We start from the raw sequence: 46,012 nt of genomic DNA on the forward strand, positions 1-46,012 counted from the left end.
TGTCCCGCACGGTCATCCGCGAGGCGATACGGGTCCTGGAATCCATGCACCTGGTGGCCTCGCGCCGCCGGGTCGGCGTGACCGTGCGCCCCGCCGAGGAGTGGAACGTCTACGACCCGCGCGTCATCGGCTGGCGGCTGGCCGGCCCGGACCGCCCCCGGCAGCTCCGTTCCCTGACCGTGCTGCGCTCCGCCGTCGAACCGGCCGCCGCGGGCCTGGCCGCCCGGCACGCCACCCCCGCGCAGTGCGCCGAGCTGACCGAGCACGCCATGGGCATGGTCGCCACGTCCCGGGGCCAGCAGCTCGACGCGTACCTGGTGCACGACACGGCCTTCCACCGCATCGTGCTGACCGCCTCCGGCAACGAGATGTTCGCCCGGCTCGGCGACGTGGTGGCCGCCGTCCTCACCGGCCGCACCCACCACCACGTCATGTTCACCGACCCCGACCCGGCCGCGGTGACCCTGCACGTCCAGGTCGCCGAGGCGGTACGGGTCGGCGACGCGGAGCGCGCCGAGGCGCTGACCCGGGAGATCACCGTGGGCGCCATGGCCGAACTGGACGTCCTGGCACCGTAGGCGCGGCCCGCCACCGCCCCGAGGGCGGGCCGGCCCACCGGCGCGCCCGGACGGCACGGCCCTCAGGCCCCGTAGGCGTTCTGCTCGGCGAACCGCTGCGCCAGGGCCGTGAGCAGCTCCGGCGCGTCCTCGCGCGGCAGGACCGCCTCGATCAGCACCAGTTCGTCCGGTGTACGGGCGGCCAGCGCCAGCGCGTCCGCCAGCTCGGCGGGGGTCCCGACGCGCACCGCGACCGTGCCGGGGCCCGCGCCGAAGGCGGCGGGCAGGGCGGTGTAGTCCCAGGCGGCGATGTCGTTGTACGAGGCGGTGGCGCCGTGGATGGCGCGCTCGACCGTGTAGCCGTCGTTGTTGACGACGATCACCACCGGGGCCGCGCCGTACCGGGTCATGGTGCCCAGCTCCTGCGCGGTGAGCTGGAGGGAACCGTCCCCGATCACCAGCACCGAACGCCGGTCCGGCGCGGCCAGTTCGGTACCGAGGGTGGCCGGGAGGGTGTAGCCGATCGACCCCCACAGCGGCTGCCCGACGAACCGACCGTCCGCGGGCAGCGGCACCTCCTGGGCACCGTAGAACGCGGTCCCCTGCTCCGCGACAAGCACACTCCCCGCAGGCAGGAACGCCCCGACAGCAGCCCAGAGTTGACGCTGCGTCAGCCACGTGCCCGTTCCCTTCTCATCCCCCACCTCCGGGTACGAGAAAGACTCCCCGTACCCCTCGGGTTCGGGCAGCTCCGCGTCCCGCAGCAGCCCGGCCAGTCCACCGACGGCGTCCGCCATGGCCATCCCCTCGAACACCGCGCGACCCGCCGAGGCGCGCCCAGGGCGCAGCTCGATGGTCCGCTCCGGGGCGAAGTGATGGCTGAAGCCGCCGGTGACGCTGTCCGAGACCGGTGCGCCGACCAGGATCAGGCAGTCCGCGTCCTCGACGGCCGCCCGGGCCCGCTTGTCGCTGATCTCCCCGGTGTAGGCGCCGACGAACCCGGGAGCGGTCTCGTCCAGTACGCCCTTGCCGCTGGAGAACACGGCGGACCGGACCGGCGCGGCGGCGAGCAGGTCACCGAGCGGCCCGCGCAGTCCGAACCGCTCGGCCTCGTGCCCGGCCAGCACGGTGACGCTGCGCGCCCCGTCCAGCATCCGCGCGCAGCCCGCGAGGAAGTCCGGCAGCAGTCCCGGGTCGGCGGGCCCGTCCGGCACGATCAGCGGCCCGTCGGGGGCGGGAACCGGGGCCAGCACGACATCCGTGGGCAGATTCAAGTGCACCGGCTTGCGCTCCCGCCGCATGGCGCGCAGTACGCGGTCGATCTCGGCCGGGGCGTTCTCGGCGGTCAAGTCGGCGCGGGCCACCGTCACCTCGGCGAACATCCGGCCGAAGTGCCGGTAATCACCGTCCATCAGGGTGTGGTGCACGGGACGGCCGGCCGCGGCGACCTCGGTGGCGGGCATCCCGGTGACGGCGACGACCGGTACACATTCGGCGTATGCGCCGGCCACGCCGTTGACGGCCGACAGTTCGCCGACGCCGAAGGTCGTGACGAGGGCGGCGGCGCCGCGCAGCCGGGCGTAGCCGTCGGCGGCGTAGGCGGCGTCGAGCTCGTTGCAGGTGCCGACCCAGGCGAGGCCGGGGAAGGCGGTCACCTGGTCGAGGAAGCCGAGGTTGTAGTCTCCGGGGACGCCGAAGAGGTGTTCGACGTCCAGCTCGCGCAGTCGGCGGAGCAGATAGTCGGCGACGGTGATCCGGGCGGTCGCGGCCTGGGGGGTGACGGCCTGCGGGCCGATGTCCGAGGGGGTGTCCGACATGGCGGTAACCGGCTTTCTTCACGCTTGAACGGTTTAGGTCAAGGTTGTTGACCCAAGTAGCGAGCGTACGGAAGCCCGGGATAAAATGTCAACATGCTTGACCCTTGTCGCCCGGACGCCTACGACCGCGATTTCACCCTGTTCTACTTCGCCTACCGCGCCTTCACCGGAGCGGCCGACGCGGCCCTGGCCGAGCAGGGCATGGGCCGCGCCCACCACCGCATCCTGACGTTCCTCGCGTACTCCCCCGGCATGAGCGTCGGCGAACTGTGCCAGGCACTCCAGCTCACCAAGCAGGCCATCAACGGACCGCTGCGCAAACTCGGCGACGAACAACTGGTACGGGTGACGCCGGGCGAACGGGACCGCCGCCGCAAGGAACTCCACCTCACCAGCCGCGGCGCGGACCTCGAACGCAAGCTCCACGAACGTCAGCGCGCCCTGTTCACCGCCGCACTGGAGGAAGCCGGACCGGAGGCGGCGCAAGGGTGGCGCCGCGTACTGGCCCCCCTGGCAGGCCACGCGTGGGAATCCTTCACCACATCGGTGGAAGCCCGCCGGACGGAGGGCAAGCCCCTCCAGTCCTGACCCCTCAGAACAACGGCTGCTGCCCGGGAAACGGCGGCTCCTCCGGATCGAACAGCCGCTCCGCCGGGGCCATCATCGGCGCGATACGACGGGAGCCGGGGCACGACACGAGCTCCAGCACGGTACGGCGGCCCGGCGGGTCGTGCCGGGCGAAGCGGCCGCCGACGACGGCGATCTCTCGGGTGCATACGGGGCACGGGCGACGCGGTGACATTTCCTCATTGTCCCCCGGAGCCCCGCGTACCCCTGCGCGCGGCCCTGCCGAAGCGGCACCGGCCCCACCGAAGCGCCCAGGGGGCGCACACCGAGGCACACCTCCGCGCCCCCGCACCCCTTCACCCCTGCGCGCGTCCAGGTTCGGTTCTCCACAGGCCTGGGAATCTAGGAGAGGCCGGTGTCACCACGGGGGTGACGCCGAGACACCGACGCGGAAGGGACACGGCGTGCGCAAGGGACGTGCGGTGGCCGCGGGGCTGCTGGTGCTGGCCGTGACGACCGGCTGCAAGACCATCACGATCAGCCCGAACGGCGGACTCTCACCGACGACGGCCCCCTCGCCGTCCATGCCGGGACGGGCGGACGTGATGCCCGCGCGGACGGCGGACCAGGAGCCCCCCGCACACATCCGCGCCACCAAGGCCCCCCGCCGCACCGCGAAACCGGTGCTCGCCAAGGGCTCCCGCGGCCCCCGGGTGCGCGAACTACAGGCCCGTCTGGCCCAGTTGTCACTCTTCCGACGTAAACCCACGGGCTTCTACGGCCGGCAGACCGCGGCCTCGGTCTCGGCGTTCCAACGCAAGCGGGGCCTGCCGCGCACCGGCACTCTGGACCGCGCCACCTGGCACGCCCTGCACTCCTGCACACGCCCGCCGACCCGCGCCGAGACGCACCCGCACACCAAGAAGACCGCGAAGAAGCCCACCCGGAAGCCGGCCGGGAAACGAGCCCCCCGCCGCGACCCCCGCTGCATGACGGGCCGCGTCCTGTGCATCAGCAAGCGGAGCAACACGCTCGCCTGGATGGTGAACGGCAAGGTCCGCTCGACGATGGACGTCCGTTTCGGCGCCCAGTACACGCCGACCCGGGAAGGCACGTTCCGCATCTCGTTCAAGAGCCGCGGCCACGTGTCGTCGATCTACCACACCCCCATGCCGTACGCGATGTTCTTCAGCGGCGGCCAGGCGGTCCACTACTCAGCCGACTTCGCCGCCCACGGCTACCAGGGCGCCTCCCACGGCTGCGTAAACGTCCGCAACAAAGCAAAAATCGCAGACTTGTTCCACCAGGTAGCCCCAGGCGACAAGGTAGTCATCTACAAATAGCCCCACACATACCCGCACCCATTCCCCGGCCCCCGCCCCCCGCAGTAACCCCAACCATCAATTGAGCAACCCCCACAAACAGCAACCAGGCCCGCGAGAGCGGCGCCGGCTTAGGCGCAAAAAGAGGCGCGGGCAGGGCCGGGGGAACGAGCCCCGCCCGCGCCGGATGCGGCGAGCCGTTGGTACGGGGGGAACCCCGGCACGCGCGCAAGCCGATGACCAGTCGGCTTCACTACGTACTGCGCCGGGGAGCCGGAAAGTGTCACACCCGGGCGACGGGTGGTGCTCCGGGGATGCGTAGCTCGTCGGGTGCGGCGGGGGTGGTGGTGACGGTGCCGGCGGGGTCGGGGGCGGTGGTCATGCCGGGGATGCCGGCGGACGGGGCGTAGCGGTGGTGGTCGTCGTCCTCGTCGTCGCCCTTGCCGCCGTGGCCCTTTCCGTGCCCGTTGTGGCCGCCTTGGCCATGGCTGCCGCGGCCGTCGCCGTCATCGTCGCCGTCGAAACGGCCGCCGCCCTGGGTGTGGGCGAGGTACTGGCGGCAGAACGCGTGCACCTTGTCCGGGCCGCCTGCCGCGCGTTCCAGGCGGCGGAGGGTGTCCTGGCCGAGGACGGAGCGCCGGCCGGATTCGTAGGTACGGCAGAACATGACGCCGAGCCGGTTCTTCTCCTCGCTGTCCGGTCCACCCCGGGGGTCGTCGGGCCGGTTGCCGCCGTCGCCGTTCCCGGTGCCGCGGGTCGGGTCCTGGCCGGGGGTGCTCTGCCCGGGAGCGGGGGTCCGGGTGCCGCCGGTGCGGCTGTCCTTGCCGTCGCCGGTGTTCAGGGGTTCGGGCCGGTCCGTGCCAGGGCCGGTGGGGTCCGGCATCCGGGTGGTGCCGTCGGTGGCGGTGCCGGTGTCGTCGGTGGCGAGCGGGCCGGGGGATTCGGCGGCGGAGACGCTGGTGGCGGGGGCCGGGCCGGTGCCGCTGTGGAAGGGGGTCGGCAGGACGCCCACACCGGCGGCGACGGCGACGCCGCCGAGTGCGCAGCCGGCCAGGGCCACCATGAAGCCGCGGCGCAGGGGCCGCCCGAAGCGGCGGCGGGTGGCCGCGCCGGGGTTGCCGCGAGGAGCACGTGCGGCTTCCACCGCGGCCCCGGCAGCCGTGACGTCGGCCGCCGTCGAAGCCTGCCCTCGCGCCTCCCGAAAGGCAGCGACAGCGGCTTCCTCGCCGGGCAGTGGTGCGTCCTGACCCGTGTCACGGCCTGCCGCGGCGGCGGCGTTCAGCAGGGCGGTGAGTTCCGCGGCGCCGGTGCCGGCCGGGGAACCGGCGGGTTCGCCGCGCAGCAGTCGCTCCGCGGCCTCCTCGTCGAGCCAGTTGTACCGGTCGTCGGCCATCACATGTCCTTCTGCGTTCGTGCGGCCGTTTCCGTCACACCCGGTACGTACGATTCCGCCGCGCTCTCACCCCGTCCGCCGCCCTGTGCGGGCACTCCTCCTCCGGGTCCGCCGTCCGGGCCGGGCCCGGTGCCGCCGCCGTCGGGTCCGGCGCCGAGCAGGTCGGCGAGCCGCCGCAGGCCGCGGTGGGCGGCGGTCCGTACGGCGCCGGGCCGTTTGCCCAGCACTCCGGCCGCGCTCTTGGCGTCCAGGCCGACCACCACGCGCAGGACGACGGCTTCGGCCTGGTCCTGCGGGAGGCGGGAGATGAGGCAGAAGGTGTGGTGGGTGCCGAGGGCTTCCATGGCCTCGTCGGCGGTGTCCGAACCGCCCGCTTTGTCGGCCAGTTCGGTCTCGTCGCCGCCGACCGCGGGGCGGCGGCCGCGCATCCGTATGTGGTCCAGGGCCCGGTTGCGGGCTATCCGTGCGGCCCAGCCCCGGAACCGGTCGGCGTCGCCGCTGAAGCGGGCGAGGTCGCGGGTGATCTGGAGCCATGCCTCGGAGGCCACGTCCTCGGCGTCCGCCTCGCCCACCAAGGTCCGTACATATCCGATAAGCCGGGGATGCACGGCGCGGTAGACGGTACGGAATGCCGCCTCGTCGCCGCCCTGCGCCGCCTGTACGGCGACTGTCAGCCGGCCGTCGTCCGGCTGATTGTCATCCCCTCGCACGGGTCCATCCTGTCGCACCCGGAAAGTCCGCCGCCCGGTCCTCGCTGATTCGCTGTTCTCGGGCACCGCGGGTACCCCTGGTAACCCGTAGGTCCCCGCTGACGGTAACCCGGCCGCCCGCACACCGGGCACCCGGGCCGCTGCCGGCCTGCCCCTCCGCTCCGGCGGACGGTGCGCACGGCCACCGTGCCGGGCCGGCGCGGACCCGCACGCTACGGCCACGGCCCTTCCCGCGTCCAGAGCGCCCGCGCACCGGGGCGGCACCCGGCGCGCGGTTCGTGCCGCGCCCCGGACCGCACCCGTGTGACGCTTTCGCGGCGGATGGCGCTGTAAAGGTCAGGGGCTCGTCACCGGGCCTCCCTGGAACGACGGCCGGGGCCTCTCCTGTGGGGGGTGGCGGCCCCGGTCGTCCCCTTCTCGCCGCGTCCGGCCCTGGCCGCTCAGACCTGGTCGGCCAGTTTTTTGAACTCCGCCCAGGAAAGGGCCGGATCGCGGCGGTCCCAGACCTTCTGCGCCAGCGCGCGCAGCGGCATCCGGACGCCGTCCGCCACCTGCTGCTGCGTCTGTTCGTCCGCCAGGTCGCACCAGACCGCCAGGCGCGCGCCGAGCACCCGGTCCGGGCCGGACAGCGACTGCGGTACGGCCTCGGTGCCGCGCAGCACCCCGGGGGTCCACCGGGTGTAGATGCGTTCGCCGGTCGGGTACGGCATGTTGTTGGGTTCGCCGAGCACGTAGTACAGGTACTCGTCGTTGAGGTTGACGACCTTGCGGTTCTCGCGCAGGTACTCGTCCGGTTGGCGGGCGCCGATCTCCTTGCCCGTCCAGTAGGCGACGGTGCGGCCGGAGTCGGGGGCGACGTCCGTGTCGCGGAAGTAGCCGTCGTTCCAGGCCTCGACCTGTTGGGCACCGGCGGCGCGCACGGTCTTGTCGCGGTCGTTGAGCCAGCCGGTGGCCAGGTCCTCGATCGTGGCGTCCGCCCCGTACTTCTCGCGGGCGGCGCGGGCCAGCTGCGGGTAGTTCTCGGCCGGGGACCGGTCGGCCAGCGCGCGGTACTCGTCGCCGCCCAGGTGCCAGTGCTTGCCGGGGAAGAGCGGGGCGTACTCGCGCAGCAGGTCGTCCACGATCTCGGCGGCCCCGGGCTGCGAGATGTCCATCGCGCCGCGCTGGATCCGGCCGTCGGCGGACCGCAGCCGGAGGTCCGGGTGGGCGCGCAGGACGGCACCCAGGTGGCCGGGCGAGTCGATCTCCGGGATGACGGTGACGTGCAGACCGCGGGCGAGGTCGACGAGGTGGCGCACCTGGTCCTTGGTGAGGTGGTCCTCGGACACGATCTCCGGGTGTTTCTCGCTCTCGATGCGGAACGCCTGGTCGTCGGAGAAGTGCAGCTGGAGCTGGTTGAGCTTCAGGCCCGCCAGGTCGCGGATGCGGTCCTCGATCCACTTCACGTCGAAGTGCTTGCGCGCGATGTCCAGCATGAAGCCGCGCTGGGCCCGGTCGGGCCGGTCCTCGACGGTGCCTTCCGGGACGCCGCCGGAGACCCGTACGGACTGCAGGACGGTGCGGGTGGCGTTGAAGATCCCGGCGTCGGTGGGGGCGGTGAGGGTGAGACGGGTGCCGCGCGCGGTGAGGGTGTACGCCTCCTCGGCGGTGTCGTACACGGGGGCGTTGTCCTCGCGCCGGGTGGCGTCCTCGCCGCCGGACAGCCGCAGCTCGACATCTCCGGGCCGTACGGGTTGTTTGCCCCAGACTGTCCGCAAGCCCCCCAGTTCCTGGGCGAACCGCCGGGCTTCGTCGGCGACCGGGCTCTTCTCGCCCGCGGGCACCACGACGCGGGCCTGTTCGGTGGGCCGCCAGCCGCGCCCGTCGGCCGCGCCGAACTTCTGCACGGCGGGCACGGTGCGGGGCGGGCCCGGCACCGGTTCCCAGGTGGGGGTGGGCGCGGCGGAGGTGGTGCCGCCGTCCCCCTTGGGCGGGGCGCCGCCGCTGTTCGAGCAGCCCGCGACGGACAGCGCCGTGAGGGCGGCCGTCACTCCTGCGGTGATGCTCGCGGCCAGTTTTCCGGTCCTCATATACGCAAAACCTCCCTTTCCGGGGCGAAGGTATTGCCAGGTGACAGACGTTTGTGTCTACTACGCGCGCGAAAGCTCTCTCATACGGGTGAAATTCGTGCATCCGTCGGACAGTGACCGACAGACGTCGTTACGGTGGCGTCCCAACCTGCTCACCCCTCCCGGAGCCCACGGCCCCCGCGCATCCGCCGCGGCCGCGCACGCTCCGGCCGCCCGATCCGACGTACTCCGCCCCGGTCCGGCGTTCACCGCCCGATCCGGCGTTCGCCGCCCCGAGGAGCCCATGCAGCCCAGCGACATCCCGGCCGCCCCGCCGACACCGCTGCGCACTCCCCGGTCCGCCACACCCTCCCAGAAGCTCCCACCGCTGCCGCCACCGCCTCCCGGCAGCGCCGCCGCGGCCAGGCCGGCCGGCCTGGACCGCCTGAACGGCGCCCCGGCGGACGCCGCCGAAGCCGCCCTGCTGCGCTGCTGCGGGAGCCGCCGCTGGGCCGGCCGCCTGGTCGCGCACCGCCCGTACCCGGACCCGGAGGCGCTGCTGGCCGCCGCCGACGAGGCGAGTTACGACCTGACCGCGGACGACCTGGACGAGGCGCTGGCCGGGGAGACCGTCTCGCCGCAGCCGCTCGTCGGCGCCCGCGGCCCGGGCACCCTCGCGGCACACACCGCGCTGCGCGCCGCGCACGCCGAGTACGAGCGCCAGTTCCGGCACGTCTTCGTCATCTGCCTGGACGGCTTCCGCGACACCGAGCTGCTCAACGTGGTGCTCACCGCCATCCACGACCGGCTCGGCAACGAGCCCGAGGAGGAGCGCGCCGTCGCCGCGGAGGAGCTGCGCCGGATCGCCCGCGGGCGGCTCGCCCGGTTCGCGGCCTCCCGGGACTGAGCGGCCCCGGCCGTCCGGCCCGCCCCTTACCCGTTCCCCCGCCCGGCGTACAGGGCCGGAACGCCCTCGGCGGATAGCCCGTACGTGCCTGTTTGATCACACCTGAGGACCCCGGCGGGAGGAACCGACAGTCCGTCGCTACGATGGCCGGGGCCGGTGGACCGTACCCGGCCGGGCCAGACCGACAGAGAAGCCGGCAGGCCCCGATCCCCGCTCCCGGAGGGTTTTTCCGTGCCGGCTGGAACGCTGTACCGCGGCCGGGAAGGCATGTGGTCCTGGGTGGCTCATCGAGTCACCGGCGTCCTCATTTTCTTCTTCCTGTTCGTGCATGTCCTCGACACCGCACTCGTCCGCGTCTCTCCCGAGGCCTATGACGACGTCGTTGCCACGTACAAGACGCCCCTCGTCAACGTGATGGAGTACGGCCTCGTCGCCGCCATCCTCTTCCATGCGCTCAACGGCCTTCGCGTGATCGCCGTGGACTTCTGGTCCAAGGGACCGAAGTACCAGAAGCAGCTGCTGTGGACCGTTGTCGGCGTGTGGGCCGTCCTGATGGCCGGCGCCTTCTACCCGGTGCTGCAGCACACACTGCGCACCCTGTTCGGGAGCTGATGACGCGCGATGTCTGCTGAAACCCAATCCCCCGCAGGTCCCGCTGTGAACGACTCCGTCTCCCTGTACGACGTGGACAACCCGGCTCCCGTGATCGAGCCGCCCCGAAAGCGTACGAAGAAGACGCCCAAGTCGACCCGTACGAACTTCGAGATGTACGGCTGGCTCTTCATGCGCCTGTCCGGCATCGTGCTGGTCGTCCTGGTCCTCGGCCACCTGCTGCTCCAGCTCGTGCTGGACGGCGGCGTCTCCAAGATCGGCTTCGCCTTCGTGGCGGGCCGCTGGGCCTCGCCGTTCTGGCAGGTCTGGGACCTGGTGATGCTGTGGCTGGCGATGCTGCACGGCGCCAACGGCCTGCGCACGGTCATCAACGACTACGCGCAGCGGGACAACACCCGCTTCTGGCTGAAGATGCTCCTGTACACCGCCACGGTGTTCACCGTCCTTCTGGGCACGCTGGTGATCTTCACCTTCGACCCGAACATCCGCTAGGCCCCGGGGCTGAGGTAACCGACTCATGAAGATCCACAAGTACGACACGGTCATCGTCGGCGCCGGTGGCGCGGGCATGCGCGCGGCCATCGAGGCCACCAAGCGCAGCCGCACCGCGGTACTGACGAAGCTGTACCCCACCCGCTCCCACACCGGCGCGGCGCAGGGCGGCATGGCCGCCGCCCTGGCCAACGTCGAGGAGGACAACTGGGAGTGGCACACCTTCGACACGATCAAGGGCGGCGACTACCTGGTCGACCAGGACGCCGCCGAGATCCTGGCGAAGGAGGCCATCGACTCGGTGCTGGACCTGGAGCGGATGGGCCTGCCGTTCAACCGCACCCCGAACGGCACCATCGACCAGCGCCGCTTCGGCGGTCACTCCCGTAACCACGGTGAGGCCCCGGTCCGCCGGTCCTGCTACGCCTCGGACCGCACCGGCCACATGATCCTCCAGACGCTGTACCAGAACTGCGTCAAGGAGGGCGTGGAGTTCTTCAACGAGTTCTACGTCCTGGACCTGCTGCTCCAGGACGTCGACGGCGTGAAGAAGTCGGCCGGTGTCGTCGCGTACGAGCTGGCCACCGGCGAGATCCACGTCTTCCAGGCGAAGGCCGTGATCTTCGCGTCCGGCGGCACCGGCAAGTTCTTCAAGGTCACCTCCAACGCGCACACCCTGACCGGTGACGGCCAGGCCGCCGCGTACCGGCGCGGGCTGCCGCTGGAGGACATGGAGTTCTTCCAGTTCCACCCGACCGGCATCTGGCGGATGGGCATCCTGCTGACGGAGGGCGCCCGTGGTGAGGGCGGCATCCTCCGCAACAAGGACGGCGAGCGCTTCATGGAGAAGTACGCGCCGGTCATGAAGGACCTCGCCTCGCGTGACGTCGTCTCGCGCTCCATCTACACGGAGATCCGCGAGGGCCGCGGCTGCGGTCCCGAGGGCGACCACGTCTACCTGGACCTGACCCACCTGCCGCCGGAGCAGCTGGACGCCAAGCTGCCCGACATCACCGAGTTCGCGCGCACCTACCTCGGTATCGAGCCCTACACGGACCCGATCCCGATCCAGCCGACCGCGCACTACGCGATGGGCGGCATCCCGACCAACGTCGAGGGCGAGGTGCTGGCCGACAACACCACCGTCGTCCCGGGCCTGTACGCCGCCGGCGAGGTCGCCTGCGTGTCCGTGCACGGCGCCAACCGCCTGGGCACCAACTCGCTGCTGGACATCAACGTCTTCGGCCGCCGGGCGGGCATCGCGGCGGCGGAGTACGCGGCCACCGCCGACTTCGTCGAGCTGCCGGAGGACCCGGCGAAGATGGTCCAGGACCAGGTCGAGCGGCTGCGCTCCGCCTCGGGCAACGAGCGGGTCACCGAGATCCGCAAGGAGCTCCAGGAGACCATGGACGCCAACGTGATGGTGTTCCGCACCGAGCAGACGATCAAGACCGCGGTCGAGAAGATCGGCGAGCTGCGCGAGCGCTACCTGAACGTGTCCATCCAGGACAAGGGCAAGCGGTTCAACACCGACCTGCTGGAGGCCGTCGAGCTGGGCAACCTGCTCGACCTGGCCGAGGTGATGGCCGTGTCCGCGCTGGCCCGCAAGGAGTCCCGCGGCGGTCACTACCGCGAGGACTACCCCAACCGCGACGACGTCAACTTCATGCGGCACACCATGGCGTACCGCGAGGTGGCGGCAGACGGCTCCGAGTCGATCCGCCTCGACTACAAGCCGGTCGTCCAGACCCGCTACCAGCCGATGGAGCGTAAGTACTGATGAGCACCTCCACCCTCGAAAAGCACTCCAAGGCCCTGGACGCGGCCGAGGACGGCGCCTCGCACACGATCACCATCACGCTGCGGATCCGCCGGTTCAACCCGGAGGTCTCCGAGGACGCGAGCTGGCAGGACTTCCAGCTGGAGATGGACCCGAAGGAGCGCGTCCTGGACGCCCTCCACAAGGTCAAGTGGGAGCAGGACGGCACGCTGACCTTCCGCCGTTCCTGCGCGCACGGCATCTGCGGCTCCGACGCGATGCGGATCAACGGCAAGAACCGCCTGGCGTGCAAGACGCTGCTGAAGGACATCAACCCGGAGAAGCCCATCACGGTCGAGGCCATCAAGGGCCTGACGGTCCTCAAGGACCTCGTGGTGGACATGGAGCCGTTCTTCCAGGCGTACCGGGACGTGATGCCGTTCCTGATCACCACCGGCAACCAGCCGACGCGCGAGCGCCTGCAGTCCGCCGAGGACCGCGAGCGCTTCGACGACACCACCAAGTGCATCCTGTGCGCCGCGTGCACGTCCTCGTGCCCGGTGTTCTGGAACGACGGCCAGTACTTCGGCCCGGCGGCGATCGTCAACGCGCACCGCTTCATCTTCGACAGCCGGGACGAGGGCGGCGAGCAGCGGCTCGAAATCCTCAACGACAAGGACGGCGTCTGGCGCTGCCGTACGACCTTCAACTGCACGGACGCCTGCCCGCGCGGTATCGAGGTCACCAAGGCGATCCAGGAGGTCAAGCGCGCGCTGATCACGCGTCGCTTCTGACCCCGGGGTACACCCCCTGGCACCTGGTTCCGGTCAGCGCCCCGAACCGGGTCTGGAACCCGCGAAGGGCTCCGCTCCCGTACGTACGGAGGCGGAGCCCTTCGGCACGACCGGCCCCGGCCTGCGCAGCGCGCCCGGACTCCGCCGCCCGTACCGGCGGTGCGGCGGGGTAGACGAGGACCGGCGGCAGCTCGGTGTCGACGAAGGTCACCGGACGGGTGCAGAAGTACGACGGCACGAGCAGCAGGCCGCGCCCCTCCAGGCGCAGGTCCCCGTCGCGCGGGTAGATGACCTCCAGGACCGGCCGCCGCCAGCGCATCTCCGGCCCGAACGTCCGCAGCATCGCCTCGGCGCCGTCCTGGCGCAGCGCGTGCAGCCGCAGCGTACGATCGGCCTCGACACGCTGCCCGATCAGCGGCCAGCCCGGTCCGAGGGCGGTGTGGTGGTACGTGCGCAGACTGCGGGCGAGGGCGCGCAACGCGGCCGGTTCGCCGTCGGCCAGGGAGCGCATCCAGGACGGCGGGGCGGCGTGCTGGCCGTGTCCCGGCCGGTACGTCTGCCCCGCCAGCAGTCCGATCTCGCCGCGCAGCCGGCGCCGGGGCGTCGTCATGACGGCCTCCAGGCCCGGCTCCACACCGGCCGAACCGGCCGCCGGGGTGAGGAAGTCGGGAAAGTAGCCGCGCGGCGGGACCAGCGGCAGCAGCATCCGCAGCGGTCCGGGGCCGTGCCGCGCGGCGTGCTGCCGCCAGGCGGCCAGGGCCGGTTCGGTACGGCTCTCGCGCAGGCGGTGCAGGCTCAGGACGGTCTCCCACAGGGGGTCGGCCCCCTCGGCGATCCGCGTCCGGCGCAGATCCTGCGTCGTGAAGTGGACACGTAACACAACGATCCCCCGATACCGTGAGCACACCGCTGTTCCCCCGAACAGCGGTGCACCCGAGGATCCGACCCGTGGGCCGCATTCCGCAACCCGTTCACGCCATCGGCCGTGGATTTGTTCAATGAAAAATGAATGAGAAGACATTTGCGCAGGTCACGGCGGCGCGTCTGACATGGTCCGGGACGGACCTGCCACGGCACGACGCCGCGACGTCAAGCCGAGCGCAGCGCCACGGCCGCCAACGCCCGGTCCTGGTCCCGGCGTCGGCGCATCACATGCGCGTACGCCGCCAACGCCTCCCGTTTGCGCGCCAGTTCGGCGATCTCCGCGTCCAGCTTCACCATCTGCCGCTCCACCACCCCGCACGAGCGGTCGCAGAAGACCAGCCCGGGACCGCCCTGGGCGCACGGCAGCAGCTCCCGTATGGCGTCCGTGCTCAGGCCGGTGGCGAGCAGTTCGCGGATCCGCGCCACGGTCTCCGGCGCGTCGGGGCCGTAGCGGCGGTAGCCGTTGGCGTCCCGGTCCGCGCGCAGCAGGCCCTGTTGCTCGTAATAGCGCAGTGAACGGGCGCTGGCCCCCGTGCGCTCGGCCAGCTCACCGATCCGCAGACCGTCCCCCGCCGCGCGGACCGCGCGCTCCCCCGACCGTGCCATCGACTGCCTCCCCTGTGCGACCGGACTCGAACCGGCGGCTTGATCTTCGAACCGGCGGCTTGGCCTTCCGACCTGCGACTTGACCTTGACACCGGTGTCAAGGGTCAACCTGGTGCGCATGACGAAGATTCCCACGGCCACCGCACCGCGCCTTCCCGCCCTGTCCACCACCGTCACCCCCGCCGACGAGGGCACCGGCCCCGCCGCCCACGGCATCCTGCTCGCCCACGGCGCCACCGGCAGCATCGAGGGCAACTACGCCGGGCTCGTCCCCGCGCTGGCCGCCACCGGCCACACCGTCGTCGCGCCCGACTACCCCGGCTCCGGCGACACCCCGCGCGCCGACGGCCCCCTGGAACTCGACGCCCTCGCCGACGCCGTCGTGGCCGAGGCCGTCGCGGCGGGCGTCGAGACGTTCACCCTGATCGGCTTCTCCCTCGGTACGGCGGTGTCCGTACGGGCCGCCGCACGCCACCCCGAGCGCGTACGCGGCCTCGTACTGACCGCCGGACTCGCCAAACCCGACCTTCGTACGGACATCTGGCTCGACCTGTGGCTGCGCCTGCTGGACCGCGGCGACTACGCGGGCTTCGCGCAGGCCCGCGCGCTCAGCGGCCTCTCCCCCGAAGCCCTGAACACCCTGCCGCCCGCCGAACTGGCCGCCGTCCTCGACGCCAGCCCCGACGGCCCGCCCGCCGGTTCGGCCGAGCAGGCCGCACTGGTCAAGGAGGTCGACACCACCGGCGACCTGGCCGGCATCACCGTCCCCACCCTGGTCATCGCCACCACGCGGGACCAGCTGATCCACCCCTCCCACTCCCGTTACCTGGCCGATCACATACCCGGCGCCGAGTACGTGGAGATCGCCACCGGGCACGTGCCGATGGCGGAGCGGCCGGAGGAGTGGGAAGGGCTGATCGTGAAGTTCTTGGCAGAACGGGGGCTGTAGGCGGGTGCGGACAGGAGCCCGAGGGGACCGGCCGGCTCGGGCGTCCGGCCGGGGGCGGGGGGAATCCGGGGGCGGGGAGGGGCGAGGGGGCGGCGTCTGTGGCCGGTGCCGGGGGCGGGGAGGGGCGGAAACCGTGGGCGGGCCGGGGGCGGGCAGGAGCGGCATCCGTGACCAGTGCCGGAGACGGGCAGGAGCGGCGCCCGTAGCCGGTGCCGGAGACGGGCACAAACGGCGCCCGTGACCAGTGCCGGAGACGGGCAGGGGCGGAAACCGTGGGCGGGCCGGGGGCGCATTAAGGTCGGTGCCGTGGATGAAGCGACGCGGGCGGATACGGACGGGGACGGGGCGCGGGACGTGACGGACGACGGCGGCCCGGCCCAGGGCGCGGGGCCCGCCAACGCCGCGGAACCCGCCCGCGAGCGCACCCCCCACGGCTCCCGCACCCGAACCCTCATCCTCGAAACCGCCCTCCGCCTCTTCCAGGAGCGCGGCTACGACAAGACCACCATGCGGGCCATCGCCCAGGAGGCCGGTGTCTCGGTCGGCAACGCGTACTACTACTTCGCCTCCAAGGAACACCTGATCCAGGGCTTCTACGACCGCATCGCCACCGAGCACGCGGCCGCCGTCGCCGACGTCCTGGCGACCGAGCGGGACCTGGCGGGACGGCTGCGCGGCGTGCTGCTCACCTGGCTCGACATCGCCGCGCCGTACCACCGCTTCGCTGCCCAGTTCTTCAAGAACGCCGCCGACCCGGACAGCCCGCTCAGCCCCTTCTCGGACGCCTCCGAAGGGCCGCGTGAGGCCGCCATCGCGCTGCAGCGGCAGGTGCTGGCCGGCGCCGGGACCAAGGCCGACCCGGAACTGGCGGAGCAGTTGCCACAGTTGCTGTGGCTTCAGCAGATGGGGCTGGTCCTGTACTGGGTGCACGACCGCTCGGAGAACTGCGAGCGCAGCCGCCGCCTCGTCGAGCGCACATCCCCCCTGGTCGCCCGTGCGGTCGCCGCGTCCCGCTTCCGGGTACTGCGGCCGCTGGTGCGCGAAGTCACGGACGTATTGAGCGAGTTCGTCCTCCCGGCGGCAGCGGGTGCCGCGGCCCGCCCCGCCTCCCGCGAGGACGCGAAGCACCCGCCGGCCGGACACGACTGACCCGTACCGCCGGCCGGTGCCTCGGCCCCGTGCCGCCGGCTCCTCCCCGTACGGTGTGGTCATGATCCACATCCGACGCGGCGCCGTAGCCGCGCTGCTCGCGCTCACCCTGCCGCTGCCGCTCGTCACGGCGGGCATCGCGTCGGCGACGAGCCCTGCCGCCACCGCGAACGTCGCGACCACCGCGCCGGCCGCCGTACCCACCGACCCCCCGGCCCTCCCCCGCCCGCTGTCCCTGTCCCTCCCGCGCCCCACCGGCCCGTACGCGATCGGACGGGACAGTCTCCACCTGGTGGACCGCGGCCGCGAGGACCCCTGGGAGCCGTCCGCCCACGGGCGCGAGCTGATGGTCTCCCTGTACTACCCGGCCCGTACCGGCACCGGCCGCCCGGCCCCGTACATGACCACGGCGGAGGCCACGACGTTCTTGGAGCGTCAGCGGCAGGCCGGTCAGCTTCCGCCGCAAGCCGAGGTTTTCCCGCCCGAGGTGCTCAGCAAGACCCGCACGCACGCGCGCACCGGTGCGCGCCCGGCCGCCGGCAAGCACCCCTTGGTCGTACTCTCCCCCGGCTTCGGCCTGAACCGTGCCACACTCAGCGTGCTCGCCGAGGAACTGACCAGCCGCGGCGACGTCGTGGCGCTCGTCGACCACGCCTACGAAGCCGACACGGCCTTCCCCGGCGCACGCACCCTGCCCTGCACCGCCTGCGCGAAGCTGGACGCGATACCGTCCCCGGACGCGGGGGCAGCCTTCATGGCCGACGTCGCCCGCAGCCGCGCCAAGGACATCAGCTTCCTCCTCGACCGCGTCCTGCCCGGCCACCACACGGCCTGGAAGCGCAGCGGCCTCATCGACCCGAAGCGCGTCGGCATGGCAGGCCACTCCATCGGGGGCGCCGCCACCGCCACCGCCATGGCGGGCGACACCCGGATACGCGCCGGCGCGAACCTGGACGGCACCGTGTCAGCCCCCGTACCGAAGCAGGGCCTGAACGGGCGCCCCTTCCTGCTGTTCGGCGACCAGGCGACGAGCCGCCCCGGTGCGGACGAGACCTGGGACACGACCTGGTCCCGCCTCAACGGCTGGAAGCGCTGGCTGACCGTGACCGGCGCCACCCACCTCACCTTCACCGACCTCCCGGCCCTCGCCCAGCAGGCGGGCCTCCCCACGCCCCCGGGAACAGTGCCCGGCCTGCGCGGCAGCGACCTCACCCGCAGCTACGTGAGCGCTTTCTTCGACCAGCACCTCCACGGCATCCCGCGCCCCCTCCTGAACGCCCCGAACCCCGCCACCCCCGAGGTCACCTTCCAGACCCCTTGACCACCCACGGGACCGGGCCGCACCCCCATGCGCCCCGGTCCCCGCCCCCACCGCAATTCCCCCACTCCCCCGCCCCCCTTACTCCCCCACTCCCCCTACTCCACCTCGAAAACCTTCTCCACAAACGCGTCGAGATTCGTCACCAGCCGAGCAATACGGTCCGCCACCGGCAACGTCTCCTCATGCCGCCCGGCCAGCTGGGACTTCTTCTTTCCCCGGACGTACAGCGAACACGCCAGGTCCGCGCAGACATAAGCCCCGACGGTATTCCCCTGCCGCCCCAGCGGCCCGGCCTTCCGCGCGGCGAGCAGGCTCACCCCGGACCCGGGATGCCCGGTGACACACAACGAACACACGGTCGTCTTGGTGAAACTCCGCCGCACTCCTTGCGGCACCCGCAGCGTCACCCCGACGACGCCACCCTCCCGAGGCGCCACCAGATAACTCCGGTCCGGCGCCCCGGGGTCCCGCCACCCGAGAAAATCCAGATCTCCCCACGGCATTCCGGAAAGCCCCACCGGCAGATTGATGCGGCTCGCCTCCCCCTTCGAACAGTTGACGAAGGAGGCACGTATCTCTTTTTCACCCAACGGATCCATGACTGGTGAAACTAACAGTCGACCGCGCGGGGCGTCGCTCGATTTTTGCCGGGTGGCTCCGGGGGGTCAGCTCCAGGCCTGCGGACCGGGCTTGTTGCGGCGGCGCACGAGGACGATGATCATCACCACGAGCCCGATCACCAGCAGCCCGCCCACGGCCATGCCGCCGTACATCATCATCTTCTTCCCGCCGATCGGCGGGTTGGGGTCCTTGCCCTTGGCGGCACCCGCGACCACGGGATCCTTCGACGCCTTGCCCTGCGGCATGGGCAGCGGGCCCTCGGGGGGGCCGGCGGGGATGTCGCGGGTGAGCGCCGCCCAGGGCTGGATGAAGCCGTATCCGTAGTGGGCGTCGGGCAACTTCAGGTTCTTTGCCTTCACCGATTTGGCCAGGCCCGCCGTCTTCACCATGCGGTTGGCGACCTGGCCGGGGGTGAGGTCGGGATACTTCTCCAGAAGCAGGGCGGCTGTGGCGGAGGCGTAGGCGGTGGCAATCGAGGTGCCGTCGGAGGTGAGGTAGCTCGAATCGCTTCGGCCTCCAGAGAACGGGATTTTCACCCCGGGCGCCAGAACGTCGACCGACTTGTTGTAATTGCCGCCGCTCCACCACTTGCCGAATTCGTCCACGGCTCCGACCCCGATGGCACCAGGGCAGGCGGCCGGGATGCGTTCTTCCGGCAGGGCGTCGTTGCCGACACCGGCGACGACGACCACACCCTTCTCGACCGCGTAATGGACCGACTCACACATGTCGGGCGTGCTGGGGTCCGCGACGAACGACATGTTGATGACCTGGGCGCCGTGATCCACCGCATAACGGGTCGCCTCCGGGGTGTTGCTGTCGGCCGTCAGCGGCAGGATCTTCGCACCCGGAGCCAGCCCCTTGATGCCTTGGCTACCGCCCGGACCGTGGCCATGCCCTGCGATGAGCCCCGCCATACCCGTGCCGTGATCGCGGATGTCCATACCCGGTGGCGCGGTCTCCGGCTTACCCACGGAGGGATTGGGAAAGTCCTTGCCCGGCAGGAAGACTCCGGTCAGATCCTGGTGGGTCGTACGGAAGCCGGAGTCGATGACAGCGACGGTGACGCCCTTGCCAGTAGCCTCCTTCCAGATGCTCTGTGCATCGAACGCCTGCAACGGCCACAGGGCGCTCCGCGTCTGGTCCGCCGAAGCCGTACCCGTGGCGGTGAGGAGCAACGCTCCGGTCAGCGCGGCACCGGCGGCCGCGCGCAGAGTTCGGGTGACCTTCATGCTCTGATCCTCACTGCTTCCGTTCGGGCGGACAGGGCCGGACGGTGGCCACTGGGCGGGACGCCCGGTCACGAGCGTCCCGGTTTGCAGAAGTGCCCCGCACAGCGCGCGCGGGGCACTTCTTCGTACCACTTCATACAGCCGAAGCCGACGGCACGTACATCCCTACTCGATCACGCGAGGGGACACGTTGCGCTGCGGCGTCCACGTCTCCTCGTCCTCGACAAGGTAGTCGGGGCGCTCCTTCTTGGTCCGCTCCTTGTCCTTGGGCCGGCCGTTCGCCGCCGCGCCGCCCATCGCCTGGCTTCCGCCGGCGCTGCGGTGCAGTCCGGCGCCGCCCTGCTTGGCTCCGGCTCCCGGGGTGCCCGGGGCGCCTACGACTCCCCCGGGCTTACGGGCCTGGGCACCACCACGGCCCGCCGCGCCACGACCCGCGCCGCTGCCCACGGCACCGGCGCCGCCGCCCATGCCGCCGGGCATGCCGGTCCGTCCGGCACCAGATCCGCCGGCCCGGCTGCCGCCCAGGACGCCACCACGGCCGCCGGGGACCGAACGCGAGCCGCCGCCACCGGTGCCGCCCGTCTTGCCGTACGGCAGGGGGGCGATGAGCCCACCCGTCGAACCGCCTCCGCCCGGGCCACCACCCGAACCGCCGGCAGGCGGGTTGACTCCGCCTCCGGTGATCCCGGGGCCCACCGGGGCGACGGTGCCGCCCTGGAGGCTGTCCAGGCCGGTCCGCACCGGCTCGTTGGACGGCTGGATGTTCACACCACCGCCGAGGCCGTTGTAGCCGCTCCCGCCCTTGGACCCGTGCGGGGTCACAGAGGTGGGCTTGGGCCGGGTACCACCGACGACCGGCATGTTGACGGACGGGACCGGCGGGTAGACCCCCGGCTCGGACGGCCAGTTACCCCGGCCGCCCGGCGGATCGCTTCCCGGCGGGAGAGTGACCTTCCCCTCCTGCAAACGGTAGTGGTAGGCCAGCTCCTCCATGACGATGACCGCCTCGACCTGGCGCTCCTTGCTCAGGGAGAGCTTGTCGCGGTTGGCCTCCAGCGCCATCTTGGCGTCCATCTTCGGGTTCGCCATGTCCTTGTGGAACTGGGAGTCGTCACCCGAGGAGTTGAACGCGCTCTCGACCTTGCCCGGGTCTTCGATCCCGGCCATGGTCTTCTTCGCCTGGCGCAGGTTGTGCGCGATACCGGACTCCGGGCCCGTGGACCGGGTCCCAATGAGCATCGACTCGACGTTGCGGGCGTGCCCGTACGTCTTGTCAATCTTCTTGAGGACCTCTGCCGCCTCACGCCGGAACGCATCGGCCGCCTTTCCCTGCCAATGGTTCGAGGCATGCTCGACGGCGTCCATGAACGCCTTCCGGATGCCGCCGGCGCCGTCCTGACCAGCCAGCCGGTCGGCGGACGCACGCCAGTGGTCACCGGCCGTCTCCATCGCCTCCGGGTTGGCGTTTTCGATCATCGCGCGGAGCGCATCGATCCCATGGTGGTGGAAGTCCGAATCAGAGACCGGAATGGCTTTGTAATTCTCGAACTGCTTGAGGTTCTCTTTACGGTGCTTCTCATCGATCTGCTTGGCGTACGCCTTGTTGCCCTCGGCGTCCATCGGGCCACCGGCCATGACCTTCCCCCTTGGTCGTCGTTCTATTCATTGTCGTACTGCCGGGGCCTCAGCTCTTCATCGACGTACGCGCTTCCTGCTCCCGGTCCTCGTACGCCCCGCGGCTGCGCTCGGCCTTCTCGCCGAAGTCCTTGATGAGGTCCTGGAGTGCGCTGACGACCTCCGCCATGTAGTGCTGCATGCGGTCGTGTGCCGCAGCGATCTTCGTGGCCTCACCGAAGTTGGACCCGAAGGCCGACTTCGGAATATTCGTACTGTATTTGACCTTTTGGCTCGGCTCGTCCATGTCGCCCTGCAGGCCCTTGAGCTTGCGCACGACGCTGTCCAGCTCGTGCAGATCGACCCTGTACTGCTCGCCCATCGAAGTCCTTCCCCGTTACTCCGCACCGCCGCCGCGCGGGCGACGCGGCCGGTGCCGTGAGGCGGTCCGGCCCGCGCGCGCAGGCAACGCAAAGAGTGTAAAAATAGGGGCTCAAGAGGGAGAACCGCAAGATCAGAAGTCATGATTTGCCCGATTTCGCACCAAACATCACCGCACTTTGCCAGTGCGTCGCCGCAACGCCCCGCCCGCTCCGCAGCTCACCCCAACCCACCTGCACTTCATGCCCGTTCACGGCCCTCCCGACACCCGTGAGTGCCGGCCGTTTCAGCATTCCCTGAACCAGCCAACCGCCACATTGGCCCGCATTCGGGGCGGACCGCCCGCCGCAATCACCCCGTCCCGGGACCGGGCACAATGCCGTCCGCAGCCCTTTCGACTGAGCGACCATGACGAGGTGGCACCGTGTCCAGGACCGTCTTCAATATCTCGCGGGCGCAGCAATGCCGGCAGTTCGCCGCGCCGCCCGGGTACCAGGCCTGGGGTTCTCTGACCTCCGGGAAGTTCTCCGGGGGGCTCGCCAAGGGGGAGGTACTGGCGCACGTTCACCGCTACGAGGGGGAAGCACCCACAGGGCCACTGTTTCTCATCACCCACCCTTCCGGACCCTCTCGGACGCTTTGCGCGATCAGCGCACCCCCTGATGTCGCCGGGCAGCAGAAGGAAAGGGAATACACCGTCCACGGACCCACCGGTGACTACGCGGGGCGTATTGTCCACGGGCGCTCGCCGTGCGGAATCCGTCAGGCTTGGCGCATGCACATCCCAGCGGGAACTCAGGCTGTCGCCGGTTACAAGGGCAGCTTGCGCGGATGGTTCACGTACTGGGCGGCGTTGCCCCTGTGGCCGTTGTTCGTCCTGATGGGCCTGCTTCACGACGGCGGCGGTCCTTCCACCTGGATGTGGGACAAGCCCGCGCGCGTCACGTGGCGGTCCAGGCCGAGAGGGCTGGGCGGCGCCCTGATGAGGTTCACCTCGGGCTACAGCTTGTTCACCTGGGACACGGAGCGACTGGACGCGTCACTGACCCACGCGCAAGCGGTGCTGTACTTCGCCTCGGTGTCGAAGGGCAACTGACACATCAAAAAATGGCAAAATCCACTGCCGCCCTTCCGTTGACGAGCAGAGATAAATGCCGAAGTTTCGGGCATGCCGTCAAGGGTGCCGCTAGTTATGTTCTTCTCTGCCCTTCACGGGGCTTGCCATGTCCAGCAGGGCTGACCAGCCGACCATGAACGGGGTGCAGGGAGTTGGGGAACTCGGACTTCCGGATCGATGTGACCCGGATGAAGGACATGCTGCGCAAGCTGGACGAATGCGACGACCGTATGCGTGGCGCGAGCAAGAAGCTCAAGAAGGTGGGCCCCAAAGGGCTGGGGACCGGCGGGCTCGACGGCGCCTGTGACGAGTTCCAGTCCGAATGGGACGACGGCATCACGCGCATCGCCGACGCAGCGAAGAAGATTCACGAACAACTGTCGTTGACGCTGGAGGCCTACACGGCCACCGACGACGACAACGCCAAGGGCTTCGGCAAGAAGTAACGGGGGGACCACCGTGGAGTGGAAAAGCAAATTCATCGCCGACGACTCGGACTGGCCGGGCCTCACCTTCAATCCGGCCAAGGGTGACCTCCACACCATCCAGTCCCTCGCCACGGACGTGAAAACGGTCGGTGACGAACTCGAAGAGCTGCACCAACTGCTCAAGAGTGTCGGCAAGACCGACGGCGTGTGGGAGGGCGAGGCCGCCGAGAAGTTCCGGACGAAGCTCGGGGAACTGCCGAAATACCTCCAGCAGGGCACGGAGTCCATGCACGACTGCGCGAAGGCCCTGCGCACGTGGCACTCCCAGCTCGGCCCGATGCAGCAGCGCGCCAAGGGGCTTGAGTCCGACGCACTCGAAGCGCGCAAGCACGCCGAGCAGAAGCGGAACAGCTACAACAGCCTCATCGACAAGTACAACGGGCTGGCCGGCGTGCCGCTGGAGCAGTCCGAAGTCGATCGCATCAACAACGAGCTGGACACCGCGAAAGCCGCGGACGAAAAGGCCACGCACGCGCTCGAAGACATCATGAAGAAGGCAGAAGACCTGCGTTCCCAGTGGGACGACCGCGCGGGAGAGGCCGAGCGGGCGATCCTCAAGGCGTCCGAGAACCACCCGCCGGACCTGCACTGGTGGGACCGCGCGCTCGACGGCATGAAGAAGGCGTGGCGCGGGTTCAAGGACTGGCTGGCCGAACACGCCGACCTGTTGTCCAACATCAGCGCGGTGCTGTCGATTCTCTCTCTCGCCACGATGGCCATCCCGCCGGTCGGCGCCATCCTGGGCGGTCTGGCCATCGGAGCGAGCGCCCTCGCCCTGGCCGGTTACGGCATCAAGGCCTCCCGGGGAGGCAAGGTCGGGGTCATGGACTGGGTCGGTGCCGGCCTCGGAGTGCTGCCGGGGATCGGCGCTGTGAAGGGCCTCAGAGCCGCGGGCAAACTGGCCAAGGGGGAGAAAATCGTGGCGGACGGCGGGAAGGTCGCGAACACCTTCAAGAACGCCGAGAGCCTGGCCCGGTCGGAGAATGTCGCACGAGGTATGGGCGACGGGGTGTTCCACAAAGGAATCCAGAAAGCGGCCAAGGCTTTCCAGGGCGACAAAGCCGCTCCCCTCGACGTGGCCCACTGGGGCGCCCGCGGCACCCAGATGGGCGTGAAAGGCATCGGCGTCGGGCACCGTATCGAGTCCAACTGGCCCGAGGACAAGCCACTGGGCAAGGCATTTCTGAGTGCGGCGGGAGCCTGACACCGGTGAGTACGTACATGGCCGAGGCGACCGGCGCGGCGGAGCCGGAGTTCCCGGTCACCTTCCGCGTCCCGCCCGCGTTTCATGAGATCCCGCTGATCGACGATGTCGACATCCTCGTGGAAGAACTGCGCTTCCTCGCGATCGAGGTCTACCCCGAGGGCAGCAACGAACTGTGGTTCGCCTATGTCGCCATGCAACTCCAGGCGGTGGAGGACATGCTGGCGGCCGGGGTGAGTTATGCGGGTTTCTGCATCCTGGACATCGAGGGGCAGCGGAGCACCGCCTCGGTCACCGCCTCCTTGATCGACGGCGGGCCGCAGGTCCGGGCAGTGGACTGCAAGGAGCTGGCGGCCCAGCTCGCGGAGGAGTCTCCGAAGAGCGAGGTGGAGGTCGTCGAGCTGGCGGCCGGGGAAGCGGCCGTCCGTATCACTCCGGAGGCGGTGGATCTGCCGGGGGACATGACGGATTCCGGGCGGCCGGAGTCCGTGACGATCGGGAAGATCGCGGTCTTCTTCCCGATACCCGGGCAGCGGCAGGTCTGCCTGTTCGAGCTCAGTACGCCCTGTATGGACGACTGGAATCTGTATTCCGAGTTGTTCTTCAACATCGTGAACACGGTCGAGGTGACCGGCGCGCCGAGCGGCGGGGCCGTACTTGTTCCGGCCCGCGACGGTGCCGCAATACCCCCTGTCGTATCGTCTGCCGCCGCACCGGAGAAGGCCGCCCCCGAGCCCCCCGCGCTGGAACTCACGAAGAAGCTGTACTGGAACTCCAGCAGACTTCTCGACGCTCTCGCCCTGCGGGGCCGCATGGAGCAGAACGCTCAGCCCTTCACCATCACCTGCGACGCCTGCACGGCGAAGGGGCTGCATTCGTCATGCTCGGCGCAGCACGACTGGCGCATTGAAGAAATCGATCCCGCTGCGCTGCCCGCGGCCCATCAGCGGCTGACTGCCTATCTCAGCGGCGGTGGCTGGTCGGTGGAGGCGTCAGCCGGAGAGACAGCGCAGCCCCTCCGGGCCTCGGCCGGTGTCGACGCTCCCGCGGGGGTCGCGGGTTACTCGGTCTCCGTGACGGAGTACGTCGCCGAGCGGCGGCTGGAGGTGCGGCTCGTCTCGCCGTGCGTTCGCAGTGCGCCGGCGCCCGAGGGTTCGACGTTCGGCTGAGCCGGGGGCGACGTTCGACTGATCCCGGGGCGGTCCGCGCATACCGGCGGTCCCGGCCGAGCATGTGTGAGATGGCGCACTGGCGACGGGGCGCCGGGGTGTGCGGGGGCCGGAGTCAGCGGGTCGTGCCGGTGGTCTCGGTGGAGGGGCCGGGGGTGGGCCTGTTCAGGGCGCGGACGCTGCGGAACCCGATCACTCCGATTGCCGTCCCCAAGAGAAAGGACGTCACCGCGAGCGCGAGGTGCACCCAGAAGTAGGCGGTCGGGTCACCCGCGTCGTCGAAGGCGAGGCCGCTCCCGTCCTTCCAGAGGTTTTTGGCGAAAGTGATCCAGATGAACCAGCTCCATACCCCGAACGCGAGCAGGAACCAGGAGACGGGGCGCGAGAGCTTCATGGAATCCAGTATGGGCAGCGGCTCCATCCGGCGGTCGGCGGGGGCACTCTTCCGTGGGGTGGTGTCCGGGGCGTCCGCACCGACGGGTACGTTCACCGACGTGCCGACCTCCTCTGCCGTTCATCCGATCACCGCCGCGCCCGTACGGCGCCGGGTGCTCACCCGTACGGGCGCCGCCCTGGCCGGCACCACCGTCCTGCTGCCGCCGCTGCTGCTCGCCGCGCCCGCGCACGCCGACGAGAAGCCGAAGGACGGCAAGGGCGGGCAGCACGCGCCGAAGGCGCCGGTGCCGCCCGCCGAGATGTCGAAGGTCGGCGGTGGCCGGCTGGGCCAGGCCGGTACGCAGGTGCAGCTCAAGCCGGGGGCGCCGAAGCTGCCGGACGACATCACGGCCCGTTCCTGGATCGTCTCGGACGCCGAGAGCGGCAAGGTGCTGGCCTCGCACAACGCGCACTGGCAGCTACCGCCGGCCAGCACGCTGAAGATGCTGTTCGCCGACACGGTGCTGCCGAAGTTCCCCAAGGACCAGAAGTACACGGTCAAGCCGGCCGACCTGGCGGGCATGGGCGCCGGCAGCAGCCTGGTGGGGATAAAGGAGAATTTGAGTTATACCGTTCATGACCTTTGGCTGGGGGTCTTTCTGCGCTCGGGGAATGATGCTGTGCACACCCTGTCGGCGATGAACGGTGGTACGGCCAAGACCGTTCAGGAAATGCAGAAGCAGGCCGAGGCGCTGAACGCGACGGACACGCATGTGGTGACGCCGGACGGCTACGACGCTCCGGGGCAGGTCTCCAGCGCGTACGACCTGAGTCTGTTCGCCCGCGCGGGGCTGCAGAACGCGGACTTCCGGGAGTACTGCTCCACGGTCAGCACGCAGTTCCCGGGCGAGGTCAAGGACGGCAAGCGCGGGACGTTCGGCATCCAGAACACCAACCGGCTGCTCAGCGGGGACTACGACGTCAAGCCGTACCCGGGCATCGCGGGGGTGAAGAACGGCTACACCACCAACGCCGGCTCGACCTTCACCGGGGTCGCCCAGCGTGGCGAGCGCAAGCTGCTGGTCACCGTCATGAACCCGGAGAAGAAGGAACACAACGAGGCGTACAAGGAGACGGCCAAGCTCTTCGACTGGGGGTTCGCGGCGGCGGACCAGGTCGAGCCGGTCGGCCGGCTGGTCGGCCCCCGGAGCGAGGAGGGCGACGCGCGGACGGGCGGCGCCAAGCTGGACGGCGACCGGACGCGGGCCGGGCTGGAGGACACCTCCGGCGGCTCCGGCGGCGCGTGGACCGCGCTGGCGATCACCGGCGGAGCGCTGGTGGTGCTGGGCGGCCTGGCGCTGCTGGTGCACCGCCGCTGGCCCCTTCCGGAGCTGATGCGGCGGCGCGGGGGCAAGCACTAGCTGCCCAGCGAGGGCCGGCTCCGGTGCGGCGCGGGGCCGGCTCTAGCCGTGGCGCGGTTCGGCGGCCTCCTCGTCGCAGTCCAGTGACTTGCGTGACGACTCCGGGTCGCAGCGCTGGGTCGCGGTCCAGGAGGCGCAGAAGACCACCAGTTTGGCCGTGAAGTTGATCCACAGGAGCAGGGCGATCGGTGTGCCGAAGGCGCCGTACATGCTCTTGGCGGCGACACCCTGGAGGTAGCCGCTGAGCAGCAGTTTGAGGAGTTCGAAGCCGACGGCGCCGATGAAGCCGGCGACGACGACGGCGCGGCGGGGCGGGTGGACACCGGGGAGCCTGGTCAGGACGTAGGCCAGCAGCAGGAAGTCGGCGAGTACGGCGATGCAGAAGCCGACGGCGGACAGCAGGACGCTGCCGATGCCGCCTTCCGCCAGGCCGAGGGCCTTCGCCGCCCTGCCGACCGCCGCGCTGGCGAAGCCGGAGCAGACCAGGGAAGCCAGGGCGGTGCCGCCGAGGCCGAGGAGCAGGGCGATGTCCTTGAGCTTGGCGACGAAGAAGTTGGTGTCCTCGTCGTCCTTCTCCCAGACGGCGCGCAGGCAGTCGCGCAGCGACTCGACCCAGCCGGCGCCGGTGAAGAGCAGGGCGACACCGGCGATCACGCCGACGGTGCCGGCGTTGTCGACGAGGGCGCCGAGGTCGAGCTGTCCGGAGATGCCGGGGATCTGCTCGGCGATCTTCGACTGGACGTCGTGCAACTGCTGCTCGCTGAGCAGTGCGGCGCCGATCGCGGCGGCCACCGTCAGCAGCGGGAAGAGCGCCACGAAGCTGGTGAAGGTGATCGCGGCGGCCAGCCGGGTCCAGTGGACGCGTTGCATGCGTTCGTACGCCCGCCACAGGTGTGTGGTCATCAGCCAGGACACGGCCGGGCCGACGACCGGCAGCTTGCTCAACCATTCCATGGGCCCCGCCTACCCTTCATCAGCCTTCGACACCATCTGTACAGGTATGTCGCCCGCGTGGCGGAAGACTAGCGTCCGCGTACCCCAGAAACGCAGGCATGTCGCCAGCGCCATGCCGACACCCGCGCCCGAGACGGTGTCGGCGGTCGCCGAGGTCAGGCCGAGGACATGGTGCGAGACCCCGAGGCAGGTGAGCTGCACTAGGGCGCCGGCGAGATTGACGGCGAGGAAGACGGCGTAGCGGCGGAGACGGACGGGGGCGGGGGTGCGGGCGCCGGGGCCGCCGTACGGGGGTGGTGCCGGGCGGGTGCGGGCGCGGTACGTGCCGACGGCGTTCCCGGCGTACGCGACGGTGCAGCCCGCCAGGAACGACAGGGACTTGGCGGTGAACGGGTCCAGTCCGGCCGGGCCCCGCAGCCAGACGAACAGGGCCAGGTCGGCGGCGTACGCGATGCTCCCGGCCAGCGCGAAGCCGAGCAGTTCGGGGGCGAGGGCCCGGAAGCGGTGGGCCGGCGGCGGGCGGTCCGGGGTGCTGTGGCGGGTGGGGCTCCGGGGCATGGCGGTGCGCCGCTCGTCCGTTCACACGTCCGCGACGGCCATCGCGTACAGCCCGGTCCAGGCCAGCCCGATGACGGCCAGCGGGCGGTCCCGCAGGACGACGTCCTCCGGGGTGCCCGCGGTGCCCCGGTCGGCGAAGACCGCGTAGCGCAGTACGGCGAGGATGAACGGGACCATGGAGAGCTGGCGCCACGGCAGGACGCCCGCGGACGTGCCGCCGCTCTCCAGCGCCCACAGGCAGTACGCGAGGACGGCGCCGCCCGCCGCGAGCTGCCACACGAAGCGCAGATAGCCGTCGCTGTACTCGCGCAGCAGGGGCCGGGTCGCGCCCCTGTCCGCCCGCTCCTCCCGCGCCGCCCGGACCGCCTCGGAGTAGCGCTTGGCGGCGACCATGAACAGCGCGCCGAAGCCCGCGGTGATCAGGAACCAGCGGGACAGCGGGATGCCGAGCGCGGGGCCGCCGGTCATGGCGCGCAGCAGGAAGCCGGTGGTGACCACGGCGAGGTCGACGACCAGGACGTTCTTCAGGCTGACGCAGTAGGCGAGCTGCATGAGGAGGTAGGCCGCGAGCAGGGCGGCGGTGGCGGGGTTGCACAGGACGGCGGCGGCGACCGGGGCGAGGACGGCGAGCAGGGCGCCGGCCGCGTAGGCGACGGGTACGGGCACCTCGCCCGCGGCGACCGGGCGGCGGCACTTGTCGGGGTGGGCGCGGTCGGCCGTGGCGTCGCGTGCGTCGTTGACGAGGTAGACGGCGGACGCGGCGGCGGTGAAGAGGAGGAAGAGGAGCGGGAGTTGCAGGAGGGTCCGGTGGAGGAAGAGGTCTCCGGCGGCCGCCGGGGCGGCGGCCACCAGGACGTTCTTGACCCACTGGCGTGGGCGGGCGGTGCGCAGCAGGCCCAGGGGGAGGGCGAGTGCGCGGGGGCGGAGGCCGGGTTGCGCGGGGGTGGCCGCTCCGGGGCCGGGCGGTGGTTCCTCCAGGACGGCGGCGGAACGTTCGGTCACGGTTGCCCCCAGCGCATGCTTCCCGGCGGCGCCCAACCCATGCTCTGCATCCGCGCCCCGCGCACGCCCCGCGCCCGCCTCTCACGCACGCCCCGCGCGCGCCCGCCCCCCACCCGCGCCGTGAGCGCGCCCAGTACCACGCCCGCCGCCACGTCCGACGGGTAGTGCACGCCCACCACCAGCCGGGACAGGCACACCGCCGCGGCCAGGAGAGGCAGGACGGGCGGGGCAGGCAGGGACGTGCCCACCGGCCACAGTGCGCCCAGGGCCACGGCGGCAGCGGTGGCGGAGGCGGCGTGGGCGCTGGGGAAGGAGTGCGGGCTCGCGGTCCGTACGAGGGGGGCGTGGCCGGGCAGCAGGGGGCGCGGGCGGCGTACGACGCGCTTGAGGCCGGCGCTCAGCAGGTGGGCGCCGCAGCTCAGGGCCGTGCCGCGGAGCCAGGCGGGGCGCCGGGACCGGTCGGCCGCGGCGCCCGCCAGCCCGGCGGCGAGCCAGAGCGCTCCGTGCTCGCCGCCGTGCGAGAGGGCGCGGGCCACGGCGGCCACCCGCGGGTCGGTTCCCCGGGTGCGCAGCGCCACGAGCAGGCGGTGATCCATCTCTTCGGGAGACAGCGGGGTCACCTCGATCCGGTTCGTGCCGGCTCCCGGGCGGACCGCCCGCTTCGTGGGGTCCGCCCGGCGCCTGTCCCTCAAGCCCTTGGGGGCTCCGCGTCCGACTCTTCCGGGGCGCCGCGCGCCGCGCCGTCGCGATTAGCCCATCCACCTCGTTAATCACTCTTTTCGTGCGGCCGGGGCGGATACCCGGATCGGTGCGAGTGCCGCATTACGGTCGCTGGCATGTCGTCGCCCGCCGGCCCGCCCGGCTCCCGCACCGCCTCCGATACCGCCACCGCCTCCGTCACCAGCTCCGTCACCGGCTGGGGCCGTACCGCCCCCACCACCGCCCGGCTGGTCCGCCCGGGCTCGTACGACGAGGCCGCGGCGGCGGTGCGGGCGTGCGGGGCGCGCGGCGGCATCGCCCGGGGGCTCGGGCGCGCGTACGGGGACGCGGCGCAGAACGCGGGCGGCGTCGTCTGGGACATGACCGGGCTGGACCGGATCCGGGCCGTCGACACCGAGGCGGGCACGGTGGTGTGCGACGCGGGGGTGAGTCTGCACCGGCTGATGGAGGTGCTGCTGCCGCGGGGCTGGTTCGTGCCGGTGTCGCCGGGCACCCGGTACGTGACGGTCGGCGGCGCGATCGGCGCGGACATCCACGGCAAGAACCACCACGTCGCGGGCTCCTTCACCCGGCACGTACGGTCCTTCGAACTCCTCACGGCGGACGGCGCGGTGCGCACGGTGCGGCCGGGCACCGCCCTTTTCGACGCGACCGCCGGCGGCATGGGTCTGACCGGGGTGATCCTCGCCGCGACGGTCGCCCTGCTGCCCGTACGGACGTCGCTGATGACGGTGGACACCGAACGCGCGGCGGACCTGGACGACCTGCTGGCGCGGCTGTCCGCCACCGATCACCGCTACCGCTACTCCGTCGCCTGGATCGACCTCCTCGCCCGCGGCGCGGCGACCGGCCGCGCGGTGCTGACCCGCGGCGACCACGCCCCGCTGGACGCCCTGCCGGCGCGGGCCCGCCGCGCGCCGCTCGCCTTCCGTCCCGGGCGGCTGCCGCCGGCGCCGCGCGGCCTGCCGGACGGGCTGCTCGGGCGCCGGTCCGTCGGCCTGTTCAACGCGTTCTGGTACGGGAAGGCGCCCCGGTGCCGGACCGGTGAGCTGCGGAAGCTCTCCGCGTTCTTCCATCCGCTGGACGGGGTGCCGCACTGGAACCGTGTGTACGGGCGCGGCGGCTTCGTGCAGTACCAGTTCGTGGTCGGCCTCGGGGCGGAAGGGACGCTGCGGCGCATCGTGGAGCGGATCGCGGCGCGGGGGTGTCCGTCGTTCCTGGCGGTGCTCAAGCGCTTCGGCGCGGGTGGGCCGGGGTGGCTGTCCTTCCCGTCCGAGGGCTGGACGCTGGCTCTGGACATCCCGGCCGGGCTGCCCGGCCTCGGCCCCTTCCTCGACGAGCTGGACGAGGCGGTGGCGGCGGCGGGCGGCCGGGTCTACCTGGCCAAGGACGCCCGGCTGCGGCCCGAGCTGGTGGACGTCATGTACCCCCGGGCCGACGCGTTCCGCGCCCTCCGCGCGCACACCGACCCGCGCGGCGTCTTCACCTCGGACCTCTCGCGGCGCCTCGCGCTGTGACCGGCACCGGCTGTCCTCCGTACGCCCTCCACTCCCAAGGACTCCCCATGAAGGACGCCTTCGGCTCCCCCCAGTCCCTCCTGGTCCTCGGCGGCACCTCCGAGATCGCCCTCGCCACCGCCCGCCGTCTGGTCGCCCGCCGCGCGCGTACGGTCTGGCTGGCGGGCCGTCCGTCCCCCGCCCTGGAGGAGGCGGCCGGGCGGCTGCGTGCGCTGGGCGCCGAGGTCCGTACGGTCGCGTTCGACGCGCTGGACACCGGCGGCCACGAGGAGGCGCTGGGCAAGGTCTTCGCCGAGGGTGACATCGATGTGGTGCTGCTGGCCTTCGGGGTGCTGGGCGACCAGGAGCGGGCGGAGGCCGAGCCGGCCACGGCGGTCCAGGTCGCGCAGACCAACTACACCGGCGCCGTCTCGGCGGCTCTCGTCTGCGCCCGGTCGCTGCGCGTCCAGGGGCACGGTTCGCTGGTCGTGCTGTCCTCGGTGGCGGGCGAGCGGGCGCGGCGCTCGAACTTCGTCTACGGCTCCAGCAAGGCCGGGCTGGACGCGTTCGCGCAGGGGCTGGGGGACGCGCTGTACGGGACGGGGGTGCACGTGATGGTGGTACGGCCCGGTTTCGTCCGGACGCGGATGACGGCGGGCCTGGAGCCCGCACCGCTGGCCACGACGCCGCAGGCGGTCGCCGGGGCGATCGAGGCGGGGCTGCGGCGGCGGAGCGAGGTGGTGTGGGTGCCGGGGACGCTGCGGCCGGTGATGACCGTACTGCGGCATATGCCAAGGGCACTGTTCCGGCGACTGCCGGTATGAAGCCCGGACGCCGGCCGACCGGGTACGGGCCGGGACGCCGGCCAGCCTGTTCAAGCCGGGACGCCGGCCACTCGGCCTAACGCGTGGGCGTAGGCGGCCGCGAAAGATCCGCCTGCCGCGGCACCCCGGAGGCGGGCGCGCCGAACGGGTACTCCCGCTCCAGGCGCCACACGCCGTCCTCCCCCTGCTCGTACAGGGCGAACCCGCCGATCGTCCAGGCGGCCTCGAAGTCCTTCAGCGCCACGAACGCGCGGTCCATGGCCTCTTCGGAGATGCCGTGCGCGACGGTCACGTGCGGGTGGTAGGGGAACTGCAGTTCGCGGGCGCAGGGGCCGGACGCGGCGCGTACCCGTTCCTGGAGCGCGGTGCACTCCGCCTCGCCCTCGGCCAGCTTGACGAAAACCACCGGCGACAGCGGCCGGAAGCTGTCCGTGCCCTCCAGGCGGAGCCGGAAGGGGCCGAAGCCCGCGGCGACCTCGGCGAGGTGCTCCTCGATGGCGGGCAGGTCCTCCGTACGGGTCTCGGTGGGCGGCAGGAGGGTGATGTGGGTGGGGATGCCGTGTGCGTGCGGGTCCCCGAAGCTCGCGCGCCGCTCCTGGAGGAAGCTGCCGTACGGCTCCGGGACCGCGATCGAAACGCCGAGCGTAACGGTCCCCACTGCGTTCTCCCTCCTGAAGCTGTCGTCGGCCCCGGATGCCAGTGTGCCGGGTGGGCCGTCCCCGCGGCGACCGTCCTAGGTCCCGCCGTGCCCGGGCCCGAGGACCCTGTACGGCGGCGGGCCGGGGCGCGTCGGGCCCCGGCCCGGCCGGTCAGTGCTTGGCGGGCAGGAACCCGATCCGCTCGTACGCCGAGGCCAGCGTCTCGGCGGCCACCGCGCGGGCCTTCTCGGCGCCCTTGGCCAGGACCGAGTCCAGCGTCTCGGGGTCGTCGAGATATTCCTGCGTACGGTCCCGGAACGGTGTGACGAAGTCGACCATGATCTCCGCGAGGTCGGTCTTGAGGGCGCCGTACATCTTGCCCTCGTACTTCTTCTCCAGGTCGGCGACGGACTCGCCGGTGAGGGTGGAGTAGATCGTCAGCAGGTTGGAGACGCCCGGCTTCGCCTCGGCGTCGTAGCGGATCACCGTGTCGGTGTCGGTGACCGCGCTCTTGATCTTCTTGGCGGAGGTCTTGGGCTCGTCCAGCAGGCTGATGATGCCCTTGACCGACGACGCCGACTTGCTCATCTTGACCGTCGGGTCCTGGAGGTCGTAGACCTTGCCGGTCTCCTTGAGGATGTACGGCGCCGGGACGGTGAAGGTGTCGCCGTAGCGGCCGTTGAACCGCTCGGCGAGGTCGCGGGTCAGCTCGATGTGCTGGCGCTGGTCCTCGCCCACCGGGACCTGGTGGGCCTGGTAGAGCAGGATGTCGGCGATCTGCAGGATCGGGTACGTGAACAGGCCGACGCTGGTGCGGTCGGCACCCTGCTTGGCCGACTTGTCCTTGAACTGCGTCATCCGGCTGGCCTCACCGAAGCCGGTCAGGCAGTTCATGACCCAGGCGAGCTGGGCGTGCTCGGGGACATGGCTCTGGATGAAGAGGGTGCAGCGCTCCGGGTCGAGACCGGCGGCCAGGAGCTGCGCGGCGGCCAGCCGGGTGTTCGCGCGAAGGGCCACCGGGTCCTGCGGCACGGTGATCGCGTGCAGGTCCACCACCATGTAGAAGGCGTCGTGGGACTCCTGCAGGGCCACCCACTGGCGGACGGCGCCGAGGTAGTTGCCGAGGTGGAAGGAGCCCGCCGTGGGCTGAATCCCGGAGAGTACACGCGGCAAACGCTGCATGGCGGAGCCAGTCCCCTCGGGGCGGTGGTGGGCGACGGGTGGGCAGTCAGAAGCCATGACAGGCATTGTCTCAGGTCCGGGGAGGGGACCGGCGCGCGGCCGGGCAGCGGCGGGGGCACCGGTAGTGACCGGTCGGGCGCACGACGGTGCCGGGCGGGCGCACGGAGATGTCGGGGCGGGCGCACGGAGGTGCCCGGGCGGACGCGGAGGCACCGGGGCGGGCGCACGGAGGTGTCCGGGCGGACGCAGAGGCACCGGAACGGGCGCACGGGGTGTCCGGACGAACGCGAAGGCACCGGGGCAGGCGCACAGAAGTGCCCGGGCGAACGCGGAGGCACCGGAACGGATGCACGGAAGAGTCCGGGCGCCCCCGGAGGCACCAGGGCAGGCGCACGGAGGTGCCGGGGCGGACGCACGGAAGTGTCCGGGCGAACGCAGAGGCACCAGGACGAGCGCACGGAGGCGTCCGGGCGAACGCAGAGGCACCGGAACGGACGCACGGAAGTGTCCGGGCGAACGCGGAGGCACCAGGACGGACGCACGGAGATGTCCGGGGCGGACGCACCGAAGTGTCCGGGCGGCCCCGGAGACACCAGGGCAGACGCACGGAGCTACCCAGGCGGACGCACGGGATGCCCGGCCGGGCCGCGTACAGCCGCCGGGCCCGCCCACCTGTCACCCGCCACCCGCCGGCCACCTGTCCCCCACCACCGGCCACCCGCCACCGCCCGCAGGGAAAGCGCTCCGCCATGCAGCGGCTGCCGCCCGCCGCCCCCTGTTCCCCGCACACCGGAGCTGCAACCGTGGAGCCATGACCGAAGCCGATGCCCCTTCGTCCGGTACGGCATCTTCGTCCGGTACGGCGCCCGGATCAGCCCCGACCACTCCCCCGCCCTCCCCGTCCTCCCCCTTCCCCCTGGACCCCACCGGAGCCGGTCTGCGCGAGGCCGCCCAGGAGTTGCGGGCCCGCGGCCCCGCCGTGCCGGTGGTGCTCCCCGGCGGTGTCCTCGGCCACGCCGTGACCCGCCACCACGCCCTGCGCGACTTCCTCACCCACCCGGAAGTGGCCAAGAACGCCTGCCACTTCGCCGCGCTGCGCGAGGGCCGTATCCCGCCCGGCTGGCAGCTCACCACCTTCGCGACCGTGGACGGGATGACCACGGCCGACGGCGCGGACCACCGGCGGCTGCGGGAGCCGGTGGTCAAGGCGCTCTCGCCCCGGCGGGTGGCGGCGCTGCGGCCGCGGGTGGAGCGGATCACCGCCGAGCTGCTCGACGGTCTGCCCGCCCTGGCCGCCCAGGGCGGCGGGACGGTCGATCTCCGGTACGCGTTCGCCTATCCGCTGCCCATGCGGGTGATCTCGGAACTCATCGGCGTGGACGAGGAGTTCCGGGACCGGCTGCACGAGCTGTCGGGGCTGGTCGTGAACACCACCCTCGACCCGGAGACGGTGCTGGCGGCCAACCGGGAGCTGGCCGCGGTCCTCGCCCAGGTCGTGGCGGCCCGCCGCGCGGCGCCGGGCGACGACCTGACCAGCGCGCTCATCGCGGCATGCGACGCGGATGAGGCCCGGCTGAGCGAACAGGAACTGATCGGCACCCTGCTGCTGACCATCGCCGCGGGGCACCAGACCACCCTCGACCTGATCACCAACGCCGTACGGGCCCTGTGCGCCGACCGCGGGCAACTGGACCTGGTCCGTTCCGGGCGGGCGGACTGGGCGGACGTGGTCGAGGAGACGCTGCGCCACGACAGCCCGGTGGCCAACTTCCCGTTCCGCTATCCGACCAGGGACCTGGACATCGGCGGCACGCTCGTCCCCCGGGGGACGCCGGTGCTCGCCTCGTACGGGGCGGCCGGGCGCGATCCGGAGGTGTACGGGCCGGACGCGGACCGCTTCGACGTGACGCGGCGGCCCGCCGCCCGGCACCTGTCCTTCGGGCACGGGGCGCACGTCTGCCCGGGCGCGCCGCTGGCCCGTCTGGAGGCCGGCATCGCGCTGCGGGCGCTGTTCGACCGGTTCCCCGACCTGGCCCCGGCCGTGCCGGAGGCGGACCTGCGGCCGCTGCCCACCTTCGTGGGCAACAGCGTCACGGAGCTTCCGGTACGGCTGGGCCGGGACGCGGGGCCGCCCGTGCGGCCCGGAAGCGGTCAGGACGAGTCACCCCTGCGGCCCGGGGCCGGTCAGGACGGGTCGGCGACCAGCCCCGGCGCCGGATAGGCCGCCATCAGTTCGGCCACCTCGGCGCGGACCGTGGTGAGCGCGTCCTCGTCGCCCGCCGCCGGCGGCCTCGACGCCCCGGGTGATCCAGTCGGCGACCTGCGGCATGTGCTCGGTGCCCAGGCCGCGCGAGGTCAGCGACGGGGTGCCGATGCGGATGCCGGACGGGTCGAACGGCTTGCGGGTGTCGAACGGGACGGTGTTGTGGTTGACGACGATCCCGGCCCGGTCCAGCGCCTTGGCGGCGATCTTGCCGGGGACCTCCTCGGGGGTGAGGTCCATCAGGATCAGGTGGTTGTCCGTACCGCCGGAGACCAGGTCGAAGCCGCGGGCCAGCAGGTGTTCGGCGAGGGCCTTGGCGTTGGCGACGACGGCGTGCGCGTAGGTGCGGAAGGACGGCTGCGCGGCTTCGTGGAGGGCGACCGCGACGGCGGCGGTGGTGTGGTTGTGCGGGCCGCCCTGGAGGCCGGGGAAGACGGCCTTGTCGAGGGGCTTCGCGTACTGCTCGCGGGACATCAGCATGGCGCCGCGCGGGCCGCGCAGCGTCTTGTGGGTGGTGGTGGAGATGACGTCGGCGTGCGGCACCGGTGAGGGGTGGGCGCCGCCCGCGACCAGTCCGGCGATGTGCGCGATGTCGGCGACCAGGACGGCGTCCACCTCGCGGGCGATCTCGGCGAAGGCGGCGAAGTCGATGGTGCGCGGCACGGCCGTACCGCCGCAGAAGATTAGCTTCGGGCGCTCCTTGCGGGCCAGGTCGCGCACCTCGTCGAAGTCGATACGGGCGGTGTCGGCCCGTACGCCGTACTGGACGCCGCGGAACCACTTGCCGGTGGCCGAGACGCCCCAGCCGTGCGTGAGGTGGCCGCCCATCGGCAGCGCCATGCCCATGACCGTGTCGCCGGGCTCGGCGAAGGCGAGGTAGACGGCGAGGTTGGCGGGCGAGCCGGAGTACGGCTGGACGTTGGCGTGCTCGACGCCGAAGACGGCCTTGGCGCGGTCGGCGGCCAGCCGTTCCACAAGATCGATGTTCTGCTGGCCTTCGTAGTAGCGACGGCCGGCGTATCCCTCGCTGTACTTGTTCTGCAGGACGGTGCCGGTGGCTTCGAGGACGGCGGTGGAGACGTAGTTCTCGGAGGGGATCAGGCGCAGCGTCCCGGCCTGGAGGCGTTCCTCGGCACCGATCAGGGCGGCCAGTTCGGGGTCGGCGGCAGCGAGGGCGGGGTGGGGCAGGGGACGACTCATGAGGTCCTCCGGGGCGATCGGGTGCGGTTCGGCTGGCCGGTCGTACTCCCGGGGTGCCTGGGGGTCCCCCGGACGCAGTCCGGGGGAGGGGCGACACCTCGTGGTGGGCCGTCGCTGAACGGCCGCGCGCCGCTCCCTCGGGGTCGCTCCCCCGTGCGCCGGTCGCGATGCGCGGAGCCAGTCTATCGGGGGCTGTGCGGCGCAACCTTTCTTCGCATACCGTCCGCCCAACGGGATTTTTTCGCCCGGGATCGCCCGCATACCGAACGGAGTCAATGGTGACCCCCACGACGTCCACGGAACGCAGCATCGCCGCCGCCGAAGCCCACAGCGCGCACAACTACCACCCGCTTCCCGTCGTCGTGGCCTCCGCCGAAGGGGCCTGGATGACGGACGTCGAGGGCAAGCGCTATCTGGACATGCTCGCCGGGTACTCGGCGCTCAACTTCGGCCACGGCAACCGGCGGCTGATCGAGGCGGCCAAGGCGCAACTGGACCGGGTGACGCTGACGTCGCGCGCCTTCCACCACGACCGGTTCGCCGAGTTCTGCACGCGGCTGGCCGAGTTCTGCGGCATGGAGACGGTGCTGCCGATGAACACCGGTGCGGAGGCCGTCGAGACGGCGGTCAAGACCGCCCGCAAGTGGGGGTACCGGATCAAGGGCGTCCCGGACGGCCGGGCGAAGATCGTCGTGGCGGACAACAACTTCCACGGGCGGACGACCACGATCGTCTCCTTCTCCACCGACCCGGAGGCGCGCGCCGACTACGGCCCGTACACCCCGGGCTTCGAGATCGTCCCGTACGGCGATCTCCGGGCGCTGGCGGACGCGGTGGACGAGGACACCGTGGCGGTACTGATCGAGCCGATCCAGGGCGAGGCGGGCGTGCTGGTGCCGCCGCCCGGATACCTGCCGGGTGTGCGGGAGTTGACCCGCGAGCGCAATGTGCTGTTCATCGCGGACGAGATCCAGTCCGGGCTGGGCCGTACGGGCGCGGACTTCGCCTGTCGGCACGAGGACGTGGTGCCGGACATGTACGTGCTCGGCAAGGCGCTGGGCGGCGGCATCGTGCCGGTGTCGGCGGTGGTCTCCTCGCGTGAGGTGCTGGGCGTGTTCCGGCCGGGCGAGCACGGTTCGACGTTCGGCGGGAACCCGCTCGCGTGCGCGGTGGCGCTGGAGGTCCTGGCGATGCTGCGGACCGGCGAGTACCAGCAGCGCGCCACGGAACTGGGCGAGCACCTGCACCACGAGCTGGGGCTGCTGGTGGGCGGCGGCGCGGTGGACGCGGTGCGCGGGCGCGGGCTGTGGGCCGGGGTCGACATCAGCCCGGCCCTGGGGACGGGCCGGGAGATCTCGGAGCGGCTGATGGAGCGCGGCGTGCTGGTCAAGGACACCCACGGCAGCACCATCCGGCTGGCGCCCCCGCTGGTCATCACCAAGGAGGACCTGGACTGGGGGCTGGACCAGTTGCGGACGGTGCTGGCCGGGTGACCGGGCGACCGGCTGACCAGGTGACCGGCTGACCGGCTGACCGGGGGGCGCCCCCTACGGGGCGCGCCTCACAGGATCACGTGCGGCAGGAAGCGCGCGTACTCGTCCGTGACCAGCCCCGCCGACTCCCGGATGCCGAGCCCCGCCGACTCGTTCTCGACGACCCACGCGCCGAGCACCACCCGGTTGCCGTCGAAGTCGGGCAGCGGGGCCAACTCCTGGTAGCAGCACGGCTCGTCGCGTACGACGGGGGCCGCGCCCGGCTCGTGGACGGTGACGCCGGCGCCCTCGCGGCCGAGCAGCGGCTTGGCCACGTACCCGGGCGCGTCCGGTCCGCCCGCCAGTTCGCGCGGCCCGTCGAGATAGGCGGGCAGCAGGTTCGGGTGACCCGGGTACAGCTCCCAGAGGACGGCGAGGAGCGCCTTGTTGGAGAGCAGCATCTTCCAGGCGGGCTCGATCCACAGGGTGGTGCCGGTGCCGCCGCCGTTGTCGAGCGTGTCGAGCACGTGCGGCCCGAACTCGTCCGTGGCCAGCCACTCCCACGGGTAGAGCTTGAAGCAGGACCGGATGAAGCGCAGCCGCTGGTCGACGAAGCGGCCCGAGAGGCGGTCCCAGCCGATCTCCTCGACCGGTATCGCCACCGTCTCCAGCCCGGCCTGCCGGGCCGTCTCCTCCAGGTAGGCGACGGTCATCAGGTCCTCGCCCAGTTCGTCGCCGGCGGAGTGCGCGAAGTGCACGGGCGCGCCCGGCGGCAGCAGCCCGGCCTGTTTGCGCCAGGCGTCGACCAGCCGTTCGTGGAGCGAGTTCCACTGGTCGGCGCCGGGGAAACGTTCCTCCATCCAGAACCACTGCGGGCCCGCCGCCTCGACCAGCGAGGTCGGCGTGTCCGCGTTGTACTCCAGCAGCTTCGCGGGTCCGGTGCCGTCGTGGCGCAGGTCGAACCGCCCGTAGAGGGTGGGGAGTTCGGCGCGCCGGTACCAGGACTCGGCGACCAGGTCCGCCAGCCGCCGGTCCTCGATGCCGAGGTCGGCGAAGCGCCGGTGCTCGACGATGTGCGCGGCGGCGGCCAGGCACATGGCGTGCAGTTCCTCGACGGTCTCTTCCAGTGCCTCGATCTCGGGCAGCGAGAAGGAGTAGTACGCGCTCTCGTCCCAGTAGGGGCGCAGCGAGTCGTCCGGGTGGCGGGTCAGCGGATAGATCAGGCCCTGTGCCTCGACGGTCTGCTGCCAGCCGGGGCGCGGCCGGGTGGTGTGCCGCTTCATCCGGGGCTCCCCCCGCGACCTCTGGTCCGTCGCACCACCGTCACCCGCCGCTGGAGCCGGAGCAGCCGAAACCGCCGCGGTTGACGGCGGTGCTGTGGCTGAAGGTTCCGGAGTCGGCGTAGCGGCCGCTGACGTCGGAGCCGTAGTACCACTGGCCGTCGACCTTCTGGCCGCGTCCGGCGGTGCCCTTGTTCTTGCCGGCGCCCCCGCCGGTGTTCTTGCCGGACGACGAGCCCGTGCCGCCCGTACTTCCGGTGCCGCTCGACCCGCTGCCGCTCTTGCAGGACTTGGAGTCGATGACGCGGTAGCCCTTGACCGCGTCGTAGCTGTTCCGGTCGACGCAGCGCTTGTCCGGTTCCGATCCGCAGGAGGTGAGCGCCGCCGCCAGCGCCCCCATGCCGCCCAGGATCACCGTGCTCGACCGCAGCCTGCGCCGGGCTTTCGTGTGCTCTGCCATCCCTTGCCTACCCCCGTACATCCGTGGCAACAGTTTTCAGCCACGCCAGCCTAAAGGCCAGGGTCCGCGCCACCGCAACGGGCCTGCGGGGACCGCCGGGCCTACAGTCGATGTGTGCTGCTTGGGATGATCTGTGCGCTCGGTTCGGCGGTCTGCTTCGGTACGGCGTCGGTCCTTCAGGCGGTGGCGGCCCGCGCCACCGCGCCGGGGACCGGCTCGGGGTCCGGGGTGGACCCCAGACTGCTGCTGCGCGTCCTGGGCCAGTGGCGCTATCTGCTCGGCCTCGCCCTGGACGGCTGCGGCTTCCTCCTCGAACTGGTGGCGCTGCGCTCGCTGCCGATCTACGCGGTGGGCGCGGCCCTCGCCGCCAGTCTCGCGGTGACCGCGGTCGTGGCCGTACCGCTGTTGCGCGTACGGCTCAGCCGGGCGGAGTGGGCGGCCGTGCTGGTGGTCTGCGGCGGGCTCGGCCTGCTCGGGCTGGCGTCGGGCGCGGAGGGGAAGGCCACGGGGTCCACCGCGCTGCGCTTCGGGACGCTGGCCGTCGCGCTGGCGATCCTGGCCTGGGGCGCAGTGGCCGGGCGGCTGCCCGGCCGGGCGCGGGCGGTGGCGCTGGGGCTCGGCGCCGGGTTCGGCTTCGGTGTCGTGGAGGTCGCCGTACGTCTGGTCCCCGACCTGTCGCCCGCGTCCCTCCTGTCGAACCCCGCCACGTACGCCCTGCTCATCGGCGGCGGCGCGGCCTTCCTGCTGCTGACCTCGGCCCTCCAGCGGGGCTCGGTGACGGCGGCCACCGCGGGCATGGTGATCGGCGAGACACTCGGGCCCGCGCTGGTCGGTGTGGTCTGGCTCGGCGACCGCACCCGTGCCGGGCTGGCGCCGCTGGGCATCACGGGGTTCGCACTGGCGGTGCTGGGCGCGCTCGCGCTGGCTCGCTTCGGCGAGGCGCCGGAGGAGGCCGGAGTGGTGGAGGAGGCGAGAGTGGCGGAGGAGGCGGGAGTGGCGGAGGAGCCGGAGGAGCCGGGGGCACCAGAAGAGCCGGGGGCGGCCGGGCCTTCCGGCATGACAGCCGGCGCGACGGCCAAGGAGCCCGCCACCACCGGCCTACGGCGCGGGCGGCAGGACCCGTAGCAACGCCTCCAGCACCCCCGCGAAGGCGTGGTCGGGCGGCCTGCCGTACGTCACGACCAGGCCGTCCCGCGGCGCGGCCCCACCCGCTCCCCCCTGGCCCGCGGAGTGCGCGAACGTACTCAGCCCCTCCAGCGCCAGCCCCTGCCACCGGGCCGCCTGCACGACGGACTGCTCGGTGCCGGGCGGCAGTTCGAGGACGACGTGCAGTCCCGCCGCGATGCCGCTGACGCGGATGTGCGGGGCCTGTTCGGCCAGCGCGGTGACGAGCTGGTCGCGGCGGCGCCGGTAGCGCAGCCGCATGCCGCGTACGTGCCGGTCGTACGCGCCGGAGGCCATGAACTCGGCGAGCGTGAGCTGTTCCAGCGCGCCGGTCTGCCACTCCCCCGTGCTCTTGAGGGCCAGCACCGGATCGACGAGGTGGTCGGGGAGCACCATCCAGGCCAGCCGCAGCGCGGGGGCGAGGCTCTTGCTCGCGGTACCGAGGTAGGCGACGCGGTCCGGGTCGAGCCCCTGCAATGCGCCCACCGGCTGCCGGTCGTACCTGAACTCGCCGTCGTAATCGTCCTCCAGCACCAGCCCGCCGCCCGCGCGCGCCCAGTCGATGACGGCGGCGCGGCGGTCGGGGTGCAGCGGTACACCGGTGGGGAACTGGTGCGCCGGGGTGAGCAGCGCCGCCCGGACGCCGGGCAGGCCGGCCAGCCGTCCGGTGTCCGCGCCGCGCGCGTCGACGGGCAGCGGGGTGGGGCGCAGGCCGGCGCGGGTCAGCACGTCGCGGTGGAAGGGGAGGCCGTACGCCTCGGTGCCGATCCCGCGTACCCCCGAGTCCCGCAGGACGCGGGCGAGCAGGCCGAGGCCCTGCATGAAGCCGGTGCAGACGACGACGTGCTCGGGGTCGGTGCGTACGCCGCGGGCGCGCGCCAGGTAGTCGGCGAGCACGGTGCGCAGTTCCGGGCGGCCGAGGGACGGGCTGTAGCCGAACGCGTCGTTGGGGGCGGTGGTGAGCGCGCGGCGGGCGGCGGCGAGCCAGGCGGCGCGGGGGAAGCCGGAGACGTCCGGGGTGCCGGGCCGCAGGTCGTAGCGCGGGCGGTCGGGCAGCGGGGGCCGGGCGGAGCGCCGGGCGGGCGGTGCGGAGCGGGACGGTTCGGCGCGCCGGGCGACCCGGGTGCCGGAGCCCTGCCGGGCGCTCAGCCAGCCCTCGGCGACCAGCTCGGCGTACGCGTCGGCGACGGTGTTGCGGGCGATGCCGAGGTCGGCGGCGAGCGTACGGGAGGACGGCAGCCGGGTGCCGGGCGTCAGGCGGCCCGTGCGGACGGCCTCGCGCAGGGACCGCATCAGACAGGCGCGCAGCCCGCCGGGACCGGAGAGGTCCAGGTGGAGGTCGCGCCCGAAAGTGGCCCAGGAATCGTCCATACGAATGGACCATACCCGTGCGCCAATGGCGGCATAGTGTCGCTGGCATGACGACGAATCCCCAGCACGGGCACCATCAGCCCCGCATCGCCATCGCGCGCAACGCGCCCGAGGTGTACAAGGCGATGGTCGCCCTCGACGCGGCCGCCAAGAAGGGCCTGGACCCGGCGCTGGTCCATCTGGTGAAGATCCGCGCCTCGCAGGTCAACCACTGCGCCTTCTGCATCGACATGCACATCAAGGAGGCCCGCAAGGAGGGCGAGACCGAGGAGCGCGTGTACCTCCTCAACGCCTGGGAGGAGGCCGGCGCCCACTACACCCCGAAGGAGCAGGCCGCCCTCGCCCTGACCGAGGCCGTCACCGTCCTGACCGACGGCTTCGTGCCGGACGCGGTCTACGAGCGGGCCGCCGCCCACTTCGACGAGCCCGAGCTCGCCCACCTGATCGCCCTGATCACCACCATCAACGCGTGGAACCGCTTCGGCGTGACCACCCGCATGACTCCCGGACAGGCATGATGACGACCACCACCGGCTCCGCCCGCCTCGACTTCTACAAGCGCGCCCCGGGCATCTACCAGCCCCTGCTGAACGCGCACATCGCCGCGAAGAAGGGCCTGGGCGACGACGTCCTGGCCGAGCTGGTCCTGATCCGCGCCTCGCAGATCAACCACTGCGCCTTCTGCCTCGACATGCATGTCAAGGACGCGCAGAAGGCCGGGGTCTCCGAGGAGCGCATCCACCTCCTCAACGCCTGGGAGGAGGCCGGCGCCCACTACTCCGCCAAGGAGCAGGCCGCCCTCGCCCTGACCGAGGCCGTCACCGTCCTGACCGACGGCTTCGTGCCGGACGCGGTCTACGAGCGGGCCGCCGCCCACTTCGACGAGCCCGAGCTCGCCCACCTGATCGCCCTGATCACCACCATCAACATGTGGAACCGCATCAACGTCGCGGTCCGCCAGCCCATCAGCGGCGCGGCGTGACCGCTGCCGCCCTGCGCGCCCTGCACCACGGCCGGGCGGCGGACGACCCGCTCGTCCTGCCCGGCCCGTGGGACGCGGAGAGCGCGCGGATCTTCGCGGCGGCCGGTTTCCCGGCCCTGGCGACGCCGAGCGCGGGCATCGCGGCGTCGCTGGGGTACGAGGACGGCAGTACGCCGCCGGACGAGATGTTCGCGGCGGTGGCCCGGATCGTACGGGCCGTGGACGTACCGGTGACGGCGGACCTGGAGGCCGGGTACGGGCTGCCCGCGAAGGAGCTGGTGGAACGTATCGCCGCGACCGGCGCGGTGGGCTGCAACATCGAGGACAGCGACCAGGGGACCGGGCAGCTCACCGACGTGGAGCGGCAGGCGGACCGGCTGGCGGAGATCCGCGCTGCGGCCGGCGACGAGCTGGTGATCAACGCCCGTACCGATGTGTTCCTGCGCGCCGGGGACGGCTCGGGTGGTGCCGGGGGCGGCCTGGCCGCCCAGGTCGAGGAGGCGGTACGCCGCGGGCTGCGGTACGCCGCGGCGGGCGCCGACTGCGTGTATCCGATCCTCGCGCCGCCGCAGGTGCTGCGGGAGCTGGCGGACCGGATCGGGCTGCCGGTCAACGCCATCGCCGTACCGGGCGGCGCGGCCCCGCGCGAACTCGGCACGCTGGGCGCGTCCCGGATCACCTTCGGCGGCGGGTTGCACCGGCGGGCGATGGAAGGGGTACGGGCGGTGGCGGAGGCGCTCCGTACCGGCTGAGCTGCCGTGGGGGGGGGGGGGGGGGGGCCCCCCCCCCCCCCCCCCCCGCCCCGGGGGGGGGGGGGGGGGGGGGGGGGGGGGGGGGGGGTGGTTTAGGGCCCCCCCCCGCCCACCGAGGCCGCGGGCCCCGCCCGGGGGTGTGCGC

Annotated in this window: 45 protein-coding genes and 1 pseudogene (1 of these 46 running past the window's edge); 24 read left to right on the forward strand and 22 right to left on the reverse strand. The window is 72.0% G+C overall.

Annotated features, from left to right (window positions below; genetic code table 11):
* Positions 1-578 carry the 3' portion of a FadR/GntR family transcriptional regulator gene (locus ACZ4QV_RS36950; protein WP_361156512.1) on the forward strand. 130 nt of this gene lie to the left of the window's left edge, so only the last 578 of its 708 coding nucleotides appear in the window; the start codon falls outside the window, past its left edge; the stop codon is at positions 576-578.
* Between the two features lie 62 nt (positions 579-640).
* Here ACZ4QV_RS36950 and ACZ4QV_RS36955 read toward each other — a convergent pair whose 3' ends face one another.
* On the reverse strand, positions 641-2,374 hold the full coding sequence (locus tag ACZ4QV_RS36955) for an alpha-keto acid decarboxylase family protein (RefSeq protein ID WP_361582883.1): 1,734 nt from the start codon (positions 2,372-2,374) through the stop codon (positions 641-643).
* A 93-nt stretch (positions 2,375-2,467) separates the two neighbouring features.
* Here ACZ4QV_RS36955 and ACZ4QV_RS36960 point away from each other — a divergent pair, with 93 nt between their 5' ends.
* Positions 2,468-2,962, forward strand: coding sequence for a MarR family winged helix-turn-helix transcriptional regulator (locus tag ACZ4QV_RS36960; protein ID WP_361582880.1), 495 nt, complete (start codon positions 2,468-2,470; stop codon positions 2,960-2,962).
* A 4-nt stretch (positions 2,963-2,966) separates the two neighbouring features.
* Here ACZ4QV_RS36960 and ACZ4QV_RS36965 read toward each other — a convergent pair whose 3' ends face one another.
* On the reverse strand, positions 2,967-3,176 hold the full coding sequence (locus ACZ4QV_RS36965; protein WP_030024141.1) for a hypothetical protein: 210 nt from the start codon (positions 3,174-3,176) through the stop codon (positions 2,967-2,969).
* Positions 3,177-3,405: 229 nt separating this feature from the next.
* On the opposite strand from ACZ4QV_RS36965, the gene ACZ4QV_RS36970 reads away from it, so the two are divergent.
* Positions 3,406-4,284 (forward strand): L,D-transpeptidase family protein, encoded by an 879-nt coding sequence (locus tag ACZ4QV_RS36970; protein WP_361582876.1) that lies wholly within the window; start codon positions 3,406-3,408, stop codon positions 4,282-4,284.
* A 262-nt stretch (positions 4,285-4,546) separates the two neighbouring features.
* On the opposite strand, the gene ACZ4QV_RS36975 is transcribed toward ACZ4QV_RS36970, so the two are convergent.
* The 3 genes from ACZ4QV_RS36975 to ACZ4QV_RS36985 all read right to left on the reverse strand — a co-directional run bounded on the left by ACZ4QV_RS36975 (position 4,547) and on the right by ACZ4QV_RS36985 (position 8,435).
* On the reverse strand, positions 4,547-5,656 hold the full coding sequence (locus ACZ4QV_RS36975) for a hypothetical protein (RefSeq protein WP_361582873.1): 1,110 nt from the start codon (positions 5,654-5,656) through the stop codon (positions 4,547-4,549).
* Positions 5,656-6,366: an RNA polymerase sigma factor gene (locus ACZ4QV_RS36980; RefSeq protein ID WP_467764053.1), complete on the reverse strand. Its 711-nt coding sequence runs from the start codon at positions 6,364-6,366 to the stop codon at positions 5,656-5,658. Before ACZ4QV_RS36980 ends, ACZ4QV_RS36975 begins: the two co-directional genes overlap by 1 nt.
* 440 nt (positions 6,367-6,806) lie before the next feature.
* Positions 6,807-8,435 carry a beta-N-acetylhexosaminidase gene (locus tag ACZ4QV_RS36985; protein WP_361582867.1) on the reverse strand — a complete coding sequence of 543 codons (1,629 nt, stop codon included), beginning with the start codon at positions 8,433-8,435 and terminating at the stop codon, positions 6,807-6,809.
* A 283-nt stretch (positions 8,436-8,718) separates the two neighbouring features.
* Between ACZ4QV_RS36985 and ACZ4QV_RS36990 the strand changes: the two genes are divergently transcribed.
* From ACZ4QV_RS36990 to ACZ4QV_RS37010, 5 genes are all read left to right on the forward strand, one after another.
* Positions 8,719-9,321: a 2-oxo-4-hydroxy-4-carboxy-5-ureidoimidazoline decarboxylase gene (locus ACZ4QV_RS36990; RefSeq protein WP_361582864.1), complete on the forward strand. Its 603-nt coding sequence runs from the start codon at positions 8,719-8,721 to the stop codon at positions 9,319-9,321.
* Positions 9,322-9,552: 231 nt separating this feature from the next.
* Entirely contained in the window at positions 9,553-9,933 is a 381-nt protein-coding gene (gene sdhC / locus ACZ4QV_RS36995; protein WP_003985924.1) for a succinate dehydrogenase, cytochrome b556 subunit, read from the forward strand.
* 9 nt (positions 9,934-9,942) lie between these two features.
* Complete coding sequence (locus ACZ4QV_RS37000) at positions 9,943-10,425, forward strand: succinate dehydrogenase hydrophobic membrane anchor subunit (protein ID WP_030024131.1); 483 nt, start codon at positions 9,943-9,945, stop codon at positions 10,423-10,425.
* A 25-nt stretch (positions 10,426-10,450) separates the two neighbouring features.
* A complete protein-coding gene (sdhA, locus tag ACZ4QV_RS37005; RefSeq protein WP_361156538.1) occupies positions 10,451-12,205 on the forward strand; it encodes a succinate dehydrogenase flavoprotein subunit in 1,755 nt (584 codons plus the stop codon).
* The gene (locus ACZ4QV_RS37010) at positions 12,205-12,978 is read left to right on the forward strand and encodes a succinate dehydrogenase iron-sulfur subunit (RefSeq protein ID WP_361156541.1); all 774 of its coding nucleotides are present in this window, start codon (positions 12,205-12,207) and stop codon (positions 12,976-12,978) included. Before sdhA ends, ACZ4QV_RS37010 begins: the two co-directional genes overlap by 1 nt.
* Here the strand turns inward: ACZ4QV_RS37010 and ACZ4QV_RS37015 are convergent.
* Both ACZ4QV_RS37015 and ACZ4QV_RS37020 read right to left on the reverse strand, forming a co-directional pair.
* Positions 12,962-13,858, reverse strand: coding sequence for a hypothetical protein (locus ACZ4QV_RS37015; protein ID WP_361582859.1), 897 nt, complete (start codon positions 13,856-13,858; stop codon positions 12,962-12,964). The two genes, ACZ4QV_RS37010 and ACZ4QV_RS37015, sit on opposite strands and share 17 nt — an antisense overlap.
* Before the next feature lie 209 nt (positions 13,859-14,067).
* A complete protein-coding gene (locus tag ACZ4QV_RS37020) occupies positions 14,068-14,508 on the reverse strand; it encodes a MerR family transcriptional regulator (protein ID WP_361156546.1) in 441 nt (146 codons plus the stop codon).
* A 118-nt stretch (positions 14,509-14,626) separates the two neighbouring features.
* Here ACZ4QV_RS37020 and ACZ4QV_RS37025 point away from each other — a divergent pair, with 118 nt between their 5' ends.
* From ACZ4QV_RS37025 to ACZ4QV_RS37035, 3 genes are all read left to right on the forward strand, one after another.
* Positions 14,627-15,457 carry an alpha/beta fold hydrolase gene (locus ACZ4QV_RS37025; protein ID WP_361582856.1) on the forward strand — a complete coding sequence of 277 codons (831 nt, stop codon included), beginning with the start codon at positions 14,627-14,629 and terminating at the stop codon, positions 15,455-15,457.
* A gap of 306 nt (positions 15,458-15,763) precedes the next feature.
* Positions 15,764-16,606 carry a TetR/AcrR family transcriptional regulator gene (locus ACZ4QV_RS37030; protein WP_361156551.1) on the forward strand — a complete coding sequence of 281 codons (843 nt, stop codon included), beginning with the start codon at positions 15,764-15,766 and terminating at the stop codon, positions 16,604-16,606.
* 61 nt (positions 16,607-16,667) lie between these two features.
* Complete coding sequence (locus ACZ4QV_RS37035; protein ID WP_361582853.1) at positions 16,668-17,927, forward strand: alpha/beta hydrolase family protein; 1,260 nt, start codon at positions 16,668-16,670, stop codon at positions 17,925-17,927.
* Between the two features lie 95 nt (positions 17,928-18,022).
* On the opposite strand, the gene ACZ4QV_RS37040 is transcribed toward ACZ4QV_RS37035, so the two are convergent.
* The 4 genes from ACZ4QV_RS37040 to ACZ4QV_RS37055 form a co-directional block, all read right to left on the reverse strand.
* Positions 18,023-18,526 carry an FBP domain-containing protein gene (locus tag ACZ4QV_RS37040; protein WP_361156557.1) on the reverse strand — a complete coding sequence of 168 codons (504 nt, stop codon included), beginning with the start codon at positions 18,524-18,526 and terminating at the stop codon, positions 18,023-18,025.
* Between the two features lie 66 nt (positions 18,527-18,592).
* The gene (locus ACZ4QV_RS37045) at positions 18,593-19,780 is read right to left on the reverse strand and encodes a S8 family serine peptidase (protein ID WP_467764054.1); all 1,188 of its coding nucleotides are present in this window, start codon (positions 19,778-19,780) and stop codon (positions 18,593-18,595) included.
* A gap of 165 nt (positions 19,781-19,945) precedes the next feature.
* A complete protein-coding gene (locus ACZ4QV_RS37050) occupies positions 19,946-21,415 on the reverse strand; it encodes a WXG100 family type VII secretion target (protein ID WP_467764055.1) in 1,470 nt (489 codons plus the stop codon).
* A 49-nt stretch (positions 21,416-21,464) separates the two neighbouring features.
* The gene (locus tag ACZ4QV_RS37055) at positions 21,465-21,776 is read right to left on the reverse strand and encodes a hypothetical protein (RefSeq protein ID WP_467764056.1); all 312 of its coding nucleotides are present in this window, start codon (positions 21,774-21,776) and stop codon (positions 21,465-21,467) included.
* 423 nt (positions 21,777-22,199) lie between these two features.
* Between ACZ4QV_RS37055 and ACZ4QV_RS37060 the strand changes: the two genes are divergently transcribed.
* From ACZ4QV_RS37060 to ACZ4QV_RS37075, 4 genes are all read left to right on the forward strand, one after another.
* On the forward strand, positions 22,200-22,871 hold the full coding sequence (locus ACZ4QV_RS37060) for a hypothetical protein (protein ID WP_361582841.1): 672 nt from the start codon (positions 22,200-22,202) through the stop codon (positions 22,869-22,871).
* 173 nt (positions 22,872-23,044) lie between these two features.
* A complete protein-coding gene (locus tag ACZ4QV_RS37065; RefSeq protein ID WP_331785600.1) occupies positions 23,045-23,338 on the forward strand; it encodes a WXG100 family type VII secretion target in 294 nt (97 codons plus the stop codon).
* 13 nt (positions 23,339-23,351) lie between these two features.
* Positions 23,352-24,584: a putative T7SS-secreted protein gene (locus tag ACZ4QV_RS37070; protein ID WP_361582838.1), complete on the forward strand. Its 1,233-nt coding sequence runs from the start codon at positions 23,352-23,354 to the stop codon at positions 24,582-24,584.
* A 5-nt stretch (positions 24,585-24,589) separates the two neighbouring features.
* Positions 24,590-25,753, forward strand: coding sequence for a hypothetical protein (locus tag ACZ4QV_RS37075; RefSeq protein WP_467764057.1), 1,164 nt, complete (start codon positions 24,590-24,592; stop codon positions 25,751-25,753).
* 115 nt (positions 25,754-25,868) lie between these two features.
* On the opposite strand, the gene ACZ4QV_RS37080 is transcribed toward ACZ4QV_RS37075, so the two are convergent.
* Positions 25,869-26,147 (reverse strand): SCO4848 family membrane protein, encoded by a 279-nt coding sequence (locus ACZ4QV_RS37080; protein ID WP_361156572.1) that lies wholly within the window; start codon positions 26,145-26,147, stop codon positions 25,869-25,871.
* Here ACZ4QV_RS37080 and ACZ4QV_RS37085 point away from each other — a divergent pair.
* On the forward strand, positions 26,146-27,549 hold the full coding sequence (locus ACZ4QV_RS37085; RefSeq protein ID WP_361582832.1) for a D-alanyl-D-alanine carboxypeptidase family protein: 1,404 nt from the start codon (positions 26,146-26,148) through the stop codon (positions 27,547-27,549). The two genes, ACZ4QV_RS37080 and ACZ4QV_RS37085, sit on opposite strands and share 2 nt — an antisense overlap.
* A gap of 42 nt (positions 27,550-27,591) precedes the next feature.
* On the opposite strand, the gene ACZ4QV_RS37090 is transcribed toward ACZ4QV_RS37085, so the two are convergent.
* The 4 genes from ACZ4QV_RS37090 to ACZ4QV_RS37105 are packed head-to-tail and all read right to left on the reverse strand — an operon-like array spanning position 27,592 to position 30,659.
* A complete protein-coding gene (locus ACZ4QV_RS37090; RefSeq protein ID WP_361156579.1) occupies positions 27,592-28,503 on the reverse strand; it encodes a YihY/virulence factor BrkB family protein in 912 nt (303 codons plus the stop codon).
* A gap of 9 nt (positions 28,504-28,512) precedes the next feature.
* The gene (locus ACZ4QV_RS37095; protein ID WP_361156582.1) at positions 28,513-29,061 is read right to left on the reverse strand and encodes a GtrA family protein; all 549 of its coding nucleotides are present in this window, start codon (positions 29,059-29,061) and stop codon (positions 28,513-28,515) included.
* Between the two features lie 21 nt (positions 29,062-29,082).
* Positions 29,083-30,063 (reverse strand): decaprenyl-phosphate phosphoribosyltransferase, encoded by a 981-nt coding sequence (locus tag ACZ4QV_RS37100; protein WP_361156585.1) that lies wholly within the window; start codon positions 30,061-30,063, stop codon positions 29,083-29,085.
* Positions 30,060-30,659, reverse strand: coding sequence for a phosphatase PAP2 family protein (locus ACZ4QV_RS37105; RefSeq protein ID WP_361156804.1), 600 nt, complete (start codon positions 30,657-30,659; stop codon positions 30,060-30,062). Before ACZ4QV_RS37105 ends, ACZ4QV_RS37100 begins: the two co-directional genes overlap by 4 nt.
* A gap of 240 nt (positions 30,660-30,899) precedes the next feature.
* Here ACZ4QV_RS37105 and ACZ4QV_RS37110 point away from each other — a divergent pair, with 240 nt between their 5' ends.
* Positions 30,900-32,300 (forward strand): FAD-binding oxidoreductase, encoded by a 1,401-nt coding sequence (locus tag ACZ4QV_RS37110; protein WP_361156588.1) that lies wholly within the window; start codon positions 30,900-30,902, stop codon positions 32,298-32,300.
* 47 nt (positions 32,301-32,347) lie between these two features.
* Positions 32,348-33,103 (forward strand): decaprenylphospho-beta-D-erythro-pentofuranosid-2-ulose 2-reductase, encoded by a 756-nt coding sequence (locus tag ACZ4QV_RS37115; RefSeq protein ID WP_361156591.1) that lies wholly within the window; start codon positions 32,348-32,350, stop codon positions 33,101-33,103.
* Positions 33,104-33,179: 76 nt separating this feature from the next.
* On the opposite strand, the gene ACZ4QV_RS37120 is transcribed toward ACZ4QV_RS37115, so the two are convergent.
* Positions 33,180-33,761 (reverse strand): 2'-5' RNA ligase family protein, encoded by a 582-nt coding sequence (locus ACZ4QV_RS37120; protein ID WP_361582826.1) that lies wholly within the window; start codon positions 33,759-33,761, stop codon positions 33,180-33,182.
* A gap of 151 nt (positions 33,762-33,912) precedes the next feature.
* Positions 33,913-34,923 (reverse strand): tryptophan--tRNA ligase, encoded by a 1,011-nt coding sequence (gene trpS / locus ACZ4QV_RS37125; RefSeq protein WP_361156807.1) that lies wholly within the window; start codon positions 34,921-34,923, stop codon positions 33,913-33,915.
* 811 nt (positions 34,924-35,734) lie between these two features.
* Here trpS and ACZ4QV_RS37130 point away from each other — a divergent pair.
* Positions 35,735-37,144 carry a cytochrome P450 family protein gene (locus ACZ4QV_RS37130; protein WP_361156597.1) on the forward strand — a complete coding sequence of 470 codons (1,410 nt, stop codon included), beginning with the start codon at positions 35,735-35,737 and terminating at the stop codon, positions 37,142-37,144.
* Here ACZ4QV_RS37130 and ACZ4QV_RS37135 read toward each other — a convergent pair.
* Positions 37,108-38,386: pseudogene (locus ACZ4QV_RS37135) on the reverse strand (serine hydroxymethyltransferase). The gene ACZ4QV_RS37130 and the pseudogene ACZ4QV_RS37135 sit on opposite strands and share 37 nt — an antisense overlap.
* Positions 38,387-38,661: 275 nt before the next feature.
* On the opposite strand from ACZ4QV_RS37135, the gene rocD reads away from it, so the two are divergent.
* Positions 38,662-39,879 carry an ornithine--oxo-acid transaminase gene (gene rocD, locus ACZ4QV_RS37140; protein ID WP_467764058.1) on the forward strand — a complete coding sequence of 406 codons (1,218 nt, stop codon included), beginning with the start codon at positions 38,662-38,664 and terminating at the stop codon, positions 39,877-39,879.
* A 68-nt stretch (positions 39,880-39,947) separates the two neighbouring features.
* Here rocD and ACZ4QV_RS37145 read toward each other — a convergent pair whose 3' ends face one another.
* Positions 39,948-41,141 (reverse strand): glutathionylspermidine synthase family protein, encoded by a 1,194-nt coding sequence (locus ACZ4QV_RS37145; protein WP_361156606.1) that lies wholly within the window; start codon positions 41,139-41,141, stop codon positions 39,948-39,950.
* Between the two features lie 40 nt (positions 41,142-41,181).
* Entirely contained in the window at positions 41,182-41,598 is a 417-nt protein-coding gene (locus tag ACZ4QV_RS37150) for a hypothetical protein (protein WP_361156609.1), read from the reverse strand.
* Between the two features lie 126 nt (positions 41,599-41,724).
* Here ACZ4QV_RS37150 and ACZ4QV_RS37155 point away from each other — a divergent pair, with 126 nt between their 5' ends.
* Complete coding sequence (locus ACZ4QV_RS37155; protein ID WP_467764059.1) at positions 41,725-42,723, forward strand: hypothetical protein; 999 nt, start codon at positions 41,725-41,727, stop codon at positions 42,721-42,723.
* Here ACZ4QV_RS37155 and pdxR read toward each other — a convergent pair.
* Positions 42,697-44,133 (reverse strand): MocR-like pyridoxine biosynthesis transcription factor PdxR, encoded by a 1,437-nt coding sequence (pdxR, locus tag ACZ4QV_RS37160; RefSeq protein WP_361582804.1) that lies wholly within the window; start codon positions 44,131-44,133, stop codon positions 42,697-42,699. The genes ACZ4QV_RS37155 and pdxR overlap by 27 nt on opposite strands.
* Before the next feature lie 47 nt (positions 44,134-44,180).
* On the opposite strand from pdxR, the gene ACZ4QV_RS37165 reads away from it, so the two are divergent.
* The 3 genes from ACZ4QV_RS37165 to ACZ4QV_RS37175 are packed head-to-tail and all read left to right on the forward strand — an operon-like array spanning position 44,181 to position 45,867.
* On the forward strand, positions 44,181-44,651 hold the full coding sequence (locus ACZ4QV_RS37165) for a carboxymuconolactone decarboxylase family protein (RefSeq protein ID WP_361582801.1): 471 nt from the start codon (positions 44,181-44,183) through the stop codon (positions 44,649-44,651).
* Entirely contained in the window at positions 44,651-45,115 is a 465-nt protein-coding gene (locus tag ACZ4QV_RS37170; RefSeq protein ID WP_361583147.1) for a carboxymuconolactone decarboxylase family protein, read from the forward strand. The genes ACZ4QV_RS37165 and ACZ4QV_RS37170 overlap by 1 nt, the downstream gene beginning before the upstream one ends.
* Entirely contained in the window at positions 45,112-45,867 is a 756-nt protein-coding gene (locus tag ACZ4QV_RS37175) for an isocitrate lyase/PEP mutase family protein (RefSeq protein WP_361582798.1), read from the forward strand. The genes ACZ4QV_RS37170 and ACZ4QV_RS37175 overlap by 4 nt, the downstream gene beginning before the upstream one ends.
* Positions 45,868-46,012: the final 145 nt, after the last annotated feature.

It is taken from the genome of Streptomyces sp. NPDC026394 (genome assembly GCF_055567735.1).

What these genes read in the sequence shown, in the direction of transcription:
- ACZ4QV_RS36955 (WP_361582883.1), bottom strand. Translation starts at nt 2,374, where the DNA reads ATGTCGGACACCCCCTCGGACATCGGCCCGCAGGCCGTCACCCCCCAG.
- ACZ4QV_RS36960 (WP_361582880.1), top strand. Translation starts at nt 2,468, where the DNA reads ATGCTTGACCCTTGTCGCCCGGACGCCTACGACCGCGATTTCACCCTG.
- ACZ4QV_RS36965 (WP_030024141.1), bottom strand. Translation starts at nt 3,176, where the DNA reads ATGTCACCGCGTCGCCCGTGCCCCGTATGCACCCGAGAGATCGCCGTC.
- ACZ4QV_RS36975 (WP_361582873.1), bottom strand. Translation starts at nt 5,656, where the DNA reads ATGGCCGACGACCGGTACAACTGGCTCGACGAGGAGGCCGCGGAGCGA.
- ACZ4QV_RS36985 (WP_361582867.1), bottom strand. Translation starts at nt 8,435, where the DNA reads ATGAGGACCGGAAAACTGGCCGCGAGCATCACCGCAGGAGTGACGGCC.
- ACZ4QV_RS36990 (WP_361582864.1), top strand. Translation starts at nt 8,719, where the DNA reads ATGCAGCCCAGCGACATCCCGGCCGCCCCGCCGACACCGCTGCGCACT.
- ACZ4QV_RS37000 (WP_030024131.1), top strand. Translation starts at nt 9,943, where the DNA reads ATGTCTGCTGAAACCCAATCCCCCGCAGGTCCCGCTGTGAACGACTCC.
- sdhA (WP_361156538.1), top strand. Translation starts at nt 10,451, where the DNA reads ATGAAGATCCACAAGTACGACACGGTCATCGTCGGCGCCGGTGGCGCG.
- ACZ4QV_RS37010 (WP_361156541.1), top strand. Translation starts at nt 12,205, where the DNA reads ATGAGCACCTCCACCCTCGAAAAGCACTCCAAGGCCCTGGACGCGGCC.
- ACZ4QV_RS37020 (WP_361156546.1), bottom strand. Translation starts at nt 14,508, where the DNA reads ATGGCACGGTCGGGGGAGCGCGCGGTCCGCGCGGCGGGGGACGGTCTG.
- ACZ4QV_RS37025 (WP_361582856.1), top strand. Translation starts at nt 14,627, where the DNA reads ATGACGAAGATTCCCACGGCCACCGCACCGCGCCTTCCCGCCCTGTCC.
- ACZ4QV_RS37035 (WP_361582853.1), top strand. Translation starts at nt 16,668, where the DNA reads ATGATCCACATCCGACGCGGCGCCGTAGCCGCGCTGCTCGCGCTCACC.
- ACZ4QV_RS37040 (WP_361156557.1), bottom strand. Translation starts at nt 18,526, where the DNA reads ATGGATCCGTTGGGTGAAAAAGAGATACGTGCCTCCTTCGTCAACTGT.
- ACZ4QV_RS37045 (WP_467764054.1), bottom strand. Translation starts at nt 19,780, where the DNA reads ATGAAGGTCACCCGAACTCTGCGCGCGGCCGCCGGTGCCGCGCTGACC.
- ACZ4QV_RS37050 (WP_467764055.1), bottom strand. Translation starts at nt 21,415, where the DNA reads ATGGCCGGTGGCCCGATGGACGCCGAGGGCAACAAGGCGTACGCCAAG.
- ACZ4QV_RS37055 (WP_467764056.1), bottom strand. Translation starts at nt 21,776, where the DNA reads ATGGGCGAGCAGTACAGGGTCGATCTGCACGAGCTGGACAGCGTCGTG.
- ACZ4QV_RS37085 (WP_361582832.1), top strand. Translation starts at nt 26,146, where the DNA reads ATGGAATCCAGTATGGGCAGCGGCTCCATCCGGCGGTCGGCGGGGGCA.
- ACZ4QV_RS37080 (WP_361156572.1), bottom strand. Translation starts at nt 26,147, where the DNA reads ATGAAGCTCTCGCGCCCCGTCTCCTGGTTCCTGCTCGCGTTCGGGGTA.
- ACZ4QV_RS37090 (WP_361156579.1), bottom strand. Translation starts at nt 28,503, where the DNA reads ATGGAATGGTTGAGCAAGCTGCCGGTCGTCGGCCCGGCCGTGTCCTGG.
- ACZ4QV_RS37095 (WP_361156582.1), bottom strand. Translation starts at nt 29,061, where the DNA reads ATGCCCCGGAGCCCCACCCGCCACAGCACCCCGGACCGCCCGCCGCCG.
- ACZ4QV_RS37105 (WP_361156804.1), bottom strand. Translation starts at nt 30,659, where the DNA reads ATGGATCACCGCCTGCTCGTGGCGCTGCGCACCCGGGGAACCGACCCG.
- ACZ4QV_RS37110 (WP_361156588.1), top strand. Translation starts at nt 30,900, where the DNA reads ATGTCGTCGCCCGCCGGCCCGCCCGGCTCCCGCACCGCCTCCGATACC.
- ACZ4QV_RS37115 (WP_361156591.1), top strand. Translation starts at nt 32,348, where the DNA reads ATGAAGGACGCCTTCGGCTCCCCCCAGTCCCTCCTGGTCCTCGGCGGC.
- trpS (WP_361156807.1), bottom strand. Translation starts at nt 34,923, where the DNA reads ATGCAGCGTTTGCCGCGTGTACTCTCCGGGATTCAGCCCACGGCGGGC.
- ACZ4QV_RS37130 (WP_361156597.1), top strand. Translation starts at nt 35,735, where the DNA reads ATGACCGAAGCCGATGCCCCTTCGTCCGGTACGGCATCTTCGTCCGGT.
- rocD (WP_467764058.1), top strand. Translation starts at nt 38,662, where the DNA reads ATGGTGACCCCCACGACGTCCACGGAACGCAGCATCGCCGCCGCCGAA.
- ACZ4QV_RS37145 (WP_361156606.1), bottom strand. Translation starts at nt 41,141, where the DNA reads ATGAAGCGGCACACCACCCGGCCGCGCCCCGGCTGGCAGCAGACCGTC.
- ACZ4QV_RS37150 (WP_361156609.1), bottom strand. Translation starts at nt 41,598, where the DNA reads ATGGCAGAGCACACGAAAGCCCGGCGCAGGCTGCGGTCGAGCACGGTG.
- ACZ4QV_RS37155 (WP_467764059.1), top strand. Translation starts at nt 41,725, where the DNA reads ATGATCTGTGCGCTCGGTTCGGCGGTCTGCTTCGGTACGGCGTCGGTC.
- pdxR (WP_361582804.1), bottom strand. Translation starts at nt 44,133, where the DNA reads ATGGACGATTCCTGGGCCACTTTCGGGCGCGACCTCCACCTGGACCTC.
- ACZ4QV_RS37165 (WP_361582801.1), top strand. Translation starts at nt 44,181, where the DNA reads ATGACGACGAATCCCCAGCACGGGCACCATCAGCCCCGCATCGCCATC.
- ACZ4QV_RS37170 (WP_361583147.1), top strand. Translation starts at nt 44,651, where the DNA reads ATGACGACCACCACCGGCTCCGCCCGCCTCGACTTCTACAAGCGCGCC.